Annotated in this window: 42 protein-coding genes and 1 other annotated feature; of the genes, 5 read left to right on the top strand and 37 right to left on the bottom strand. The window is 35.2% G+C overall.

The window, feature by feature from the left end:
• Positions 1-169 precede the first annotated feature (169 nt).
• The 7 genes from aroD to ACWG42_RS11450 form a co-directional block, all read right to left on the bottom strand.
• Entirely contained in the window at positions 170-931 is a 762-nt protein-coding gene (gene aroD / locus ACWG42_RS11420) for a type I 3-dehydroquinate dehydratase (protein WP_455792458.1), read from the bottom strand.
• Positions 932-942: 11 nt separating this feature from the next.
• Positions 943-1953 carry a TRAP transporter substrate-binding protein gene (locus tag ACWG42_RS11425; protein ID WP_455792460.1) on the bottom strand — a complete coding sequence of 337 codons (1011 nt, stop codon included), beginning with the start codon at positions 1951-1953 and terminating at the stop codon, positions 943-945.
• Between the two features lie 13 nt (positions 1954-1966).
• Positions 1967-3256 (bottom strand): TRAP transporter large permease, encoded by a 1290-nt coding sequence (locus ACWG42_RS11430; RefSeq protein ID WP_455792462.1) that lies wholly within the window; start codon positions 3254-3256, stop codon positions 1967-1969.
• Positions 3253-3774 carry a TRAP transporter small permease gene (locus tag ACWG42_RS11435; RefSeq protein ID WP_455792463.1) on the bottom strand — a complete coding sequence of 174 codons (522 nt, stop codon included), beginning with the start codon at positions 3772-3774 and terminating at the stop codon, positions 3253-3255. Before ACWG42_RS11435 ends, ACWG42_RS11430 begins: the two co-directional genes overlap by 4 nt.
• A 68-nt stretch (positions 3775-3842) precedes the next feature.
• Positions 3843-5024, bottom strand: a complete 1182-nt coding sequence (locus ACWG42_RS11440) for an MFS transporter (protein ID WP_455792464.1) — start codon at positions 5022-5024, stop codon at positions 3843-3845.
• Between the two features lie 20 nt (positions 5025-5044).
• A complete protein-coding gene (locus ACWG42_RS11445) occupies positions 5045-5917 on the bottom strand; it encodes a shikimate dehydrogenase (RefSeq protein ID WP_455792466.1) in 873 nt (290 codons plus the stop codon).
• 32 nt (positions 5918-5949) lie between these two features.
• On the bottom strand, positions 5950-7944 hold the full coding sequence (locus ACWG42_RS11450; RefSeq protein ID WP_455792468.1) for an oxidoreductase: 1995 nt from the start codon (positions 7942-7944) through the stop codon (positions 5950-5952).
• Between the two features lie 152 nt (positions 7945-8096).
• Here ACWG42_RS11450 and ACWG42_RS11455 point away from each other — a divergent pair, with 152 nt between their 5' ends.
• From ACWG42_RS11455 to aroF, 3 genes are all read left to right on the top strand, one after another.
• Positions 8097-9002, top strand: a complete 906-nt coding sequence (locus ACWG42_RS11455) for a LysR family transcriptional regulator (RefSeq protein ID WP_455792469.1) — start codon at positions 8097-8099, stop codon at positions 9000-9002.
• A 281-nt stretch (positions 9003-9283) separates the two neighbouring features.
• Complete coding sequence (locus tag ACWG42_RS11460) at positions 9284-10549, top strand: shikimate kinase (protein ID WP_455792471.1); 1266 nt, start codon at positions 9284-9286, stop codon at positions 10547-10549.
• 17 nt (positions 10550-10566) lie between these two features.
• Positions 10567-11583, top strand: a complete 1017-nt coding sequence (gene aroF / locus ACWG42_RS11465) for a 3-deoxy-7-phosphoheptulonate synthase (RefSeq protein ID WP_455792473.1) — start codon at positions 10567-10569, stop codon at positions 11581-11583.
• Positions 11584-11587: 4 nt separating this feature from the next.
• Here aroF and ACWG42_RS11470 read toward each other — a convergent pair whose 3' ends face one another.
• Both ACWG42_RS11470 and ACWG42_RS11475 read right to left on the bottom strand, forming a co-directional pair.
• A complete protein-coding gene (locus ACWG42_RS11470; protein WP_455792474.1) occupies positions 11588-11986 on the bottom strand; it encodes a ribosomal maturation YjgA family protein in 399 nt (132 codons plus the stop codon).
• Between the two features lie 33 nt (positions 11987-12019).
• The gene (locus ACWG42_RS11475; RefSeq protein ID WP_455792476.1) at positions 12020-12712 is read right to left on the bottom strand and encodes a M48 family metallopeptidase; all 693 of its coding nucleotides are present in this window, start codon (positions 12710-12712) and stop codon (positions 12020-12022) included.
• 453 nt (positions 12713-13165) lie between these two features.
• Here ACWG42_RS11475 and ACWG42_RS11480 point away from each other — a divergent pair, with 453 nt between their 5' ends.
• Both ACWG42_RS11480 and ACWG42_RS11485 read left to right on the top strand, forming a co-directional pair.
• On the top strand, positions 13166-14110 hold the full coding sequence (locus tag ACWG42_RS11480; protein ID WP_455792478.1) for a TIGR01212 family radical SAM protein: 945 nt from the start codon (positions 13166-13168) through the stop codon (positions 14108-14110).
• 45 nt (positions 14111-14155) lie between these two features.
• On the top strand, positions 14156-14803 hold the full coding sequence (locus tag ACWG42_RS11485) for a gamma-glutamyl-gamma-aminobutyrate hydrolase family protein (RefSeq protein WP_455792480.1): 648 nt from the start codon (positions 14156-14158) through the stop codon (positions 14801-14803).
• On the opposite strand, the gene ACWG42_RS11490 is transcribed toward ACWG42_RS11485, so the two are convergent.
• From ACWG42_RS11490 to lepA, 28 genes are all read right to left on the bottom strand, one after another.
• Positions 14776-15336: a YqaA family protein gene (locus ACWG42_RS11490; RefSeq protein ID WP_455792481.1), complete on the bottom strand. Its 561-nt coding sequence runs from the start codon at positions 15334-15336 to the stop codon at positions 14776-14778. The two genes, ACWG42_RS11485 and ACWG42_RS11490, sit on opposite strands and share 28 nt — an antisense overlap.
• 51 nt (positions 15337-15387) lie before the next feature.
• Complete coding sequence (locus ACWG42_RS11495) at positions 15388-15903, bottom strand: hypothetical protein (protein WP_455792483.1); 516 nt, start codon at positions 15901-15903, stop codon at positions 15388-15390.
• 120 nt (positions 15904-16023) lie between these two features.
• Positions 16024-17178: an MFS transporter gene (locus ACWG42_RS11500; RefSeq protein WP_455792484.1), complete on the bottom strand. Its 1155-nt coding sequence runs from the start codon at positions 17176-17178 to the stop codon at positions 16024-16026.
• Positions 17179-17253: 75 nt separating this feature from the next.
• Positions 17254-18558 (bottom strand): pyrimidine-nucleoside phosphorylase, encoded by a 1305-nt coding sequence (locus ACWG42_RS11505; protein ID WP_455792486.1) that lies wholly within the window; start codon positions 18556-18558, stop codon positions 17254-17256.
• Between the two features lie 25 nt (positions 18559-18583).
• Positions 18584-19291, bottom strand: coding sequence for a pseudouridine synthase (locus ACWG42_RS11510; RefSeq protein ID WP_455792488.1), 708 nt, complete (start codon positions 19289-19291; stop codon positions 18584-18586).
• The gene (locus ACWG42_RS11515; RefSeq protein WP_455792490.1) at positions 19288-20946 is read right to left on the bottom strand and encodes an oligosaccharide flippase family protein; all 1659 of its coding nucleotides are present in this window, start codon (positions 20944-20946) and stop codon (positions 19288-19290) included. Before ACWG42_RS11515 ends, ACWG42_RS11510 begins: the two co-directional genes overlap by 4 nt.
• Before the next feature lie 9 nt (positions 20947-20955).
• Positions 20956-21513 (bottom strand): hypothetical protein, encoded by a 558-nt coding sequence (locus ACWG42_RS11520; protein ID WP_455792492.1) that lies wholly within the window; start codon positions 21511-21513, stop codon positions 20956-20958.
• Positions 21514-21591: 78 nt separating this feature from the next.
• Positions 21592-21756, bottom strand: coding sequence for a DUF1540 domain-containing protein (locus tag ACWG42_RS11525; protein ID WP_455792494.1), 165 nt, complete (start codon positions 21754-21756; stop codon positions 21592-21594).
• A 41-nt stretch (positions 21757-21797) separates the two neighbouring features.
• Positions 21798-21977: a sporulation protein Cse60 gene (locus ACWG42_RS11530; RefSeq protein WP_455792495.1), complete on the bottom strand. Its 180-nt coding sequence runs from the start codon at positions 21975-21977 to the stop codon at positions 21798-21800.
• A 17-nt stretch (positions 21978-21994) separates the two neighbouring features.
• On the bottom strand, positions 21995-22870 hold the full coding sequence (gene dapA / locus ACWG42_RS11535) for a 4-hydroxy-tetrahydrodipicolinate synthase (protein WP_455792497.1): 876 nt from the start codon (positions 22868-22870) through the stop codon (positions 21995-21997).
• Positions 22871-23449 (bottom strand): dipicolinate synthase subunit B, encoded by a 579-nt coding sequence (locus ACWG42_RS11540; RefSeq protein ID WP_455792499.1) that lies wholly within the window; start codon positions 23447-23449, stop codon positions 22871-22873.
• A complete protein-coding gene (locus ACWG42_RS11545) occupies positions 23439-24203 on the bottom strand; it encodes a hypothetical protein (protein ID WP_455792501.1) in 765 nt (254 codons plus the stop codon). The genes ACWG42_RS11540 and ACWG42_RS11545 overlap by 11 nt, the downstream gene beginning before the upstream one ends.
• 93 nt (positions 24204-24296) lie before the next feature.
• A complete protein-coding gene (gene tyrS, locus ACWG42_RS11550; protein ID WP_455792503.1) occupies positions 24297-25529 on the bottom strand; it encodes a tyrosine--tRNA ligase in 1233 nt (410 codons plus the stop codon).
• Between the two features lie 37 nt (positions 25530-25566).
• Positions 25567-25764: a binding site (T-box leader), on the bottom strand.
• Between the two features lie 34 nt (positions 25765-25798).
• Complete coding sequence (locus ACWG42_RS11555) at positions 25799-26794, bottom strand: LacI family DNA-binding transcriptional regulator (RefSeq protein ID WP_455792504.1); 996 nt, start codon at positions 26792-26794, stop codon at positions 25799-25801.
• A 6-nt stretch (positions 26795-26800) separates the two neighbouring features.
• Positions 26801-27352 carry a hypothetical protein gene (locus ACWG42_RS11560; RefSeq protein WP_455792506.1) on the bottom strand — a complete coding sequence of 184 codons (552 nt, stop codon included), beginning with the start codon at positions 27350-27352 and terminating at the stop codon, positions 26801-26803.
• A gap of 3 nt (positions 27353-27355) precedes the next feature.
• Positions 27356-27739 carry a histidine kinase gene (locus ACWG42_RS11565; protein ID WP_455792508.1) on the bottom strand — a complete coding sequence of 128 codons (384 nt, stop codon included), beginning with the start codon at positions 27737-27739 and terminating at the stop codon, positions 27356-27358.
• 50 nt (positions 27740-27789) lie between these two features.
• Positions 27790-29094, bottom strand: a complete 1305-nt coding sequence (murC, locus tag ACWG42_RS11570; protein WP_455792509.1) for a UDP-N-acetylmuramate--L-alanine ligase — start codon at positions 29092-29094, stop codon at positions 27790-27792.
• A 15-nt stretch (positions 29095-29109) separates the two neighbouring features.
• Positions 29110-29835, bottom strand: coding sequence for an internalin (locus ACWG42_RS11575; protein ID WP_455792511.1), 726 nt, complete (start codon positions 29833-29835; stop codon positions 29110-29112).
• 5 nt (positions 29836-29840) lie between these two features.
• Positions 29841-30176, bottom strand: coding sequence for a thioredoxin family protein (locus ACWG42_RS11580; RefSeq protein ID WP_455792513.1), 336 nt, complete (start codon positions 30174-30176; stop codon positions 29841-29843).
• 88 nt (positions 30177-30264) lie between these two features.
• Entirely contained in the window at positions 30265-30918 is a 654-nt protein-coding gene (gene trmB / locus ACWG42_RS11585; RefSeq protein ID WP_455792515.1) for a tRNA (guanosine(46)-N7)-methyltransferase TrmB, read from the bottom strand.
• Between the two features lie 9 nt (positions 30919-30927).
• Positions 30928-32316 carry a dipeptidase PepV gene (pepV, locus tag ACWG42_RS11590; protein WP_455792517.1) on the bottom strand — a complete coding sequence of 463 codons (1389 nt, stop codon included), beginning with the start codon at positions 32314-32316 and terminating at the stop codon, positions 30928-30930.
• 109 nt (positions 32317-32425) lie between these two features.
• Positions 32426-34588 (bottom strand): polyribonucleotide nucleotidyltransferase, encoded by a 2163-nt coding sequence (pnp, locus tag ACWG42_RS11595; RefSeq protein ID WP_455792519.1) that lies wholly within the window; start codon positions 34586-34588, stop codon positions 32426-32428.
• 91 nt (positions 34589-34679) lie between these two features.
• On the bottom strand, positions 34680-34946 hold the full coding sequence (gene rpsO, locus ACWG42_RS11600) for a 30S ribosomal protein S15 (RefSeq protein WP_455792520.1): 267 nt from the start codon (positions 34944-34946) through the stop codon (positions 34680-34682).
• A gap of 130 nt (positions 34947-35076) precedes the next feature.
• Complete coding sequence (locus tag ACWG42_RS11605) at positions 35077-35658, bottom strand: DJ-1/PfpI family protein (RefSeq protein ID WP_455792522.1); 582 nt, start codon at positions 35656-35658, stop codon at positions 35077-35079.
• 206 nt (positions 35659-35864) lie between these two features.
• Positions 35865-36956 carry a radical SAM family heme chaperone HemW gene (gene hemW / locus ACWG42_RS11610; protein ID WP_455792523.1) on the bottom strand — a complete coding sequence of 364 codons (1092 nt, stop codon included), beginning with the start codon at positions 36954-36956 and terminating at the stop codon, positions 35865-35867.
• Between the two features lie 11 nt (positions 36957-36967).
• Positions 36968-37684, bottom strand: coding sequence for a sporulation initiation factor Spo0A C-terminal domain-containing protein (locus ACWG42_RS11615; protein ID WP_455792525.1), 717 nt, complete (start codon positions 37682-37684; stop codon positions 36968-36970).
• Between the two features lie 51 nt (positions 37685-37735).
• On the bottom strand, positions 37736-38608 hold the full coding sequence (locus ACWG42_RS11620) for a hypothetical protein (RefSeq protein WP_455792526.1): 873 nt from the start codon (positions 38606-38608) through the stop codon (positions 37736-37738).
• 126 nt (positions 38609-38734) lie between these two features.
• Positions 38735-40543 carry a translation elongation factor 4 gene (gene lepA / locus ACWG42_RS11625; protein ID WP_455792527.1) on the bottom strand — a complete coding sequence of 603 codons (1809 nt, stop codon included), beginning with the start codon at positions 40541-40543 and terminating at the stop codon, positions 38735-38737.
• Between the last annotated feature and the right edge of the window lie 150 nt (positions 40544-40693).

Below are 40693 nucleotides of genomic sequence, written 5' to 3' on the forward strand. Positions count from 1 at the left end.
GATTTTTTTATGACTTTCACAATATATTAAAAGGGTTATTGCCGTTTTCACTTAACTTAAACTGCAATAACTCCCTTTTTTTACTATTTTTACTTCTTACTGCATTTATTCTGATAATTTACGATTATTTTTGTATCATTATTAATGAAAAAGTGCTTTATCAGCACTTTTAAATACTCTTATGAACAATTTCCAATACGTTCTTTAAATCTTGTACTGCCATCTGTCCAGGGGCACTTGCTTTTTTTGCTGCGCCAAAGGTAACACTAGAACCGAATACTTCTCCACACATTCTAGATAATGCACCTGTTCCAGCCATAGACATAGTGATGATTGGTTGATGTGCATGTAACTCATGCATATCATTGGTAGCACGTAACAATTCTATTACATCATTCTTGCTTTGTGGCATAACCGCAATCTTTAAAATATCTGCATTCATATCTTGCATACGAGTAAGACGAGTAATGATATCTTCGTAGGCAGGTGTTTTCGCAAAATCGTGGTTTGACATTACCACATAAACTCCATGTTCTTTTGCACAAGCGATGATATCTTCAACACTATCATCTCCTGTAAACAATTCCACATCAATTAAATCTGCTTCTTTTGTAGAAATGACTGCTTTGTTTAGTTCCGTATAGAATGCAGTCGATACTTCTTTTTCTCCACCTTCTTTTTTACTTCTAAAGGTTGCCAGTAAAGTTGTATTGTTCAGCGCAGTACGAAGTTCATGTAACATCTCAACCACTGCTCCAATGGATTCTACTTCATCAAACCAATCCATTCTCCATTCAACGATATCTACTTCGATATTTGCTAATTCCGCTACTTCTTGCATAAGTTCTGCCGATGTTTTCCCAACGATTGGTACACAAATTTTTGGCATTCCTTCTCCAATTACAATATTTCTAGTTTTGATTGTATTCATAATGATTCCTCCTATTCCATATGTTTGGTATATGCTTCATATAGTTCTTCACCAGCTTGTTTACGTATGGTTTCATATACACCACTGGCTTTATTACGTAATTGTTCAATCATTGTTTGATCTACTTCAATGATATCTGTTCCACTATCGGTAATGATTTTTAAACGATCTGAAACTCTTTTATCTGCTTGTTGTCTTGCATATTGTTTAGCATTTTCACTCGCTTCATCCACAATGGCTTTTGCATCATCTGGTAAAGAGTCATAAAAATCATTGTTTACAATTAAGGAAAGCAGATGCGGCAAATGGTTGGTTTGTACAATATAGTCTTGTTGTTCATAGATTTTACCAGAAACAACAACTTCGTATGGATTTTCTTGCGCATCTATGGTTCCTTGTTGAAGCCCGATATATACTTCTGAAAATGTCATAGGTGTTGGATTTGCGCCAATGGATTGCCAGAAAGCAATATGATTTTTATTTTCCATTGTACGAATCTTTTGTCCTTTAAAATCATTGACATCTGTTATTTTTTGATTCGTTGTCATAACACGGAAACTTTGATCCCCTAGCCCTAACAAACGGAATCCATGTTCTTCATATACTTGATTGATCATATCCATAAATTTTGTATCGTCAAGTGTTGTTCGTAATTTATCGATGGATGTATACGCAACTGGCAAATCAAAGATTGCAAGTTTTGGAATGAAGCTTACTTGTGGTGCTGTATTTTGTAATATAAAGGAGATATCCCCTCCCATACAGCTTTCAATCAATTCACGATCTCCACCTAAAGTTCCATTTTCATACACTTCCATTTGAATATCTCCATCACTTAAACGCTCAACTTCTTCCGCAAATTTATTTGCGAAGATAGAAGTTACTGTGTCAGCAGGTGAATCGGTCGCAATAATCCATGGGTATCGTTTGGATGCCACTACTGGATCTTCTATTTTTTGAGTACATCCACTTACCAATGAAAGGCAACCCACAAGAAAGAATATGTTCATTTTTCGTTTCATAATGTACTCCTTTCTAACCTACTAAACACAAAGAAATTGCAGGTACAAACGTAATTACCAATAATGCTAATAAGAAGAAAGCAATAAGTGGAGCTGCTTTTCTTGCGATCTGCATAACTGGTACTTCCGTTAAAGAACTAGCTACAAATAAATTGATTCCGATTGGTGGTGTCACAAATCCGATTGCTAAATTCACAACCATGATGATACCAAAATGAACAGGGTCAATACCCAATGCATTTGTAATCGGTAATAAAATTGGCGTTAATATGAGGATTGCTGGACTTGTATCCATCACCATACCCACAATCAACAATAAAATATTGATTACGATTAAGACGGATACTTTTCCTGAGAATGTATGTAATATAAAATCACCAGCACTTTGTGGTATTTGTAATAAGGTAATCACTCTAGAGAACGCTACCGCTGCCGCTAGAATAAATAAGATTGGCGCAAATGTACGAATAGATTCTACAAGGACTCCTTTTAAGTCTGAGAATTTCAATGTGCGATATACAAACATTGAAATAATCAACGCATAGAACACTGAAATAACAGCTGCCTCGGTAGGTGAAGCTACCCCTGTATAAATACATCCTAGAATTATCACTGGTGTAAGCAGTGCCCAAAAGCTATCTAGAAATACTTTCTTAAATCCTTTTTCATGCAATGCATTTACTTCTAAATCTATTTTTTCGCTATCTTCACCATAACGTTTACAGTGATAAATTGCATATAACATCAATAAGGAAGCAATTAACAAACCTGGTACAATACCAGCCATAAACATTTTCCCAACACTAGCACCTGATGCCATACCATATAAGATAAATGGAATACTTGGTGGAATAATAACCCCAAGTCCTCCCGCAACCGCCACCAATGCAGTGACGAATGTTTTATCATACCCCATACGTATCAACAAAGGAATGGTCATACTTCCTACTGCCGCTACAGTTGCAGGCGCACTTCCAGAAATTGCCCCATAAAACAAACAAGTAACAATGACTGCACAAGGCATACCACCTGTATGTTTCCCTAAAAAGAACGAGAACACATCGAACAGTTTCTTAGAAACGCCACCCTTTGCCATTAAAATTCCAGATAATACAAACATTGGAACAGCTAAGAGCGGAAAGGAATCAATACCACCTAACATAGAACGAATAATATATTCTACACTAATTTGAAAATTTGGATCAATCAAAGAAGGTGTTATGGATACAATCCCTAACGTACAAGCAATTGGCACAGAGATAAGAAGTAAGATAATAAATAAGACTAAAATACCTTGTATCATAACTTCCCTCCCTTTTCGATGGTTACATCTTTATGTTGTATGTAATGTACAATGTTTTTACATTCCAATACAATTTGTTGAAAGGAACGAAGTGAAGCAAGAGAAAAACCAACGAGAGGTGCTACTTGTACCACATACATTGGAAGTCCTAATGCAGGACTTTTTTGTGCAGATGCAATGCTCATTTGTAAATAAGAGAATGCATGCACGCTTAGATATAGGAAGAAAACGCATAATATAATGTTCAAAATAAGTTGAAAGACAATATATACATGTTTTGGTAACATATTAATAATTTGATCGATTTTGATAGAGATCCATTTTTTTATACAATATGCAATACTGATGAATGCAGACCATATAAACAGATACCTTGTCAATTCCTCCGACCAACTCAAAGATGCGTTGAATACATAGCGTGAACAAACCTGGATCCCCATAATGATGGTCATTGAACACAACAGAATAATCAACAAATACTCTTCAAGATTATCATCCAACCAACGTATTAGTTTCATTTGTTTTCCTCCTTTATCACAATCATGATTCCAATTTTTGTAATTATAACAATTCTTTTAAGAAAAAGCTACTTTGAAACAGAAAGTCTAGCAAAGCGCATATTTACAAACAATGCTAATAATACACCCACACAAGTGATTCCAATATTCATCATAAGAATAGATTCTGAATTCATATTTCCCGCCAAAGAAAGAATTGTATAGTTAGACAAAGAAGATAAAATCATAACAATACTTGTGATGGTTCCTTTGATATTTGGGAATAAATCATTTGCAGTTGCGGTTACTAATTGTAAGATTACACCACCTGCGCTATATCCTACAAGTGCAGCACCGATATAACACATAGTTTCACTACGCATGAAGTAAACTAGTGCTAGTGAAATCAATGTAATCAAAGGATACACAAATAAGAAACGTACACCTTTTATCTTTGATACTAATGATGCTGTCACAATGATAGCTGCTAAGGAACCAAAAGAATAATACGTTTGCATCATTCCTGGATCTTGTACTCCTGCTAAATCTTTCGCAAATGTTTGTGCACAGTTCAACCAAAGTTGGAATGTTGCAGTACATGTAAATCCAATGACAACAAGTGCAATACTTTCCACTGTAAATTTTGAATTGCGGATATTTTCTATCAAACCTGGTGCTTTTTCTCCAGCACTCTTTTCCATTTTTGGAAGTGGAGCAAATACAACTAACGCACCGATGATAACAATCGCAACACCACAAATATAAAGAAGTGTATTATAAGATAAACTTGCTCCCGCAAGTGCACCTAACATAAATGGTAGTAACAACTGCGCTGCTGATATAAAGAATTTTGTTAACATAGTTGCTAGTGAAGAACGTGGTTGTAGGATTTCTACACACGCTGGAATAACACCTGTATCTAAGAAAGAGTTCGCAATTCCTCCTAATATAGCCGCAGCATAAGCTACCCACATATTTGGAGAACATGCAATTCCTATGAAGAAGATTGCATAAGAAGCAATCCCAATCAAAGAAGATACTTTTCTTCCCATTTTATCAGATAATGGTCCTGCTATTGGAAGTGAAATCAAACGTCCCAATCCAAGAGCCGCCGCAACCATTGTTACTTGCCCGATAGAATCGATTCCAACACCCCATTGTTCTACTAACATTTCTTTAATAACTGCTTGTCCCAATATTGAACACCCTATCCCATGTATAAAGTAGTTCAAATAAAGTATAAAAGCACTTGGATAATATTTCTTATTCATAATTTTCCCTCATCCTATCCTTAAAATTTAATATCTAAAATTTCTTTCATGTAATCGATTGGCATTTCTTTTCCTGTCCATAATTCGAATGCCGCAGCACCCTGATATAACATCATCCCTAAACCATTCATACATTTACATCCAATTTCTTCCGCCACTTCTAACATTTTTGTTTTCGTTGGCATATAAACTACATCACTTACGATTAAGTCTTTACGTAAATAGCTAGCATCTGGAATGATCATACTTCCTTCTAATGGTTTCATCCCCACACCCGTAGCATTAGTAAACAAATAACTGCTTTCAATTTCACGTTTCAATGCTTCACAATCTGCCAAGTCATATAAGGTTGCTTTACAATTTGTTTTTTCATTGATGTTTTTTACATTCTGTTGTGCTCTTTCCCAAAATTCATCACGACGATTAAAGATAGAAAGTTCTTTTACACCATCTAGTGCAGCTTGAATTTCGATTGCAGTTGCAGCTCCTCCAGCACCAACAATCGTCATTTTCTTACCAATGACATCAATCCCATTATCTTGTAATGCACGCATGTAACCAATACCATCCGTAATATGACCTGTTAATACTCCATTGTCATTTACTACAGTATTTACAGCGCCACAAAGTTCAGCAGCTGGAGATAAATGATCAAGGTATTGACCAATGACTGTTTTATTTGGCATAGAAACATTGTATCCACATACTTTTAATGCTTTGAATCCCTTTACTGCATCTTCCAATTCTTCATTTCCAACTTCAAATGCAAGATATGCATAGTCTAATCCTAATTTTGCAAATGCTTCATTATGCATAGTTGGTGATTTTGAATGACGAATTGGTGTCGCAATCAATCCAATTAGTTCTGTGTGTCCTGTTATTCTTTCGCTCATATATTTTCCTCCTTACGCTATACTTGCGTATCTTATAGAAATTCTCTTTTCTTTAATATATTGATAATGTTACGTCCTTCTGCAACTCCATCGATAATACGTCTAGCTCTCATGCTATCTCCAATATTCACGATATCCACATCTGCTTCTTTAAACGTTTCCATTAGTTCGTTGATGATTGGTGAATACGCACGCATTCCCAAACAAACAAACCCTTCATCGAATGGCAATTCAACAATCTCTTCCCCTTGTTTCACAACAAAGCAATCATCTTTTACTTCTTGTAATGCCGTACTTGTTAATACTTGTACATGATGTTTTTCTAACATATCATACGTTCCCACTTTGGTCACAGTATCTAAATCTTTACCTACCACAGGTAACATTTCTACAATACTTACATCAGCACCACGTTTCGCAAAGAATTCTACCACATCGAGACCAACAGCTCCACCACCTACAACACAAATACGTTTATTTTTCATGTCTTCAGGGTAAGTGTCGATATGTTGTATCATACCTAAAATACCTTTCACATGTCCACCTTTTTGGTCAATTTTTTCTCTTAATCCGTTAATTGGTGGCAACAATGGTGTAGAACCTGTCGCATTGACAATGATATCTGGTTTCAACATCTTGATAAAGTCTACATTTGCTTCTGTATTCGTTAAGGTAATCAAATTACGTAAATTTTCTGCACGATGTATTAAATAATCTGGGAAATCGCGAAGACGTTTCTTATCTGGGATTTTAGAAATTTCAACACTCAATCCTCCAAGATGATCTTCTTTTTCAATTAAGAAAGTCGTACATCCAACTTCCGCTGCACTACATGCTGCTTCAAGTCCCGTTGTACCTCCACCAATAACAACGACATTACACGGTTGTTTTACTTTCAGTTCGCGGTATTCTTCACCTTCATTAACACTAGGATTTACGCTACAACGAATTGGACGATTTAAACCAATGCGATGTCCACTACATCCAATGTTACAAGAGATACATTTACGAATTTGATCTTCTTTTCCATAATGTACTTTGTTTGTCCAACTTGGATCCGCAATACATTGACGTCCCATACCAATCAAATCACTATCTCCACGTTGTAGGATATCTTGTGCAACTTGAGGATCACGTATATTACCTGTCGTTATAACTACTTTATGGAATTTGTCTTTCACTGCTTTCGCCATGTAAGAACGCCATCCATCCTCTAAGAAATTGGCATCAATTTGATATTGAATAGAATCTGACAATCCACAAGATACATCGATAATATCCGCTTCTTTTTCAAAGTAAGGCAATACTTCTAACATATCGTCTAAGGTATTTCCACCCTCTAAGAACTCATCTGCACTAATGCGCATAATGATTGGAAAATTAGGTCCTACCGCATCACGTACTTCTTGCATAACAAGACTCGCGAATCTTGCACGATTTTCAGGCGATCCACCAAATTCATCACTTCTATCATTGGTTAGTGGTGATAAAAATTGATTGATCAAATAAGAATGACCTGCATGAATTTCTACTGCATCAAATCCAATGATTTGTGCACGTTTTGCGGCTTTCGCGTAATGTTTCGCGATATCCTGTATTTCCTCTTTTGTTAAAGGACGAGGAATTGCTCCTCCTTTTTTATTAGGAAGATTACTAGCCGATACTGGTTGCATACCAATTCGTTCTTCCATCGCACTAGCTCCAGCATGATTCAACTGAATGGCAATTCTTGTGTTGTGTTTATGAATGGTTTCCACTAACTTATAAAGTCTAGGAATATAGTTATCATGATCAATGCGTAATTGTGTAGTACCATTAGAACCACAAGGAAAATCCACACACGCATTCTCAACAATAATCAAACCAATACCACCCATTGCTCTTTGTTCGTAGTAATTGATGTGCAAAAAGCTCATTTCGCCGTTTTGCTCACCAAAGTTTGTCCCCATTGGTGTCATTACCATACGATTTTCCATCGTCATCGTTTTGACAGTCAATGGCTCAAAAATTGAAGAATACTTTCCCATAATTCAACCTCCTCTTTTGTGAATGTTATCTTATTCACAAGTTACAGTTGCATTATACGTTTTCTTTTATATATAAACAATTCATAATTTATACTTTATTCATAGATTTTATCTATAGATTGAGCTATAATTACTAAAAAGGAGATAATTTCATGAACCTTAACCATTTATATTACTTTCAAGTGCTCGCACAAAGTGAACACTACACACATGCTGCAGAACAACTAAACATAACGCAACCTTCCCTTTCACACGCCATTCACACTTTGGAAGCTCAATTAGGAATTTACCTCTTTGAAAAACAAGGTAGAAATATTCGTCTTACCAAATATGGAAAGATCTTTTATGAATATGTAAACAAAGGCTTGAATGAAATTGAAATCGGACAAAAAAGGATTCTTGACTTATCTTCCCAACACAGTGGATGGATCGATCTTGGATTTATTTACACCCTTGGCTCTCACTATGTCCCTCACTTGATACGAGACTTTCTTTCCGTACAAGATAATAAGGATATTAAATTCTCCCTAAAACAAGGAAATACAACTGAAATCTTACAAGGTTTAAAAGATGAAAAATATGATGTTGCCTTTTGTTCCTATGTTGAGAACCAACCAGATATCAACTTTATACCAATTGCGCAAGAAGAAGTTGTTTTGATCGTTTCTAGAAATCATCCACTCGCCTCCTATGATGAAATTGATTTGCGAATGATAAAGGATGAAAAGATTGTCTTCTATGATAAGGAAAGTGGTATACGTCCTTTAATTGAACGTCTCTTTAAAGAAGTAGATATTACACCTAACATCATTTGTGAAGTAGAAGAAGATAGTGCTGTTATTGGTCTTGTGGCAATCAATTATGGAGTCGCTCTTGTTCCAGATATAGCAATGATTGATAACTTCGCAGTTAAGCGAATTCGCATAAACAATCCTCCTCATGAACGTTATATTTATTTAGCAACCGTAAAAAATCGTTATCTTCCACCTTCCGTACATACGTTCTGTAATTACATCATTCACCACACAACAATACAAAACTTACATATTCATAAGTAAGAAATTTACAGTATTTTTCATAAATGTTGAAAATTTATGAAAAATACTTGCAATTCCAACTCAATTGATGTATTCTATAACCATTAGGAGTGATTCAAGTGAAAAATTCTATCCCAACATCATCTTATTACTTTTACTTTAGATAGCCCTGGAAAACCATTTTTAGACGATGGTTTATTTTGATATCCAGGGCATAACAAAAGCATCGAGAAGTTATCGGATGCTTTTTTTTGTTGAAATAGGATCTACAACCCCTAAATTAGAACAAGGAGAGAGAAAATATGCGTTATGGACTAATAGGTGAAAAACTAGGACACAGTTTTTCAAAAGAAATTCACGAGAGAATTGCAGATTACAAATTTGATTTGATTCCTTTGGACAAAGATGAGTTCAAAGATTTTATGGAAAAGAAAGACTTTACTGCTATCAATGTAACGATTCCTTACAAAAAGGATGTTATGCCTTATCTAGATGAAATTGATCCACATGCAAAAGCAATTGGTGCTGTGAATACAATTGTAAACCGTGATGGTAAATTACATGGCTATAACACTGACTTTACTGGTTTCTTATATATGGTGAAAAAACACAACGTACAAATGCAAGGCAAAAAAGTACTTGTGATTGGGAATGGTGGTGCATCTGCAGCTATTCAAGCAGTCGTAAACCATGAACAAGCAAAAGAAATGATCATCGTAGATATCGTTGCTGGAAATGGTGCTATTTCTTATGATGAATGCTTTGCGAAGCATTTGGATGCAGAAATCATCATCAATACATCCCCTATTGGAATGTATCCAAAAATAGGCAATGCTCCTATCGATATCACTATGTTTCCAAACTGTAAGAGTGTAATGGATGTCATCTATAATCCAATTCTTACGCGTTTATGCTTCGAAGCACAGGAAGAAGGAATACAACGTGTTATGGGTTTAGAAATGTTAATTGCACAAGCAAAACAATCTGTAGAACACTTCCTTGATAAGACTGTTAATGATGATGTAATCGATACGATTTTCCAAGATATGTTGAAACAACGTTGTAATATTGTATTGATTGGTATGCCTAGTGCGGGAAAAACAACCATTGGTAAAATGTTAGAACAACGTATGAATAAAGAATTCATTGACTTAGATGATAAAATTATAGAAAAAGCTGGTAAGAGCATCCCAGAAATCTTCGAAGAATCTGGAGAAGCTGGATTCCGTGCGATTGAAACAGAAGTTGCTATTGAACTAGCAAAAGAAAACAATAAAATCATTGCGACTGGTGGAGGAACCATCAAGAACAAAATCAACATGGATTACCTGCGCCAAAATGGAATTACGATTTTTATTGATCGTGATATTAACAAACTCATCAGTGCTGATCCAAATCGTCCTTTATCAAAAAGTAAAGATGCTTTGCAACAACTACACGATGAACGTTACCACTTATACCAAAAATATGCTGCATATATCGCAGTGAACAATACGGAGATTGAAGAAACAGTGAACGAAATTGAAGATGCCTATCGTAGCATTCTCATGGCCGCTATCACAGATTAAGAAAGAGGATAAATTGTATGATTATTACATTAAAGAAGGATGCACCTAAATTAGAAGTAGAAAAGCTCATACGTAACTTTGAAGATAAAGGATTAGCAGTTACAATGATCCAAGGAGATGAATTCAACGTATTCGGTCTTGTTGGAGATACATCAAAATTGGATGACAAATTGATTAAAGCGCACCCTTTTGTAGAACACGTCACAAGAATCGCTGCTCCTTACAAAAAAGCAAACCGCTTATTTCATCCAGAAGATACCATTGTAGATGTAGCTGGTATTAAAATTGGAGGAAATGAAAAAATCGTAGTCATTGGTGGTCCATGCTCCGTCGAAGGAGAAAGCCAGATTATGCAAATTGCTAAAGATGTAAAAAAAGCTGGTGGAGATATGTTACGTGGTGGTGCATATAAACCAAGAACAAGTCCTTATGCATTCCAAGGAATGGGGAGTGAAGGTATCGCTTGTATGGAACATGCACGTAGCGAATATCATTTACCTATCGTTTCAGAACTAATGAGCGTAGATAAAATAGATGAATTCGTAGAACATGTTGATTTGATTCAAATCGGTGCACGTAATATGCAAAATTTCGATTTATTAAAGGCAGTAGGAAAAGTAAATAAACCAGTATTGTTAAAACGTGGATTGGCAAATACTATTGAAGAATGGATTATGGCTGCGGAATATATCATGTCTGAGGGAAATGAAAATGTGATTTTCTGTGAACGTGGAATTCGTACGTTTGAAACCTATACACGAAATACCTTAGATTTAAGCGTTATTCCAATTATCAAAGAGAAAACTCACTTACCTATCGTCATTGATCCAAGTCATGCGACTGGAGATTGGAGATTGGTAGAAAGTGCTTCCCTTGCGGCAATCGCAGCTGGGGCAGATGGTCTCATCATTGAAGTACACAACGATCCTGAGAATGCATGGAGTGATGGAGCACAATCTTTAAAACCAGAAAGATTTGCGGATGTTATTGAGAAAGGAAGAAAAATCGCCCAAGTAATTGGACGAGATTTGTAAGAGGCTATGGCCTCTTTTTCTTTACTTTAAAAATCCATTGTACATCCAATATATACGCAAAAACAGCACCTACACAATAACAAATAAGATCACTCCACACAAATCCTTGACCTATTATATAACGAAGAAATGTTGTGCGTAAATAATCTAGCGTTGGATTGGATATGAGTTGTGAGAATTCAACAAAAAAACTACCTAATAATGCAATTATAAAAGCAGTACTTGCTTTCACATTAGGAAAACATAAAACTAGTAGAAAATATACCATACTCGTCCATAAGACATCACCTAAATAAGCTTTTAAAAACATTGGAAAAGGATATGTACTTCTTGAATAAAGCCCTACAATGACAATACAAAACACAACAACGAGACACCATGTACGTTTACGTTTGACTTCCATAAAATTCCTCCTAGAAAAAAAGGAGTGATACTATCACTCCAAATGATTGATCATTTCCATTCTCGATTTATAATCCGGCATATAATTTTCTATTACATGATAGAATGCTTTTGAATGATTCGGTTGAATAAAATGCACAAATTCATGTAATATAACATACTCGATAAACTCAAATGGGTAATGAATAAGTTTTTTATTTAAGGTAATTAAATTTTTGACTGGTGTACAACTTCCCCATCTGCTTTTCATTTCACGTATCTTAACCTCTGGAAATGGAAGTTGATAATCACTCAATGAACGATGTGTTAATGTCACGATATCCATAAACACATCACGACATAATTTATCTAGGAACTGACGAATGATTTTATCGTAATTTCCATTATCTTTGCTTTGTACAAAAAGTGTTGTTTTATCATAACTTACATGATTATATTTACCAATAGAACGTTTGATTTTTAAATGATTACCAAATAGCATAATACAATTTTCATCATAAATGGTAAACGCTTGTCTTTTTAATACTTGTTCTTGATGAGACACAATCCAAGAAACTTTACTAGATACAAATTCATCAATCTTTTCCATAGGCACAAAAGGATTCGCGCTTACAACGATTTCTCCGTTTTGGGAGATGCGCATATTTATATTTTTTACTTGTTTTATTACGAGCGTATACGTGATTGGATATTTTTTACATTGTATTACTTTCTTTCCGGTACTCATGAACGCGATACCCCCTTTCTATAGAATTTTGTGTGCAATTATTATCTCACATTTGTTTAAAAAAATAAACAGTAGATTATTAAGAATTTTTTAAATTTACTCTTCTTTTCTATTCTACCATTTTTTTATAGAAATATATTTTTTTAATTATTTTTGTAAGTACCCATTTGACAACCATATACTGAATTACTTTTTTAATTTTCCTATAGAAAAGTGACTATTGTGAAATATAAGAGAAATAACAAACGATTTTCAGTAAAGGGTCGTGGAAACTACATGACCAAGACTAAACTTATTACAAAGTACTATAGCAATGTTGAACTTTGTAAATAATTTTTCTTTGAAATGAAATGGCCTGCCGAATATTACTTTGAAAGTACTCACAATTATTTATATATATCGTAATTCATTTACGTTATTCTAGTCCTATGGTAAAATAAGTGCGGTGATAAAATGACATTCAATAATCCTTTTCCTTTCAGTGACGATAACAAGCGTTATCATACATGGAACTATTATTTAAAGCATCGTTTTCATAATAAAGTCTTTAAAGTTGCGTTAAACGCAAACTTTTCTTGTCCCAATCGTGATGGTACTTGTGGCAGTGGAGGGTGTACGTTCTGTAGTTCTATGGGAAGTGGAGATTACGCTGGTGATATCCACGATAGTTTACAAACACAATATATAGAAGGTACGGAAAGAATGCGAAAGAAATGGCCTACTGGTATGCCTATGCCATATTTTCAAGCATTTTCAAATACATACGCCTCCCTTTCTAAACTCAAAGAAACATTCGAACCATTTTTTCAAAACGATGACATTCAAGCCATTAGTATCGCAACTCGTGCGGATTGTCTAGACCAAGAGAAAATCGATTATTTCAACTCCTACGCAAAAAAGAAAGAAGTATGGATGGAATTGGGTCTACAAAGTATTCACGATAGTACTGCGTTACAAATCAATCGCGGACATACGTATCAAGATTTCTTAGATTGTGTACACATGTTAGAAAAAAGCGATATCAAAATATGTGTACATATCATCAATTCACTTCCTAATGAAAGTGCAGATATGATGGTTGAAAGCGTAAAAGCAATTTCTACACTCCCAATTCATGCCGTTAAGATTCATATGTTACACATCATGGAGCACACGAAGATGGCACAGGAATATAGAGAAGAACCCTTTCATGTGTTAACAAAAGAAGAATATATCGATATCGTGATTCGTCAATTGGAAGTACTTCCTCCTGAAATTATCATACAACGCTTAACAGGAGATGGAGTTAAAGAACAATTGATTACACCTTCTTGGACATTGAAGAAAGTAGTCGTCTTAAATGATATTGATAAAGAAATGAAGCGAAGAGATACATGGCAAGGAAAAAGGTTTCCATAAGAACCTTTTTCTTTTTTTTACATACGTTAACCTAGAGGTGACAATATGAAAATCATTGGTATTGTAATGCGTATTGAACGTTTTGATTCTATGTTTAAATGGTTTGTGAATGAAAGTTATGTAAATGCGATTGTAAATTTAGGGGCGGCTGTCTTCCCTATCTGCTCTTATGCATCACTTGAAAAGGCAAAAAAGATTTGTAATGGTTTGATCATTCCAGGAGGCTATGATGTACAAAGTTATTATGTAAAGCAATTACGTAATCCTCATGTCCAAACTTATGAAAGAGCCATGGATCATTTTGATTTCGCATGTATTGATGCTTTTTATACTGCACATAAGCCAATTCTTGGAATATGTAGAGGGATGCAAATGATCAACGTATACTTGAAAGGAAACTTAATACAACACATAGAAGAAGATACCCATGCAAAGCAACATGAACATCTTCTTCACATTTGTGAAGATAGTTTTTTAAGCACCATGTATGCAGAAGACGTACTTGTAAATAGCTATCATCATCAAGTCATAGCAACGTTAGCCAGTCAACTAAAAGTGGCCGCTGTATCCAACGAAGGTTTCGTGGAAGCATTTGAAGATAATGAACATTTTGTTTATGGAGTACAGTGGCATCCAGAAAAAATGGAGAACGATCAAATACTTCCTTATTTCTTAGATATTGTTTGTAAGTGACGTTTTTCCTTCCACCAACGAAGGATGAGCCAAAGTATTATTATCAAAGAAAACCAAGTACCAAAGGAATCTACGTTCACAACACTTCCCAATTGATATAAACAATACGTTACAAGTAAACTTCTTAACAATCGTGCAAATCCATCGCACAAGGAGAATTTTATAAAGTTCATATTGGTGAAACCAGCTAAATACGCCAATAGAAAGTCTGGAATAGGTGTAATTCCACCAATAAACACCGCAAGCATCCCATAGCGATTCATCAAGCGTTCTCCTGCATCCATATCTTTTTCACTTGCCATATGTTGTAGGATGTTACGACCAAAACGATGGGCTAGATAGTACCCTATTCCTCCACCAATACAGGTTCCTATCGCACCTTCAATGGAATAGAGAATCCACTTTTCTGGAGAATGCATACAAAGAGGTACCAAAATTACTTCCAATGATGGAAGAGGTAAAAAAGCTTTCAGTATTGCATACAACAACAAACCTATGTCTTGCCAGATAATAAAAAAATCTTGTATTGTCATGAAATCGCCTCATTTCATTTTACAATACAAGATCCTTTATTATGTCAATTTTTATGCTACTTCCTTCATTTCTTCGCTACATTTACTAAGATATAAATCCTGTGAGAAATGTTCATGTTTAATATATCCATCTAACAACACTGTAAGAATAGACATCAAAGAACCTAATGTACTATTGTAGAATGATACTTTACAAGTTTCTCCCAGTTCCATAATTCCACAACACTTTTCTCTATCAAAGCATTTTACAATACGTACCCCATCTTCTAATCCAGAATAGAATCGATAGGTTACTCCTTGAAATGCAAATTCAAAAGCTCCTTTAATTCCATGAAGTTCGCCCATTTTTGCATCTTGTTCATAAATTGTAAAATCAAGTGCACGTCCTGGCTGTATAGTACTATACCATTTCTTTATTTGAAACACACTAAGTGCTTCATCTCCATATATATTTCGTAAATACAAAGAAAGAAGTTTGTCATCATAACTATGATCACACGTGAAGATAGTTCTTCCATCTTCTTTGATACTATAGATACTATCTTTCTTTTCTATTGTAAACTCCATGGTGTTTCCTCCTTAAGAAAAGGCTCTTGTATACATGATCAAGAGCCTCCATCATAACCCACTATCGTAGGGTTTCACAGTCTTCATCTATACCTATTATAGAAAATAAAAGCGAAGATTTCAAGACTTGTCTGCTTTTTTACGCAAACGTTGGTAATAAAGAATCAAAAGCAATGGGAATATCGCAAATCCTGCCACCAAATATAGCGTTTTATCATACCCAAGCGCATGTGATACATAAGAAGTAATCAAAGGTGTAATAAGTCCACTTACACCAATGAAAATAGCCATCGCAAACATTTGAGCACTATTAAACATTTCTTTTGGAGTCACTTCTTTGATTAACACTTTACTCGTCAACATAATAATAGGAAGTGTGAGCAATTGCAAAGATGCACTCCATATAATACCCCAGCTTGATTGAAAAAAGCCATATAGTATAAATTTAATCGCATACATCACAGTACCAAACAACAACAGAGTACCTGTTTTGTAACGCTTTAATATAGCACTCGCAAAGAGAAATAAGGGTACTTCCATAAAGGATTGTAAAGCCCATTTAATTCCGATTTGCGCATTGCTAGAACCAATGGAGAGCATTTTATCAATGACAACATATTGATCAGCGGTTCCAATCATATAGACCAATAAGTAAATAAGCACCAAAAGAATATATTGTTTATTACATACAATGCTTTTTATAGAGGATAATTTAATTGTTTCACTTTCTTTACGTTTTGTATCCTGAACTTCTTTTAATAAATATAGGATAAAAAAAGATACGAGACAAAATGTTATTAGTAATGAAATATAGTGAAACGCTTTAACAAGAAACCCTGCGATAGGAGAACCTATAGTTAATCCCAACGCCCCAGCTGCACGTAACTTACCATAATGCTCACTATCAATTTCCAGCATCCATGTTTCATCTAATCCCATAATCACCTTTACCATACCTGACATAATGGAAACAACGAACAGATGATAAAAGAACATTTGCTTTTGATATAAAAACATACCTAGGCTACCTGCAATCAATAATAGATATGCGAAAAAAAAGACCTTCTTCGTTTTTTGGGAGCGATCGCATAAATAACCAAAAAGAAACTGACCTAGTATTGCGACAACTGCAGTACCTGCTAGGATGTAACCTCTTTGTATCACATCATACCCTACCTTGCTTAAGAAAGGAATCATTTGTGTGTTTACCATAGATATAGCAAAAAATACAAAAAAGTTTAAAGAATAGAGTACATATTTCTTTTTCTTATCCATAGTGTCACATCCTTAGGATTAGTATGGCAAGGATATGGGGGTTTATCATAAGAAAAAAGGAATGTTTTCACATTCCTAATCGTTGATGATTTTATAAATAAGACCTGTTTTTTCTACGTGTTCCTTCGTGAAGATAAATGCATCATAGAACTCTGTTAACCAGTTCGTTGGTAATGGTTGATTGATATGTACATAGGCAAGAATATCTCCTTGTTGTACTTCATCTCCCACTTTTTTATTCAATACAATCCCTACTGCAGGATCTACATCATCTTCTTTTACCATACGTCCAGCACCCAATTGCATTGCTAAAGTACCAAGTTTCAATGCATGAAGATCTTTTATATATCCGCTTTCTTTAGTTGTGATTTCTAAGATTTCTTTTGCTTGTGGTAACAAACTAGGATCTTTGATTTGTTCTACATTTCCAGATTGTGCCTCTACCATTTCTATAAGCTTTTTAAGCGCTCTGCCACTTGTAATAGATTCGACAAGCATTTCCCTAGCCTCATCAACATTGCCCGCCAATTTGGACTGTACAAGCATGATACTGCCTGCTTGTAGACATAAGTCTGTAAAATCTTGAGGACCTTCCCCCTTCAGTGTAGCAATTGCTTCTTTTACTTCTAGCGCATTGCCAATTGCATTTCCTAAAGGTTGATTCATATTTGAAATCATGGCGCGTACATCTTTATGGAAATGATGTCCTATAGAAATCATGTTACGTGATAATTCCTCTGCTTTTTCAGGAGTATCCATAAATGCTCCTTCACCAAATTTCACATCCAATAAAATTGTATCTGCACCAGCCGCAAGTTTCTTTGACATAATACTAGATGCAATCAAAGGAATAGAATTTACCGTTGCACTCACATCACGTAAAGCATATAACTTCTTATCTGCAGGAACAAGTGTACCACTTTGTCCAATCAAAGATAATCCAATACGGTTCACTTGTTCAATGAATGTATCCTGAGATAAATTCACTTGAAATCCATCAATGGATTCTACTTTATCTAACGTCCCGCCAGTATGTCCTAAACCTCTACCAGACATCTTCGCAACTTTACCACCACAAGCCGCAACCATTGGCGCTAAAGACAAACTCGTTTTATCTCCAACTCCACCAGTAGAATGCTTATCACATTTTAACCCTTGAATACTAGATAAATCAATTCTATCTCCACTATTTAACATTTCATCTGTTAAAATGGCAGTTTCTTTTTCATTCATACCATTAAAATAGATTGCCATTAACAATGCAGAAACTTGATAATCTGGTATTTCATCTTTTACATATCCATCGATAAAGAAATGTAGTTCTTCTTTTGTTAATTCCTGACGTTGTTTCTTTTTTTCAATGATGTCTACAAAACGCATAAGATTCAACCTTCTTTCTCTTCTTTTATGAATGATTATTTTTTAATGCTTGTATTTCTTCTTCTGTTAGGTAGCGCCATTCCCCTGGCTTTAATGCTGTATCTAGTACCAAAGAGCCCATACGCTCTCTTCTCAAAAACAAGACTTCATTATGTACTGCTTGTAACATTCTTTTTACTTGATGATATTTCCCTTCTTGTATCGTTAAATATATAGAAGTATCATCTATTATTTCGACTTTAGCAGGTTTTAACACTTCATCATCCAACGTTATGGTACCACTCTCTAAGAGTTCAATATCACTTTTTTCTAATGGTTCTCTGATTTCTACATAGTATGTTTTATCGACATGTTTCTTTGGAGATAATAAAGCATGTGCTAATTTTCCATCGTTACAAATCAACAATAAACCTTCCGTATCGATATCCAAACGTCCTACCGGAAAACAATCTTTTGGAATGATGGTATCAATACATTCTAGTACCGTTTGATATTGTGCATCACTTGTTGCACTCACAACGCCATCTGGCTTATGAAGCATAATATAAACTACACGATCATATTGAATGCGCTCACCATCTAACACAACTTCATCGCTTGTTTCATCAATATGTGTATCATCTTTTATACATATAACACCATTCACACTTACATGTTTCTTGCGTATCCATTGCTTTACTTCTTTCCTAGTTCCGATGCCCGCATGTGCAAGATATTTATCTAATCGTATCATGCGCGTTTTACCTTCGCTTTTATTTTGGAAAAAATCTTACCTAAATCAAAATGGAAAATCGTCTGAGGAATATTACAGAATGCAGTAATCGCAAAATACACCCCACAACAAGCTAATCCCATCAACATCAAATACAGAAGTGATACCATCTTAGAAGAATGATGATCAATCCATCCAAGACTTGTAAACAACAAGGATAGCAAATAAAATCCTAGAACTCCAAGAACAATGAAGATAAGTTTTCGAAATGTATACTTCCAATTCACATGGAAATATTTCTGTATAACATACACATTTAAAATGGTAAATACAGCGTATGCAAAAGCACTCGACAATACCATACCAGGAATTCCCCACCACGTAATAAATAAACGATTCGTCGCTATCTTAATAAGAGCAAACAACATCGTATTGATTACGATTTTCTTACGGTATCCAATCGCCATTACAATGGATGAAAACACTGGGCATACCGTAGCACAAAGTGCTTCCAACGCATACCATTTCATCGTAAAGGTATCCAGTGCAAGCTGCGCATTGTCTACATGTGGAAACAATACAAACATAATCGGTTTCGCAAATACAAATAAAGCAAAACAAACTGGAATCGCAATGTATAATACAGATTCGATACATTCTGTTATATTCTTACGTACAAGTTTCATATTTTTATGTTCCAACGCAGAAGTGATATATGGTATAATCGCCGCAGAAAACCCTGGTGCCAATACCATTGGAATCGCAATAATTTTTGTTGCCCTTCCAAATACAGAAGTATTTACTTCTGCCGTATATGCCATCTCTCCAAACGCCGCAAGACCAGGCTTTAAATCCATTTGATTTACAATCGCATCACAATACCCAAAAATAGAAATTAACAAAAACGGTATCGCTACAAACAATAATTCCTTAAATACAACGTTCGCATCTTTAGCTGGTTTTAACTCTTGCGTTCTTGCCAATTCTTTCACTTCAATCAGACGATGATTTCCTTTCCATCGAATATAGAAAATGGTTAAAAATCCCGATACACTAGCCGCAAATACACTAAAGTATAAGGCCCATACAGCATCTTGATTGAACACATAAACAATCAACGCCCCAAAGGTTAACAAAAAGATAATACGTACCAATTGTTCTAATACCTGAGACATAGAATAAATTTGAAGTTCTTTTAAGCCTTGATAAAACCCACGAAGTGAACTTAACACTGGGATGATAAAGACAGCCAAAGAAATGATGATAATTACATTCTTCATAATGTTCACATCTAAATCTTCAGGACAAGTTACTTTCGCAATCATACCAGAACCTAGCATCATGCATAACATACAAACAAATCCAAACGCTGCCATCGTTATAAATGAAATCTTTTTTACTAACAGACAAGTTTTATAATCACCTCGACTACTATATTTCGCAATTAAAGTAGCTATCGCAAATGGTAATCCCGCAGTCGCAATCGTTAAGATATAAGAATAAATATTATAAGTCGTATAATAATAACTCTGATTTTCATTTGTTTGTAAAATATAATTAAAAGGAATGACATAAATCAAACCTAGAAATTTCGATATAAAAATACCAGCACTGGATATCAAACCTCCAAGCAACATTGATTGCTTGCGTTTTGACATATTCTTTGTTTCACTCATATTTTAGCCTCACTCATTATTTGTTTCTGCAGTTTCCTTCGCACCATTTTCATTATCATCAGCTTCTTGAACAAAGCTCACATTAAAAAACACACGATGATCATTTACTAAAGCGGAATCTTTCCATGTAACCATAACATATAATTCAAATTGTTCTGAATCACTAACACCCTCTAAAGAAAATCCTTTATAAAACCCCATTTCTGCATTCGACTGAAATGGAACCATATGAAAATCTAATTGTGCATCTTCACCTAATAACCCTAAACAAGGATGTACATTTGTATTGCTATCTACATCCGGATTAACTGCAATCGCTTGAACATTATACATAGCACTTCTTGGATTTGATACTAAGAGTTCATATTGATAGGAATTATCCTTTTGTTTATATACATTTAATTTATAGTCAAAGGGAATGATTTTTGATTCGATCCCTTGATTGGTCATTACTGTATCAATGAAATTTTCGTAATTTTTCATGTTTTCTTTATCATCTATTTTCGTGTTAGAGCAACCACTCACTAGCATGATCATAGCAATCCATAAAACGATAAGCTTGCGCATGAAATCACCTCTGCATTATTATATCATATTTTCATGTTACAGGATATCAAAAATAAAACGATCCGTGAGGACCGTTCCCTATCTTTCGTTTTTGTTACGGAAAGAATTGCATTCAGTTTCGCAGCATGAATTTGGTATTACACAATTATCACATGCCACGGAAATTGTTTCAGCTTCACAATGTGCATCTTTGTGATAAACACAATTTGCGACACTGCATAAAATTTCAGTTTTCTTCTGCATGATAACACCTCCAATACGTAGTATGTGAGGATTTCCTTGTCTTATGAAGAATAAATCAACATCGCTGAAAAACAATAGGTCTGTTCCTCTTCACCTTCACATATGGCACTTGAAAACTTGATATCCAAGACATTGATATCTTCGTTATCTCTTAAAAATTCATTGATTGCATCACTTAGATCATCTTCATGTTCTTCATCAAACACTTTCACCGCAAGCATTTATATCACCAAATTTACTATACCATTCCTCCCTGTAAAAATGTGTCATTTTCTGCCATCCACGCATCTAACATGAATTCCTTTCCATAGCTTATTGGAACCATTGGTAAACGTAATACATTCTTACAAACACCTTTGCGACATAACATATATTTCACTGGAGAAGGAGATGCTTCACAGAATATTTTTTCTGCACACTCATATAACATGTTTCCTAGCTCCTCATCTTGACATCCACCTTCTATAAAGCTTTTCATCTGTGGAAGAATCATATGTGACATTACAGAAACCACTCCCATTGCACCAGCTTCAAAAGACTCCACAAAATATCCGTCCTCTCCACTATAAACACGAAACTTTGGATATTGTTTCATTACACATTTTACTAAATCAAGATCTTTTGATGCATGTTTTAACGCAACAATGTTTGGACATTCATCCAATAACCTCAACAAAGTATCACACTCCAGCGTACAGCCTGTTCTAGAGGGAATGTTATACAACATAATAGAATGATGAATACACTGTGATATCTTCTTAAAGTGTTCATATAAGCCTTGTTGGGTTGGTCGATTATAATACGGCGTAACCAACAACACTCCAGCAATATCTCGATTTTCTACTTCCAAGCAATTTTCAATTGCTAATCTTGTACAATTAGAACCACACCCATACCAAATAGGAACCCTATGTTGTGCACGTTCAATTACAAAGTCTAGAATTTGTACTTTCTCTGTTCTTGTAAGAGTTGGTACTTCTGCTGTTGTTCCACATACAATTAAGCCATCACACCCTTGGCTTATCTGCTCTTCTACCAAATAACCCAAAGCATCAAAATCAATTTCATCATGTTCCTTAAACGGCGTAATCAGTGCAGTCATAATCTCTTGCATCTAATTCCCTCCTAATAGAATTGGTTGAATCTGTTTATGAACAATTGCTTCATCTAATGCACTTTCCAATAATGTCCATTCCGCAACAATGCTTCGCTCTTTTTTAAATGGAGCATCTTGACGAAATGGAATTGCATAGATATTTTTTGTTGCTAATAAGCGCATAACATTAGGACCACTTATTCCTAATCCATCGTTACTTGCAATACCAAACACCACATTCTTCTTATTACGAATCATTGCTTTTGCCGCAAGAGTCACTGGATGATCGTATATCCCATGTGCAAGCTTTGCAGCAACGGTCGCAGTCATAGGCGCAATAACCATGATATCCATATCGTTATTTGGTCCAACTTTTTCTGCTTCTACAATCGTATGAATAATATCATGCTTGGTAATTGATTCTACCCTCTTTAAAAATTCTATGTTTTCAAAGAATCTAGTAGAACAAGAGTATACATTTTCACTCACCACACAAACAACATCATTGTTCACACATAACTTTTCTAGCTCTATCAGTATTGCATGATGATTACAAAACGAGCCACATATACCAAACAAAATCCGCTTACCCTTCATTGCTTAACTTCCCCCTTATAAACTCAGCGATTATATTTCCAGCGGTAACACTTGCAAAACGTCCAGGTAGATTTCCAGCTTTGATAATACAAATCCCCAATTCCCTAGCTGCATCCATATCGATCACATCAGGAGTAACAATATCAATGATAACTGGTCTTTTGGTCCATTGTTGCATCCTCTCTCTATTTAACACATCCCCTATCGAAGTATTAATGATAACATCTCCACATGTTGTATACTCATTCACTTCAATGAAATCTTCTTGCTTCTCGCAAGTTCTTCTTATCACGCGCGTATTTACGTGTAGATTATGAAGGATATCATAAATGACTTTACCACAATTTCCATATCCAATCACATCTACTTGTATATCATAAATGCTTCTAGCACAACAACCAATGAGTTCATTCAAGACACCCTCTGCTGTTAAAATCGCATTATCACGAATGACTCCTTGATCTTCCATATAGTAATATGTTTGATATGGAAGTTTCTCTAAAAATTCATTTCGCAAACCACAGAAAATAAGAATACTTTCTTTTAATTCACTCCAGAATTCATCTTTTTGTCGTATACAAGCAATTTTCCCTTCTTTATCCACGCCTTTTACTGGTAACACCAATACATCAATTTCTCTTTTGCACGTCTCTAAATCATTCACATTATAAACATCCATTACACAAAAGGATTTTGATAAATTATCGTAAATTTGTATCATTCGATCATCACTGCAAATCACCGCAATCTTCAAAATGTCCCCTCCTTTGATTTATACTATGATGTTTGTACAGGTTTTGCGATAACAAAAATAAAACAGAGTAGATAATCTCCACTCTGTCTTTCCCTACGCTTGTGTAATTACAAAATAATTACGTTTTCCTTTTTTAATTAAGGTATCGCTATTTGAAATCGCATTTGCCTTTGATACAACAAATTCGCAATCTGTAACTTTATCACCATTGATTTGTACAGAACCTTGCGTAATCCATTCTCTGGCTTCTCGCTTACTGCTCGCAATTCCAGCCGCAACCAATGCATCTACTAACATTAGATTATCATCTATGCTTCTTTTCTCAAAGCCTTTCAATGCATCCGTTACTTCATCTTTTTCTAAATCTTTGATATTCCCTCTAAATAATGCTTCTGTAATTTTCAAGGCTTTGTTGTACTCGTCTTCTCCATGAAGGAAAGAAACGACTTCTTTTGCCAATGCTTTTTGTGCTTCTCTTCTTCCGGCATCAACGTTTACCTTCTCTTCAAGATCATCAATTTCTTCTTTGCTTAAGAACGTCAACTTCTTTAGATAATCAATGACTTTTTCATCTTCTGCATTCACTAAGAATTGGTACATTTCATATGGAGATGTTTTTTCTTTGTCCAACCAAACATTTCCAGATTCACTCTTCCCAAACTTAGAACCATCTGCTTTTGTAATCAATGGCATCGTCATACCATAGCACTCTACATCTGCGCCATGTTTTTTACGAATCAATTCTAATCCGCTCGTAATATTACCCCATTGATCTTGTCCACCAATTTGTAATGTACAACCTTTATCTTCAAATAGGTGTAAGAAATCTAGAGATTGTAAAATCATATATGAAAATTCTGTATAACTAATTCCAGATTCTAATCTACGACGTACTGTATCTTTGTTGATCATATAGCTTACATTGAAGTATTTTCCATAATCACGTAAGAAATCAATAATCGTGATATCTTTTGTCCAATCTAAATTGTTTACCATTTCAAACCCAAACAATTCTTTGATTTGCTTACTTAAACAAACATAGTTATGTTCTAGAATTTCCTTTGTCAACATGTTACGTTCGCCTGTAGCTTTTGGATCTCCAATAAACCCTGTAGCACCTCCAACAAGCATAATTGGATGATGTCCATGTTCCTTTAAACGGCGAGCACACAATAGACTTGAATAATGTCCAATATGCAAGCTATCTCCAGTAGGGTCAGTTCCGATATAGAATGTTAACCCTCCATTATTTAGTTTTTCTTCTAGTGCAGGACTCGTTACATCATTTACAAGTCCTCTCCATTTTAGTTCATCAAATAATTTCATAATTTCATATCCTTTCTCATAAAAAAACGTCCTTTTATCCAAGGACGTCATAAACGTGGTACCACCTTAGTTCTCTATGTAATTCATAGAGCACTCAATCTCGTAACGTGAGACACGGCTTTACTTTGCATAAAGCAGCTCCGAGTTGTATGCATGACTTTCATCTGCGATTTTTCACCAACCAATCGCCTCTCTAAGCATTTCCATCATGTTCTTTTCTCTTCATCGCTAATATTTCATAGTATAGATTTTAATCGTATACTTGTCAACTATTTTGTAGATTTTCTAGGTGTATAAATGTAACTTAACTCAATTTCTTTATCTGTTACTTCGTTATCTTCATGCAACATCTTCGTCAATAAACGCATCGCAACAGCACCTAAATCGTAGTCAGGGATTTTAAATCCTGAGATTTGAGGACGCGCCATCGCATTGTATTTACTATCTAAGATACAAACAAGTTCCATATCATCTGGAATACTAATACCTGCTTCTTTGGCAGTATTCATAACAGCCATTGCTTGAGAATCACGATATGTAATTACAACATCATGTTTCTTTCCTTGTTTCATATATTCTTTTAAGAATAAGTAAGAAGAACGATATTCTTTAGGAATTGCCAAGAAGTTTTCAAACTTCAAGCCATTCTCAGCAAATGCTTTTTGTAAACCTTCGTTTAACTGTTTGATCATTGCAGGATTTTTACGGTCTTCAATCAACGCAATATTTGTTTTCCCTGCTTTGATACAACCCATTGCATAGTCATATACAAGTTTTGCATAATCTACATAAACAGAACCAACAGTTTCATCACTCATACGGTTTCCAATCACAACGATTGGTACTTGATAGCGTGTTAATTGATTTAATTCTTCTTTGTTCAATTTATCATTAAAAATCACAACACCATCTACACGAGATTTGATGATATTTTCGATGATATCATTCATTTCTGTAATACCTTCTGTAGTTGTGTGTAACATAATGTTATATTTATAAATTTTTGCTACATCAATTAACCCATTGATAATTTGTCCAGTGTAGAAATAACTAGCTTCTGGTACAATCAACGCAATCGTTGTGGTTTTTTGTAAAGCAAGCCCCTGTGCAATTGCATTTGGCTTATAACCCAGTTTTTCAATTGCTTCCTGCACTTTCACTCGTGTATCTTCACGAACAACTTCACTTCCGTTGATAACACGGGATACGGTTGCCAGCGATACATCAGCTTCTTTCGCTACATCGTAAATCGTAATTCTTTTCATAATACATTATCCCTTCTGATCATCATTGTGATCATTCTCCGTGTTTAGTACACGTTTCAACCCATTAAAAGCGCTCTCCGCAATTTTTAACGTTCCCTGTTTCATCTTCTTTACACCATCTACTACACGCTCATCATGACGCACATTATCAATGGTATCATTCACACTATCCACTACTTTTGAAACCGTATCGTTCTTCATCACTTCATGGATTCCATCTTGCAACGTGTCCACGAGTTTATTTCCAAACTCTTTTGCTTTTTCTTTGCCCGCAAGTACATCCTCACGTTCTTGAAATGCTTGTACGCTTTCTTTTGTACGATTGATAAGATTCGTAGTTTCTTGTTTTAAACGTTCTAGTTTTTCACTCACTTCTTCAGAGTTGATACTCCCTGCTAGCCATTCGCGAAATTCTCGGTATAGACGGTTAATTTCTTCTTTTGCATCATCTAATATTTTTTTCTTATCACTTGTGTCATCATCATCCATAGAGATGATGGTGAATTTCGCTTCTTTTTCTAAATTTTCTGCTTGTTCCGCATATTCATTTGGTTCCATAAGCTACTCTCCTTCTTCATCAGCTGGGGTTTTACCATTTGTCTTATCTTTACTAACAACGGACATTACCCAATCTTTAATGGAAGAAAAATTTTCAATTACAGTCACAATCGTTGAACGCACAGCAGTTTTGCTAGCTTCATGAACACAATCCACCGTTTCACTTAGTTCATTCAGCGTATTCAAAGGTTTATCCAGTGTTTCCAACTGACGATTGGTTGTATCCAATGTTTTTTTCATACTGATCACCGCTTCATTTGCGCTTTTCATAACACAAATCAAATGTTTAACGAAAATTGCCAAAAATATGAGCACTATAACACCCAGTATTGGCAGTGCTGTAGAAGCCACTTGACTTGTTAATTCAAATAATTGATCTAATCCCATAGAAACACCTCATTTATCATTTTAACTTACTTTGTAACTTTTTTCAACAATTAATGAAAACCCTTTACAATATTTTTTAATTTATAGATATCTTTACTACTCATAAACAGATAAACCGCTGGTCCTTGCTGTGCTAACATCTTCGCTGCTTCTTCATCTTCTTTGATGACAACCGCATGTTTACACTTGTTGGCTAAGTCTTCAATGGTAATATCAATGCCATCCTCTTTTGCTGCATTTTCTGGAAAATGACACAAGTAGACTTCATCTGCTTGATCCAATTCTTCCGCAAATCGATCCATAAAATAAAAGATACGTGAGAAGCGATCCGGCTTGAAAACCGCAATCACTTTCTTACCAGGATATTTTATTTTTGCTGCTTCAATCATATACTTTACAGCCGTTGGATGATGGGCATAATCATCAATATACACATTATCACCTTGTTCCTCTGTTGTGAAACGACGTTTCACACCTGGAAAGGACTGTAACCCTTCTTGTAGTATTTCTGCACTTAAACCTTCCATGATTCCAAGTGCAATTACACCAAGACTATTCCATAATAAAGGTTTCCCAACAAATGGAAGTTTAAAACTACCAAAGTGCATTTTTTTATAAAGAACATCAAAGGACATCCCTTCTTCATTTTGCACAACATGAACTGCTTGCACATCATTGTGTTCCATTAGCCCATAGTATAAATGTTTCGATGTGACATGTAAACTTCTTACACTTTCATCATCCCCAAACATAACTACTCCTTTTTTTATTTGATTTGCAAAGGTTTCAAATGCATCACAATAATCTTCCATGTCTTTATAATAATCCACATGATCAAGTTCAATGTTCGTAATAATTGCATATTCAGGCTTATACGCTAAGAAATGGCGTTGGTACTCACATGATTCTACTATGAAGTATTTACTAGCATCTGGCATTTCCCCTGTTCCATCTCCAATCAAATAGCCCGTAGGGGCAACTAGTGACATTACATGAGAAACCATTCCTGTTGTTGTTGTTTTACCATGTGTTCCTGCAACTGACACAGACGTATACTCTTCCACTAATTTCCCTAAAAATTCATGATACCAATACGTCGTTACACTAGGATTGGCAAGTGCTTCTTGAACTTCTGGGTTATCTTCATGAAACGCATTCCCAATAATAACAACATCATGATCATGTATATTTTCTTTTGAAAAACTAGTAATAGGAATCTTTCTTTCTTCTAATGGTTTCTGTGTAAAAATATATTTTTCAATATCAGAACCACTTACATCATCTCCACGATCCGCAACAATGGTCGCAAGTGATGCCATTCCTGATCCTTTGATTCCTATAAAATGATAATGCATTTCCAACACCTCTTTTTATTTAATTTCTGCTTCATCATCACTATCACGTATTGGGGTAGATTCACCAAACAAAGAAATTTGCATGATATCATCTTCCTCTTCATCTATGTCATTGTCCATAATTAAATCATCTAAAGACAAACTATTTACATCTTCATCGTCAACATATGTTTCTATATCTTCTTGTGGGGATAAGATATCTTCCGTTTTACTCTTTTCTTTCTTCTCAATTGTTTCTTGGGCCTCTGCCTCAAATTCTTCTAATTCACTAATTCCATAATACGGTGAAATCACAGTTCCTAAAGGATTTGCTTTTTTCGCTTTTGGAAGTGTAATAGATAGAGAAGACCCTTTTCCTTTTGGTTTCTTTTCATCATCTTTCGACCCGAAAATCGGTGAAATCACAGGTGAAAACTCAAACTCTACTTTTTCTTCTCGTACAGGCGTTGTATTCATACGTTTCGTTTGTACAGAATGCGTAGTCGTAACGCTCTGTTTTGGCTTTTCATCTGTTATCTCAATACTAACAAATTTTTTACCTTCCTCTTGTACAGGTTCCACCACAGGTTGTACAATCTTTGGTTCTTCTTTTATGATAATCTTTTCTTCTTTGATTTCTTCTTTTTTTGCTTGTTCTACTTTATATTCAGATAATGAGATATCTTCTAATTCATCTTCTACAATGATATCAGCATCTGTTTCTTCAAACAACATAGATCCTAGTTTTCTCCAAATTGACATATTCCTCACCTATCCTTTCGCAATGTTTCCAAAAATCTGTCAATTTCATCTCTCGTCTTACGAAAGCGTGAAACGAAACGATCAATTTCTACTCCGTTTGCATATGCTACAAAACTAGGAATACCCATAACACCTAATTCTTGACATACTTCCAAACAATCATCACGATCTACATAATAGAATTCATACGCATCGTATTTCTTCATTAATTCCGGTATAAATGGTTCTATAAACTTGCAATCTGGACACCAGTTTGCAGAAAAAACAAAAACACTCAGAGGCTTTCTAGAAGCCTCTTTAAATTCTTCTAAAGAATGGATTACCTGCATTGTCTCTTTCATGAAATAACTCCTTTATTATTCGGTCAAAATCATCTTATATCTATTATATCATCATTTTATGAAAATTTATTTTTTATTTTCATAAAATCTACTTATTTTTCAAAGGTTGTTTCTTCCATACCGCGCGATAGATAGGCTGACCTAATTCCATAAAGCGATGCTCATATTCCGTAATAACATCTTCATTGTGTTCAACTCTGCGATAATCTACACTAAATTCATGTAAAAACCATCCTTCATTCTGAAATTCCAAAACAGAATATTCAAATAAAGATACGTTATCAGTCTTCATTTGAATTTCCCCATCATCGATTAGGATATGGTGGTATTGTTCAATAAATGCGTGATTCGATAATCTTTTTTTATGTGCACGTTTTTTAGGCCATGGATCCGAAAAGTTCAAGTGAATAACATCCACTTCTCCCTTCGCAAACCATTCTTTGATATCTTCAGCGTCATCATTGATATACAACATATGTGCGGGTGCTTCTTCAAGATTACTGTATTTACGAACAGCAAGTGCCGCAACACTTACGTTCTTTTCAATACCAATCCAACCAGCATCCGGATATAGTTGCGCCATACCAATCCAGTAATCACCCTTACCCGTTCCTATCTCCACATGCAATGTATCTCGTTGTAATCTCTTTTTCCATGTTCCCGCTGCTTCTTTTACATCTTTAACAACGACTGGTTGTTGTTCTAAAAAATCTTCTGCCCAAGGCAATTTACGCATTCTCATAATGTACTCCTATTCTGCTAATTTTTCTATAGATTCACTATATATAGCAACCGCTGTATATAAATTTTCTAATTTGATTCCTTCATCTCTTTGATGACACGCACCAACAAAGATATCTTCTTCTACTTTCTGGTTCGGAAATTCAGGCCCAAATGCAACGAAGTTTGAAAACTTCTTCGCATACGTTCCACCACCAATGGTCATGTTTGGTGTAAAGTCATCATGACTATATTTACGATACACACTAGAAAGTGTCGTTACCAAATGGGAATTTGGATCTACAAACAATGGGTTTGCCTTACGTAAAACTTCCAATTGCAATGGATAATTTAAAGCTTTTGCGTGTTGTACAATACTTGCTTCTATCGCATCTACATCCGCATCGTTAGGATAACGTATATCCACTATAATTTCACTTTGTTTATCACTTATATTCACAACCCCAGTATTCATGGTTAAAAACCCCATATATGCTCCATCCATCGCAATACCTAAAGATTTCCCCATCCAATCATGCAACATTTGATAGGTATGTTTCGCAAATGTATCCTGATATGCATGTCCAACAAAATTCAATATGTGAAGGGCTGCATTTACGCCTAGATATGGAGTTGCCCCATGAGCAGAAACACCCTCTATATGACAAACAACTTCACCATCCACTGTTTCCATATACCCTTGTAACCCATGACTCTTTAAATAGAAGTCGAACAGTTCCAGCAATTCACTCGCTTCCTTTTTCAAGATTGCGCTTGCTTTTCCAATCACAACATTAGGTCGCTCTCCTGCATGCATTTCCTTAATTATAGTTTCAGCACTTCCTTGATAATGTACATGCAAACCACCTTTTTCTCCATAAATAACTGGAAAATCCGCATCTGGTGTAAATCCAAGAGTTGGTACTTGTGCGTGTTTTACATAGTACTCCATACACTCCATCCCAGTTTCTTCATCACACCCCAATATCAACATGACTTTTTTATTTAGCTTTATTTGTTGATCGCGAAGCATTTTCAATGCATAAAAACCTGCCATAGCAGGTCCTTTATCATCCAAAGTACCTCGTCCAAACATATACCCTTTTTCAATTTCTCCACCAAAAGGATCCCTTGTCCAACCATCTCCTATGGGTACAATATCAAGGTGCGCTAACACCCCAACACTTTCTTCACCTTCCCCATATTCAATGACTCCAGCATAACCATCAATATCACGCACAACAAAACCATCTCTTTCACCAAGTGAAAGCATATAATTTAAAGCTTCTCTACATCCTTTACCAAAAGGCGCATTCTTTGTTGCTGTGGTATCATCCCGTTGAGAATCTATCGCAATAAGTCCTTTTAAATCCTTTATAAATGCATCTCCATAAGATACGAAATTTTTCATCCAATCCATTCGTATTCACCTCTGCTATATTTTATCATAAACCCTATCATTTACCTAAAGTATTTTCCTTAAATTTTTCATAAGAAAAGCAACCAGATGAACTCTGATTGCTTCTGTATTACTCAGCTGTTTCTTCTTTTGTTTCTGTTTTTACTTCTTCTTTTTTCTCAGGCTTAGGCAACAATGCTTTCGCGCTTACATTCACACGTCCACGATCATCAATTTCCATAACCTTAACTTTTATAACATCGCCGATTTTTAATACATCTTCTACTTTTTCAACACGATCATTGTTGATCTTAGAAATATGTAATAAACCATCCGTTCCAGGGAACAAGTTTACAAATGCCCCGAATTTTTCAATACGAACAACTTTACCTTCATAGATATCGCCAACTTTCGCAACTTTTACGATGTTTTTAATGATATCTGCAGCTTTGTTAATAGATGCACGATCCATATGGTAAATAACAACGTGTCCATCATCTTCGATGTCAATTTTAACTTCATTACAATCTTCGATGATTTTGTTAATTACTTTACCATTTGTTCCGATAACTTCACGAATCTTATCTGGATCGATATAGAATTGTTCAATCTTAGGTGCGTATGTACCTACATCTTCTCTTGGCGCAGGAATTGTCGCAAGCATATTTTCAAGAATTTGTTCACGAGCAGATTTTGCTTGTGTCAATGCCTCTTTAAATATATCTTCTGTAATTCCAGTTACCTTAATATCCATCTGTAATGCCGTAATACCCTCTGTAGTTCCAGCCACTTTAAAGTCCATGTCTCCAAAATGATCTTCCATACCTTGGATATCCGTTAATACAGTATATTTATTGTTTGTTTCATCCATGATTAGACCCATTGCTATACCCGCTACTGGAGCTTTGATAGGAACACCCGCAGCCATCAAAGACATTGTGCCTGCACAGATGGAAGCTTGTGAAGAAGAACCGTTAGATTCTGTAACTTCAGCTACTGTACGAATGGTATATGGGAATACTTCCGCGCTTGGTAACACTTGTGCTAATGCACGTTCACCTAATGCCCCATGACCAACTTCACGACGTCCTGGATTCCCCATACGTCCTGTTTCTCCAACAGAATATGGTGGGAAATTGTAGTGATGCATGAAACGTTTTGTATCTACTTCTGTAACATCATCAATGATTTGATGATCGTTCATTGGTCCTAATGTAGTTACACTTAAAACCTGAGTTTCTCCACGTGTAAACAAGGCACTACCATGAACGCGTGGTAAAATATCGATTTGAGAATCCAAAGGACGGATTTCATCAATCTTACGTCCATCTGGACGGATTTTATCTTCAATAATTAAACGACGCACTTCATCTGCCTCAATACTATGACAAATTTCTTTTACTTGTTTTAAAGTTTTATTTTTTGTAGCGTCATCTTCATATGTTTTTGCGTCGAACATAGCAACTGCTTGTTCTGTGATTTCATCGATTTTACCATAACGTTCCAATTTCTTTTCAATAGAAACTGCTTCACGCATTGGTTTTTCGAAGTTTGCACGTACTTCCGCATCAATTTCTTCACTTACTGTATACAGTTTTACTTCCATTTTTTCTTTACCAACTGCTGCTGCGATTTCCTCTTGGAATGCAACCAACTGTTTGATATGTTCATGTCCGAACATAATCGCACCTAACATCGCTTCTTCGCTCACTTCTTTAGCGCCAGCTTCTACCATGTTTACTGCATATTTTGTTCCAGCCACAGTTAAATGAATGTCACTGTTTTCTAATTCATCAGGAGTAGGATTGATGACATATTCGCCATTGATTCTACCAACGATAACACCTGCGATTGGTCCATTGAATGGAATATCAGATACACAAAGTGCCAAAGATGCCCCAAACATTGCGGTCATTTCTGTTGAACGATCTTGATCTACAGATAATACTGTATTCACAACTTGTACTTCATTACGGAATCCATCCGCAAATAAAGGACGAATTGGACGGTCAATCATACGTGATGTCAATGTCGCATGTTCACTTGGTCTTCCTTCTCTTCTTAAAAATCCTCCAGGGATTTTTCCTACGGAATACAACTTTTCTTCAAATGTTACTGTTAATGGAAAGAAATCTAATCCTTCCTTTGCTTGTTTGCTGGCAGTTGCTGCGGATAATACAACGGTATCATCATAACGCACTAAAACAGACCCTCCAGCCTGCTTTGCAATCTCTCCAGTTTCTACTGTGATCCCACGACCACAGAATTCTAAACGAAATTCTTGTTTAGCCACACTATTCACCTCTTATTTTCTTAGTCTAGGACATCATATCATATTTTGAAACCCAATAAAAGAAAAAAAGCTCTTTTCGAGCTTTTCTACCTTATTTTCTTAATCCTAAACGTTCGATCAATGTTTTGTAACGATCTAAGTCTTTGTCTTTTAAGTAAGCTAATAAGTTTCTACGACGTCCAACCATTTTCATTAGACCACGTTGTGAATGATAATCATGTTTGTGTTCTTTGAAATGTTCTGTTAACTGGTTAATACGAGTTGTTAATACTGCAACCTGTACTTCTGGAGAACCTGTATCTCCTTCAAAACGTGCGAAATCTTTCATAATTTGAGTCTTTTCTGATTTTAATAACATTTTTCTTTCCTCCTGTTATTGATATGTTCTATACTGAGTAAACCGCCGAGGAAGCAAGTAAACCAAGTGTAAAACCTCAATCATAATACCATATCCACACTCTCTTGACAAGCATTTTTACAATCAAAGCTTATTCTTTTGGTAACCCAAATGTACTTCTGTATTGTTCAATGCCTAACATACTTGCTAAATCCATTGCCCATTCGCGATATTTCCAAGCAACTGAAGTCAAAATATGATCACTTCGGATACATACCAAAGAAGTATCTTCCATACATTCGTACGCATCTTTCATAAGTGGCATATCTTCTACTGTGATATCTTCTTCCAAGAGCCCCTCGCGTGGACAACCACACATAAACGGACGATTTTTCACTAACCCCGCTTTAATGAGTATCATAGGACCAGCAGAAATCGCAGCAATCACTTTCTTCTTACGGTCAAACTCCTGTAGTAACGCATGTACAAGCTTGATATCCGAAAATGGAAACATCTCACTTCCAACTCCTGTTAATAAAATGGCATCAAATTCATCCACGCACAATTGCTCTAAGGTATATTCCGCCACACACAACATTCCTTCTTCACTACGATAAGCCTTCTTCTCTTCTCCAAAAATTTGCACTGGTATGGATTGTAATGCAAAATTTTCAAGTGCTGCGCTCAACTCAAACATACAAAAGGCATCATAAATTAAAACTGCAATCTTCATAAGAAATCCTCCTAATATTATAAAAAAAACTTCTATGCGTGCCTACATCAAAAGACGATCATAAAAGTTGTATAGGAATATATGAAAAATAGTTATGAAAATAACGTTATGAACAATCTATTGAAATAAGCATCCTACTGCCTACATATGAAATACAATAGATTATTTGCTCACGTCACATCACCTCTTACTTCTAGTGTATCATATCAATCTAAAAAATCAACTAAGATATCATTCAACAATAACATTCCTTGCTTACTTGTTTTAAGATACCCATCAGAAAGTATCAAAAGCCCTGCTTTCACATGTTTATCTACCGCATCTTTGTAACACTTACAAATACTCTCTTGGAATTGAAGTTCAAACTTAGATAAGCTTACACCATCTTTCATGCGTAATCCCATCATTATTGTTTCAAACATCTCATCCTCTTTCTCTAATTCTATATAGGTTGGATTTTCTCCAAAATCAAAGTAGGTTTGTAAGTTTTTCGTATTGTCATAACGGCGATGTTCACACTTCCCACTCGCCCCACATCCAACGCCTACAAAATCCTCATAGTTCCAATACATTTGATTGTGTTTGGAACGTTTTCCTTCTTTCGCAAAATTGCTGATTTCATAATGCTCGAACCCATGTTCTTCTAATATATGAATTGCATATTCAAACATATCAGCTTCCAAAGTCTCATCTGCACTTTGCACATGATTTCTTCCAAACTCAGAGTGTTCTTCAATCGTTAAAGAGTACAGAGAAATGTGTTGGATATCAAAATTCGTTACGATATCTAGTAAATCATCCTTCCATTCTTGAATTGTTTGTCCAGGTAGTCCATAAATTAAATCAATTGAAACATTATGAATTCCACAACTATGTATCCTATCCAATTTGTGCAACACATCTTCTCTACTATGTGCCCTACGAATACACTCTAATAGTTTTGGTTGTAAGGTTTGAACACCTAATGAAATGCGATTAACCCCGTAAGACTTCATAATTTCTAATTTTTGATCGCTTAAAGACTCCACATTGGCCTCCATAGTATATTCTAAAACTGTTTTTGTATAAGGAGCTACATAGGAAAGTAAGCGTTCTAATTGTTCTTCACTTAATGCACTTGGTGTTCCTCCACCAATATACATGGTTTCTAATCTTGTCCCTTTTAATTTCTCATCCAGCTCTTGATGCACACGAAAAAGCCATTTATCACACAGACCAGCATGATAACGGCATCTTGTAAAATCACAATAACTGCAGATATCTCTGCAGAATGGGACATGGATATAGCATGCTTTCATGAAATACCTCTCTAAACTAAATTATATAATTTTAAACGTTCACTCATATATAATATGATTTGTGAATTGGTAGGCTTATTGTTGTAGATACATACTTTTTCTGGTTGTGTACGATATGCATAGTTCACTGCTGTACGTATCGATTTTTCTACTCTTGAGGATGTTGTTTCATGAATTTTAGCACATTCTGCGTACACATCCCCTATCATCAAACGTTTTCCTGGAAAACGTTGAAATACAATCATAGAACATGTCCTTAAATATTCATAACCATCCAAGTGCATGGGAATACCTAAATCTTGTAGAACTTTACTTGCAAAAGAGTCTAAATTCCAATAGGAACTCTCTTCTATTTTCTTATTCTTTTGATCCCGTCGCAACATCTCAATCATTTGTTTGCTTGAATATGGTTCTACTAAGAAGTTTTTGATATCATATTGTAATAGTAAATGAATAGTATTGGTATTCAACTCTTTAAACAAAACCAAAACATTCATACTATGAAAACAATCATGTTCAAATAATTTTGATAAAAATGCTGCACTCGCTATATAATCCTCATGAAATTGGAATATTAAAACATCAATTTCCAACTCCATCAATTTCGAGATACTTTCACCAACAACAGTAGAAATCCCTAATATTTGAATTTCTCTTTGTGAATTTGCATACTCCAGCAGGTCTTTGATCAGTTCATAATCATGAACACATACATACACTTTTTTCATAATGTTTTTTGACATGCACCTCTACACTTTTTCATGCCTTATTCCCCCTCTTTAACTTCCAATATAGTAAACGAACTTTTTCCCCGTTTTCCGTTTTCTATACCAGCCCAATTCTACAAGTTTATCCATTGAACTACGTCCAGTTTCATAACATACATTCGCAAAGAGTAGATATTGTTGAATATCATAATAATGATTCTGTTTACGATGTGCTAAATAAAATCGGATTTGTTCTTCATGCAGTTGTGGATAACATTCTTTTAGTTCTTCAAAAGATAAGTTACTACGTTCTTGTTTTTTGCTACTGTTTAATAATACCATTCCTTCACAGATTTTCAACAATATTTGATCAAGGAACCGTAAAAAATGATAAGTTACATCAATTTGAGGTTCTAATCTTACATCTACCTCGTCATTGTCTGGAAAATAATGAAACAAATGAAGCAAATTTTCTTTCATCAAGTACAAGTAAAGAATCTCCCTATTGGTACTTGGAAACTTTATCATACATAAAAATGCAACAAGTGTAAAAGGGATATCCAAAGAAAACAACATTTCTACATCTTCAACGGATGGAACACGCAACAAGGTACAAGCCACTTGTATCCATTCTTGCATATCAATTTGTTCAATTGTATCCAGTTGATGTCGTAACATATCCCAAATAGGATTAGGTTCTTCTTCAACTTTGTTTGTATCTCGTATATTTACTTGATGAAGTTTTTGTTCTGTCTTCAAAATTTTAAACACAACACTTCTACACAAAATCACATGGCAATTAACTTTAGGTATCACAAATAAAAACCGATTGCGATATGCTTCGATTTCATCCCATATTACATTACCAATATGACTACCAAGTTCATTTATGATATCTTGTTTCTGCGCATAGCTTTCTTCACAATAACGTTCTATTACTTCCATTTTATCACCGTTTTTTAGTATAGCATAAGAACTTAACAATCCTTGTATTTTAGACAAAACAAGACCTAATACTACAAGAAGATACACATCCTATATAAAAAAAAGAATCTTCAAAAGATCCTTCTCTTATTTATCATCTTCATCCATAGACAGTACTGCCATAAATGCTTCCTGTGGCACTTCTACACTTCCTACAGATTTCATACGCTTCTTTCCTTCTTTTTGTTTCTCAAGAAGTTTTTTCTTACGTGAGATATCTCCACCATAACACTTCGCTAATACATTTTTACGAAGGGATTTGATATCTGATCTTGCGACAATTTTCCCATTAATTGCGGCTTGAATAGGAATTTCAAATTGTTGTCTTGGAATCAATTTCTTCAACTTCTCACAAATTGCACGTCCTCTTGGATATGCAAAATCACGGTGTACAATAGAAGAAAGAGCATCGACCACTTCTCCGTTTAATAAGATATCCATCTTAGCAAGTTTATTTACTTGATAACCAATCAATTCATAATCCAAAGAAGCATACCCTTTGGTACATGATTTTAATCGATCAAAGAAATCAAATACAATTTCTCCTAAAGGAAGTTCATAAATGACATTCATTCGATTATCATCGATATACACCATATCTTTATAATTTCCACGTTTTCTTTGACACAATTCCATAATCGCACCAACATATTCATTTGGTGTCATAATATTCGCTTTCACAAATGGTTCTTCAATACGTTCTACTTTTTGTACATCCGGCATTAAGCTAGGGTTTTCAATATGTTTCATTTCCCCATCACTCATATGCACGTGATAGACAACAGAAGGAGCTGTCGCAATCAAATCAATGCGATATTCACGCTCAATTCTTTCTTGTACTACATCCATATGTAACAATCCTAAAAATCCACAACGAAATCCAAACCCAAGAGCTTGCGATGTCTCGGCTTCAAACTGTAATGATGCATCATTAAGTTGTAGTTTCTCTAAAGCATCACGTAAATCATTATATTTATTAGAATCAATTGGATACAACCCACAATATACCATTGGATTCATTTCACGATATCCAATCAATGGCGCATCTGCAGGATTTGAAGCACTTGTAATCGTATCTCCCACACGTACATCTTTAATGGATTTGATAGAAGCACATACCCATCCTACTTCTCCACACTCCAGTACATCCTTCTTTACTTCTTTAGGATTACGTATCCCTAGTTCTAATACTTCATATTCCGCTTCACTTGCCATGAAGTGAATCTTATCTCCAACTCTAATGGTTCCCTCTTTTACACGAACATATGCTACAACACCACGATACGCATCGTATAATGAATCAAACACAAGCGCTTGTAATGGCGCATCTGGATTTCCACTAGGTGCTGGAATTTGTTTTACAACTGCTTCCAATACATCACGTACATTTAATCCGTTCTTTGCGGATATCAAAGGACACCCTTCCGCATCTAGGCCAATTACATCTTCAATTTCCTTACGCACTACTTCAGGTTGTGCACTTGGAAGATCAATCTTATTAATAACTGGCAAGATTTCCAAATCATTATCCAATGCCAAATATACATTCGCCAATGTTTGCGCTTCAATCCCTTGCGCCGCATCCACAACTAAAACAGCGCCTTCACAAGCCGCAAGTGAACGAGACACTTCATACGTGAAATCGACATGGCCTGGTGTATCGATTAAATGGAAAATATAATGTTGTCCATCTAAGGCTGTATATTTCAACTGAACTGCATTCAGTTTGATAGTAATTCCTCTTTCACGTTCCAAATCCATACTGTCTAACAGTTGTTCTTTCATATCCCTTTGTTCAACTGTATCCGTGATTTCAAGAATACGATCAGCTAAAGTAGATTTCCCATGATCAATATGGGCTATGATAGAAAAATTTCGTATATATTTTTGATCCATATTCTTCACACTCCTCATAACCATAACATTATAACAGAAGAAAATCTCCCCAACAATAGGCAAATGAAATTTGTTTCTTGACTTATTAATTATCCAGTGCTAAAGTTTATTTGAAAAGATTGAGAGAGCTTTCTTTTCAAAAAAAAGGAA

Source organism: Amedibacillus sp. YH-ame10 (genome assembly GCF_053848885.1).

Coding starts and splice junctions, on each gene's coding strand:
- ACWG42_RS11450 (WP_455792468.1), bottom strand. CDS start 7,944: ATGGGAAAGTATTCTTCAATTTTTGAGCCATTGACTGTCAAAACGATG.
- lepA (WP_455792527.1), bottom strand. CDS start 40,543: ATGGATCAAAAATATATACGAAATTTTTCTATCATAGCCCATATTGAT.
- ACWG42_RS11475 (WP_455792476.1), bottom strand. CDS start 12,712: ATGAGTACCGGAAAGAAAGTAATACAATGTAAAAAATATCCAATCACG.
- ACWG42_RS11430 (WP_455792462.1), bottom strand. CDS start 3,256: ATGATACAAGGTATTTTAGTCTTATTTATTATCTTACTTCTTATCTCT.
- ACWG42_RS11575 (WP_455792511.1), bottom strand. CDS start 29,835: ATGTCAATTTGGAGAAAACTAGGATCTATGTTGTTTGAAGAAACAGAT.
- ACWG42_RS11505 (WP_455792486.1), bottom strand. CDS start 18,558: ATGCGTTTTGTAGACATCATTGAAAAAAAGAAACAACGTCAGGAATTA.
- ACWG42_RS11560 (WP_455792506.1), bottom strand. CDS start 27,352: ATGGAACCAAATGAATATGCGGAACAAGCAGAAAATTTAGAAAAAGAA.
- ACWG42_RS11565 (WP_455792508.1), bottom strand. CDS start 27,739: ATGGGATTAGATCAATTATTTGAATTAACAAGTCAAGTGGCTTCTACA.
- ACWG42_RS11470 (WP_455792474.1), bottom strand. CDS start 11,986: ATGGAAGTCAAACGTAAACGTACATGGTGTCTCGTTGTTGTGTTTTGT.
- trmB (WP_455792515.1), bottom strand. CDS start 30,918: ATGAGAATGCGTAAATTGCCTTGGGCAGAAGATTTTTTAGAACAACAA.
- ACWG42_RS11515 (WP_455792490.1), bottom strand. CDS start 20,946: ATGAGTGAAACAAAGAATATGTCAAAACGCAAGCAATCAATGTTGCTT.
- ACWG42_RS11510 (WP_455792488.1), bottom strand. CDS start 19,291: ATGATACGATTAGATAAATATCTTGCACATGCGGGCATCGGAACTAGG.
- ACWG42_RS11425 (WP_455792460.1), bottom strand. CDS start 1,953: ATGAAACGAAAAATGAACATATTCTTTCTTGTGGGTTGCCTTTCATTG.
- rpsO (WP_455792520.1), bottom strand. CDS start 34,946: ATGTTATTAAAATCAGAAAAGACTCAAATTATGAAAGATTTCGCACGT.
- ACWG42_RS11555 (WP_455792504.1), bottom strand. CDS start 26,794: ATGAAAAGAATTACGATTTACGATGTAGCGAAAGAAGCTGATGTATCG.
- ACWG42_RS11490 (WP_455792481.1), bottom strand. CDS start 15,336: ATGACAATACAAGATTTTTTTATTATCTGGCAAGACATAGGTTTGTTG.
- ACWG42_RS11480 (WP_455792478.1), top strand. CDS start 13,166: ATGACATTCAATAATCCTTTTCCTTTCAGTGACGATAACAAGCGTTAT.
- ACWG42_RS11445 (WP_455792466.1), bottom strand. CDS start 5,917: ATGAGCGAAAGAATAACAGGACACACAGAACTAATTGGATTGATTGCG.
- ACWG42_RS11525 (WP_455792494.1), bottom strand. CDS start 21,756: ATGCAGAAGAAAACTGAAATTTTATGCAGTGTCGCAAATTGTGTTTAT.
- ACWG42_RS11620 (WP_455792526.1), bottom strand. CDS start 38,608: ATGGAAGTAATAGAACGTTATTGTGAAGAAAGCTATGCGCAGAAACAA.
- ACWG42_RS11440 (WP_455792464.1), bottom strand. CDS start 5,024: ATGAATAAGAAATATTATCCAAGTGCTTTTATACTTTATTTGAACTAC.
- dapA (WP_455792497.1), bottom strand. CDS start 22,870: ATGCAAGAGATTATGACTGCACTGATTACGCCGTTTAAGGAACATGAT.
- aroD (WP_455792458.1), bottom strand. CDS start 931: ATGAATACAATCAAAACTAGAAATATTGTAATTGGAGAAGGAATGCCA.
- ACWG42_RS11455 (WP_455792469.1), top strand. CDS start 8,097: ATGAACCTTAACCATTTATATTACTTTCAAGTGCTCGCACAAAGTGAA.
- ACWG42_RS11580 (WP_455792513.1), bottom strand. CDS start 30,176: ATGAAAGAGACAATGCAGGTAATCCATTCTTTAGAAGAATTTAAAGAG.
- ACWG42_RS11485 (WP_455792480.1), top strand. CDS start 14,156: ATGAAAATCATTGGTATTGTAATGCGTATTGAACGTTTTGATTCTATG.
- ACWG42_RS11500 (WP_455792484.1), bottom strand. CDS start 17,178: ATGGATAAGAAAAAGAAATATGTACTCTATTCTTTAAACTTTTTTGTA.
- ACWG42_RS11460 (WP_455792471.1), top strand. CDS start 9,284: ATGCGTTATGGACTAATAGGTGAAAAACTAGGACACAGTTTTTCAAAA.
- hemW (WP_455792523.1), bottom strand. CDS start 36,956: ATGAAAGCATGCTATATCCATGTCCCATTCTGCAGAGATATCTGCAGT.
- murC (WP_455792509.1), bottom strand. CDS start 29,094: ATGCATTATCATTTTATAGGAATCAAAGGATCAGGAATGGCATCACTT.
- ACWG42_RS11540 (WP_455792499.1), bottom strand. CDS start 23,449: ATGAAGGGTAAGCGGATTTTGTTTGGTATATGTGGCTCGTTTTGTAAT.
- ACWG42_RS11605 (WP_455792522.1), bottom strand. CDS start 35,658: ATGAAGATTGCAGTTTTAATTTATGATGCCTTTTGTATGTTTGAGTTG.
- aroF (WP_455792473.1), top strand. CDS start 10,567: ATGATTATTACATTAAAGAAGGATGCACCTAAATTAGAAGTAGAAAAG.
- tyrS (WP_455792503.1), bottom strand. CDS start 25,529: ATGAAATTATTTGATGAACTAAAATGGAGAGGACTTGTAAATGATGTA.
- ACWG42_RS11495 (WP_455792483.1), bottom strand. CDS start 15,903: ATGGAGTTTACAATAGAAAAGAAAGATAGTATCTATAGTATCAAAGAA.
- ACWG42_RS11435 (WP_455792463.1), bottom strand. CDS start 3,774: ATGAAACTAATACGTTGGTTGGATGATAATCTTGAAGAGTATTTGTTG.
- ACWG42_RS11530 (WP_455792495.1), bottom strand. CDS start 21,977: ATGCTTGCGGTGAAAGTGTTTGATGAAGAACATGAAGATGATCTAAGT.
- pepV (WP_455792517.1), bottom strand. CDS start 32,316: ATGGATTGGATGAAAAATTTCGTATCTTATGGAGATGCATTTATAAAG.
- ACWG42_RS11520 (WP_455792492.1), bottom strand. CDS start 21,513: ATGCGCAAGCTTATCGTTTTATGGATTGCTATGATCATGCTAGTGAGT.
- ACWG42_RS11615 (WP_455792525.1), bottom strand. CDS start 37,684: ATGAAAAAAGTGTATGTATGTGTTCATGATTATGAACTGATCAAAGAC.